The organism is Methylosoma difficile (genome assembly GCF_054657615.1).
Genome location: NZ_BAAHYJ010000001.1, coordinates 57090 through 111641, shown reverse-complemented (window position 1 = coordinate 111641; position 54552 = coordinate 57090). Strand labels below are relative to the sequence as shown.

At 48.8% G+C, this 54552-nt stretch carries 60 protein-coding genes and 4 tRNA genes (2 of these 64 running past the window's edge); 29 read left to right on the top strand and 35 right to left on the bottom strand.

The annotated features are described in order from the left end of the window. The 5 genes in view from ACYQ1O_RS00580 to pdxJ are tightly spaced (each overlapping or abutting the next) and all read left to right on the top strand, a layout consistent with a single transcriptional unit that may run on beyond the window. Window positions 1-181, top strand: the 3' end of a protein-coding gene (locus ACYQ1O_RS00580) for a DUF4845 domain-containing protein (protein WP_459989530.1). The gene continues 203 nt to the left of window position 1, outside the view; the window shows 181 of its 384 coding nt (coding positions 204-384); its start codon lies beyond the left edge, outside the window; the stop codon is at window positions 179-181. Then, window positions 178-858 (top strand): ribonuclease III, encoded by a 681-nt coding sequence (rnc, locus tag ACYQ1O_RS00575; RefSeq protein WP_459989529.1) that lies wholly within the window; start codon window positions 178-180, stop codon window positions 856-858. Before ACYQ1O_RS00580 ends, rnc begins: the two co-directional genes overlap by 4 nt. Next, entirely contained in the window at window positions 855-1736 is an 882-nt protein-coding gene (gene era, locus ACYQ1O_RS00570; protein WP_459989528.1) for a GTPase Era, read from the top strand. The genes rnc and era overlap by 4 nt, the downstream gene beginning before the upstream one ends. Next, window positions 1729-2436, top strand: a complete 708-nt coding sequence (gene recO / locus ACYQ1O_RS00565; protein ID WP_459989527.1) for a DNA repair protein RecO — start codon at window positions 1729-1731, stop codon at window positions 2434-2436. Before era ends, recO begins: the two co-directional genes overlap by 8 nt. After that, a complete protein-coding gene (gene pdxJ, locus ACYQ1O_RS00560; RefSeq protein WP_459989526.1) occupies window positions 2433-3176 on the top strand; it encodes a pyridoxine 5'-phosphate synthase in 744 nt (247 codons plus the stop codon). The genes recO and pdxJ overlap by 4 nt, the downstream gene beginning before the upstream one ends. A gap of 48 nt (window positions 3177-3224) precedes the next feature. Here pdxJ and ACYQ1O_RS00555 read toward each other — a convergent pair whose 3' ends face one another. Genes ACYQ1O_RS00555 through pyrF form a run of 3 tightly spaced genes read right to left on the bottom strand, consistent with a single transcriptional unit; the run spans window position 3225 to window position 5688 of the window. Beyond that, window positions 3225-4181, bottom strand: coding sequence for a sigma-54 interaction domain-containing protein (locus tag ACYQ1O_RS00555; RefSeq protein WP_459989525.1), 957 nt, complete (start codon window positions 4179-4181; stop codon window positions 3225-3227). Window positions 4182-4192: 11 nt separating this feature from the next. Beyond that, window positions 4193-4924 carry a sulfite exporter TauE/SafE family protein gene (locus tag ACYQ1O_RS00550; protein ID WP_459989524.1) on the bottom strand — a complete coding sequence of 244 codons (732 nt, stop codon included), beginning with the start codon at window positions 4922-4924 and terminating at the stop codon, window positions 4193-4195. Between the two features lie 38 nt (window positions 4925-4962). Next, entirely contained in the window at window positions 4963-5688 is a 726-nt protein-coding gene (gene pyrF, locus ACYQ1O_RS00545; protein WP_459989523.1) for an orotidine-5'-phosphate decarboxylase, read from the bottom strand. Between the two features lie 92 nt (window positions 5689-5780). Between pyrF and ACYQ1O_RS00540 the strand changes: the two genes are divergently transcribed. The 7 genes from ACYQ1O_RS00540 to ACYQ1O_RS00510 all read left to right on the top strand — a co-directional run bounded on the left by ACYQ1O_RS00540 (window position 5781) and on the right by ACYQ1O_RS00510 (window position 10544). After that, complete coding sequence (locus tag ACYQ1O_RS00540; protein ID WP_459989522.1) at window positions 5781-6704, top strand: AEC family transporter; 924 nt, start codon at window positions 5781-5783, stop codon at window positions 6702-6704. A 34-nt stretch (window positions 6705-6738) separates the two neighbouring features. Further along, the gene (gene arsC / locus ACYQ1O_RS00535; RefSeq protein WP_459989521.1) at window positions 6739-7086 is read left to right on the top strand and encodes an arsenate reductase (glutaredoxin); all 348 of its coding nucleotides are present in this window, start codon (window positions 6739-6741) and stop codon (window positions 7084-7086) included. Window positions 7087-7094: 8 nt separating this feature from the next. Continuing rightward, the gene (gene wrbA, locus ACYQ1O_RS00530) at window positions 7095-7691 is read left to right on the top strand and encodes an NAD(P)H:quinone oxidoreductase (RefSeq protein WP_459989520.1); all 597 of its coding nucleotides are present in this window, start codon (window positions 7095-7097) and stop codon (window positions 7689-7691) included. Further along, window positions 7681-8031, top strand: coding sequence for a DUF2069 domain-containing protein (locus ACYQ1O_RS00525; protein ID WP_459989519.1), 351 nt, complete (start codon window positions 7681-7683; stop codon window positions 8029-8031). Before wrbA ends, ACYQ1O_RS00525 begins: the two co-directional genes overlap by 11 nt. Window position 8032: 1 nt before the next feature. Next, entirely contained in the window at window positions 8033-8725 is a 693-nt protein-coding gene (hda, locus tag ACYQ1O_RS00520; protein WP_459989518.1) for a DnaA regulatory inactivator Hda, read from the top strand. Window positions 8726-8902: 177 nt separating this feature from the next. Next, window positions 8903-9466 carry a cytochrome b/b6 domain-containing protein gene (locus tag ACYQ1O_RS00515; RefSeq protein WP_459989517.1) on the top strand — a complete coding sequence of 188 codons (564 nt, stop codon included), beginning with the start codon at window positions 8903-8905 and terminating at the stop codon, window positions 9464-9466. Between the two features lie 127 nt (window positions 9467-9593). Continuing rightward, window positions 9594-10544: a ketopantoate reductase family protein gene (locus ACYQ1O_RS00510; RefSeq protein ID WP_459989516.1), complete on the top strand. Its 951-nt coding sequence runs from the start codon at window positions 9594-9596 to the stop codon at window positions 10542-10544. On the opposite strand, the gene ACYQ1O_RS00505 is transcribed toward ACYQ1O_RS00510, so the two are convergent. The 5 genes from ACYQ1O_RS00505 to ACYQ1O_RS00485 all read right to left on the bottom strand — a co-directional run bounded on the left by ACYQ1O_RS00505 (window position 10504) and on the right by ACYQ1O_RS00485 (window position 14086). After that, entirely contained in the window at window positions 10504-11007 is a 504-nt protein-coding gene (locus tag ACYQ1O_RS00505) for a DUF3455 domain-containing protein (RefSeq protein WP_459989515.1), read from the bottom strand. The two genes, ACYQ1O_RS00510 and ACYQ1O_RS00505, sit on opposite strands and share 41 nt — an antisense overlap. A gap of 5 nt (window positions 11008-11012) precedes the next feature. Next, window positions 11013-11708, bottom strand: a complete 696-nt coding sequence (locus ACYQ1O_RS00500; RefSeq protein ID WP_459989514.1) for an SDR family oxidoreductase — start codon at window positions 11706-11708, stop codon at window positions 11013-11015. A gap of 70 nt (window positions 11709-11778) precedes the next feature. Further along, window positions 11779-12360 carry a superoxide dismutase [Fe] gene (gene sodB / locus ACYQ1O_RS00495; RefSeq protein WP_459989513.1) on the bottom strand — a complete coding sequence of 194 codons (582 nt, stop codon included), beginning with the start codon at window positions 12358-12360 and terminating at the stop codon, window positions 11779-11781. A 203-nt stretch (window positions 12361-12563) separates the two neighbouring features. After that, window positions 12564-13340, bottom strand: coding sequence for a serine O-acetyltransferase (gene cysE, locus ACYQ1O_RS00490; RefSeq protein ID WP_459989512.1), 777 nt, complete (start codon window positions 13338-13340; stop codon window positions 12564-12566). A gap of 14 nt (window positions 13341-13354) precedes the next feature. After that, window positions 13355-14086: an RNA methyltransferase gene (locus ACYQ1O_RS00485; protein WP_459989511.1), complete on the bottom strand. Its 732-nt coding sequence runs from the start codon at window positions 14084-14086 to the stop codon at window positions 13355-13357. An 85-nt stretch (window positions 14087-14171) separates the two neighbouring features. Here ACYQ1O_RS00485 and ACYQ1O_RS00480 point away from each other — a divergent pair, with 85 nt between their 5' ends. From ACYQ1O_RS00480 to ACYQ1O_RS00460, 5 genes are all read left to right on the top strand, one after another. After that, entirely contained in the window at window positions 14172-14966 is a 795-nt protein-coding gene (locus ACYQ1O_RS00480; protein WP_459989510.1) for an inositol monophosphatase family protein, read from the top strand. Between the two features lie 15 nt (window positions 14967-14981). After that, window positions 14982-16601 carry an ABC transporter ATP-binding protein gene (locus ACYQ1O_RS00475; protein WP_459989509.1) on the top strand — a complete coding sequence of 540 codons (1620 nt, stop codon included), beginning with the start codon at window positions 14982-14984 and terminating at the stop codon, window positions 16599-16601. A 403-nt stretch (window positions 16602-17004) separates the two neighbouring features. After that, window positions 17005-17214 (top strand): hypothetical protein, encoded by a 210-nt coding sequence (locus tag ACYQ1O_RS00470; protein ID WP_459989508.1) that lies wholly within the window; start codon window positions 17005-17007, stop codon window positions 17212-17214. A gap of 524 nt (window positions 17215-17738) precedes the next feature. Further along, on the top strand, window positions 17739-18203 hold the full coding sequence (locus tag ACYQ1O_RS00465) for a hypothetical protein (protein WP_459989507.1): 465 nt from the start codon (window positions 17739-17741) through the stop codon (window positions 18201-18203). A gap of 94 nt (window positions 18204-18297) precedes the next feature. Further along, window positions 18298-18594: a hypothetical protein gene (locus ACYQ1O_RS00460; RefSeq protein ID WP_459989506.1), complete on the top strand. Its 297-nt coding sequence runs from the start codon at window positions 18298-18300 to the stop codon at window positions 18592-18594. Between the two features lie 81 nt (window positions 18595-18675). Here ACYQ1O_RS00460 and ACYQ1O_RS00455 read toward each other — a convergent pair whose 3' ends face one another. The 20 genes from ACYQ1O_RS00455 to ACYQ1O_RS00360 form a co-directional block, all read right to left on the bottom strand. Next, window positions 18676-19062 (bottom strand): ClpXP protease specificity-enhancing factor, encoded by a 387-nt coding sequence (locus ACYQ1O_RS00455; RefSeq protein WP_459989505.1) that lies wholly within the window; start codon window positions 19060-19062, stop codon window positions 18676-18678. Window positions 19063-19072: 10 nt separating this feature from the next. Next, a complete protein-coding gene (locus tag ACYQ1O_RS00450; RefSeq protein ID WP_459989503.1) occupies window positions 19073-19678 on the bottom strand; it encodes a glutathione S-transferase N-terminal domain-containing protein in 606 nt (201 codons plus the stop codon). Between the two features lie 172 nt (window positions 19679-19850). Further along, the gene (locus tag ACYQ1O_RS00445; protein ID WP_459989502.1) at window positions 19851-20573 is read right to left on the bottom strand and encodes a cytochrome c1; all 723 of its coding nucleotides are present in this window, start codon (window positions 20571-20573) and stop codon (window positions 19851-19853) included. A gap of 1 nt (window position 20574) precedes the next feature. Continuing rightward, window positions 20575-21993 carry a cytochrome b gene (locus tag ACYQ1O_RS00440; protein ID WP_459989501.1) on the bottom strand — a complete coding sequence of 473 codons (1419 nt, stop codon included), beginning with the start codon at window positions 21991-21993 and terminating at the stop codon, window positions 20575-20577. Beyond that, on the bottom strand, window positions 21990-22589 hold the full coding sequence (gene petA, locus ACYQ1O_RS00435; protein ID WP_459989499.1) for a ubiquinol-cytochrome c reductase iron-sulfur subunit: 600 nt from the start codon (window positions 22587-22589) through the stop codon (window positions 21990-21992). Before petA ends, ACYQ1O_RS00440 begins: the two co-directional genes overlap by 4 nt. Before the next feature lie 225 nt (window positions 22590-22814). After that, window positions 22815-23918 (bottom strand): histidinol-phosphate transaminase, encoded by a 1104-nt coding sequence (gene hisC, locus ACYQ1O_RS00430; RefSeq protein WP_459989498.1) that lies wholly within the window; start codon window positions 23916-23918, stop codon window positions 22815-22817. Window positions 23919-23922: 4 nt separating this feature from the next. Beyond that, on the bottom strand, window positions 23923-25224 hold the full coding sequence (hisD, locus tag ACYQ1O_RS00425; RefSeq protein ID WP_459989496.1) for a histidinol dehydrogenase: 1302 nt from the start codon (window positions 25222-25224) through the stop codon (window positions 23923-23925). A 20-nt stretch (window positions 25225-25244) separates the two neighbouring features. Further along, the gene (locus tag ACYQ1O_RS00420) at window positions 25245-25943 is read right to left on the bottom strand and encodes a DUF3226 domain-containing protein (protein WP_459989494.1); all 699 of its coding nucleotides are present in this window, start codon (window positions 25941-25943) and stop codon (window positions 25245-25247) included. After that, window positions 25943-27139 (bottom strand): AAA family ATPase, encoded by a 1197-nt coding sequence (locus ACYQ1O_RS00415; RefSeq protein ID WP_459989492.1) that lies wholly within the window; start codon window positions 27137-27139, stop codon window positions 25943-25945. The genes ACYQ1O_RS00420 and ACYQ1O_RS00415 overlap by 1 nt, the downstream gene beginning before the upstream one ends. A gap of 18 nt (window positions 27140-27157) precedes the next feature. Next, on the bottom strand, window positions 27158-27787 hold the full coding sequence (gene hisG / locus ACYQ1O_RS00410; protein WP_459989490.1) for an ATP phosphoribosyltransferase: 630 nt from the start codon (window positions 27785-27787) through the stop codon (window positions 27158-27160). Between the two features lie 9 nt (window positions 27788-27796). Beyond that, window positions 27797-29062 carry a UDP-N-acetylglucosamine 1-carboxyvinyltransferase gene (gene murA / locus ACYQ1O_RS00405; RefSeq protein WP_459989488.1) on the bottom strand — a complete coding sequence of 422 codons (1266 nt, stop codon included), beginning with the start codon at window positions 29060-29062 and terminating at the stop codon, window positions 27797-27799. A 27-nt stretch (window positions 29063-29089) separates the two neighbouring features. Beyond that, a complete protein-coding gene (locus ACYQ1O_RS00400) occupies window positions 29090-29407 on the bottom strand; it encodes an STAS domain-containing protein (RefSeq protein WP_459989487.1) in 318 nt (105 codons plus the stop codon). Continuing rightward, window positions 29404-29871, bottom strand: a complete 468-nt coding sequence (gene mlaD / locus ACYQ1O_RS00395) for an outer membrane lipid asymmetry maintenance protein MlaD (RefSeq protein WP_459989485.1) — start codon at window positions 29869-29871, stop codon at window positions 29404-29406. The genes ACYQ1O_RS00400 and mlaD overlap by 4 nt, the downstream gene beginning before the upstream one ends. Window position 29872: 1 nt before the next feature. Next, the gene (mlaE, locus tag ACYQ1O_RS00390) at window positions 29873-30655 is read right to left on the bottom strand and encodes a lipid asymmetry maintenance ABC transporter permease subunit MlaE (protein WP_459989484.1); all 783 of its coding nucleotides are present in this window, start codon (window positions 30653-30655) and stop codon (window positions 29873-29875) included. Window positions 30656-30672: 17 nt separating this feature from the next. Next, window positions 30673-31500, bottom strand: coding sequence for an ABC transporter ATP-binding protein (locus ACYQ1O_RS00385; protein ID WP_459989483.1), 828 nt, complete (start codon window positions 31498-31500; stop codon window positions 30673-30675). 66 nt (window positions 31501-31566) lie between these two features. Further along, window positions 31567-32073, bottom strand: a complete 507-nt coding sequence (locus ACYQ1O_RS00380) for a TPM domain-containing protein (protein WP_459989481.1) — start codon at window positions 32071-32073, stop codon at window positions 31567-31569. After that, window positions 32067-32930 (bottom strand): TPM domain-containing protein, encoded by an 864-nt coding sequence (locus ACYQ1O_RS00375; protein ID WP_459989480.1) that lies wholly within the window; start codon window positions 32928-32930, stop codon window positions 32067-32069. Before ACYQ1O_RS00375 ends, ACYQ1O_RS00380 begins: the two co-directional genes overlap by 7 nt. A 185-nt stretch (window positions 32931-33115) precedes the next feature. Then, the gene (locus ACYQ1O_RS00370) at window positions 33116-33709 is read right to left on the bottom strand and encodes a nitroreductase family protein (protein ID WP_459989479.1); all 594 of its coding nucleotides are present in this window, start codon (window positions 33707-33709) and stop codon (window positions 33116-33118) included. A 56-nt stretch (window positions 33710-33765) separates the two neighbouring features. Further along, window positions 33766-34623: a pirin family protein gene (locus ACYQ1O_RS00365; RefSeq protein ID WP_459989478.1), complete on the bottom strand. Its 858-nt coding sequence runs from the start codon at window positions 34621-34623 to the stop codon at window positions 33766-33768. Then, window positions 34616-35074 carry a DoxX family protein gene (locus ACYQ1O_RS00360; protein ID WP_459989477.1) on the bottom strand — a complete coding sequence of 153 codons (459 nt, stop codon included), beginning with the start codon at window positions 35072-35074 and terminating at the stop codon, window positions 34616-34618. Before ACYQ1O_RS00360 ends, ACYQ1O_RS00365 begins: the two co-directional genes overlap by 8 nt. Window positions 35075-35198: 124 nt before the next feature. Here ACYQ1O_RS00360 and ACYQ1O_RS00355 point away from each other — a divergent pair, with 124 nt between their 5' ends. Then, window positions 35199-36089: a LysR substrate-binding domain-containing protein gene (locus ACYQ1O_RS00355; RefSeq protein ID WP_459989475.1), complete on the top strand. Its 891-nt coding sequence runs from the start codon at window positions 35199-35201 to the stop codon at window positions 36087-36089. A gap of 734 nt (window positions 36090-36823) precedes the next feature. Here the strand turns inward: ACYQ1O_RS00355 and ACYQ1O_RS00350 are convergent. Beyond that, entirely contained in the window at window positions 36824-37240 is a 417-nt protein-coding gene (locus ACYQ1O_RS00350; RefSeq protein ID WP_459989473.1) for an HIT domain-containing protein, read from the bottom strand. A gap of 71 nt (window positions 37241-37311) precedes the next feature. Between ACYQ1O_RS00350 and ACYQ1O_RS00345 the strand changes: the two genes are divergently transcribed. After that, entirely contained in the window at window positions 37312-38358 is a 1047-nt protein-coding gene (locus ACYQ1O_RS00345; protein ID WP_459989471.1) for a hypothetical protein, read from the top strand. 261 nt (window positions 38359-38619) lie between these two features. On the opposite strand, the gene murU is transcribed toward ACYQ1O_RS00345, so the two are convergent. Next, the gene (gene murU, locus ACYQ1O_RS00340) at window positions 38620-39288 is read right to left on the bottom strand and encodes an N-acetylmuramate alpha-1-phosphate uridylyltransferase MurU (RefSeq protein WP_459989469.1); all 669 of its coding nucleotides are present in this window, start codon (window positions 39286-39288) and stop codon (window positions 38620-38622) included. Next, window positions 39285-40280, bottom strand: coding sequence for an aminoglycoside phosphotransferase family protein (locus ACYQ1O_RS00335; protein WP_459989468.1), 996 nt, complete (start codon window positions 40278-40280; stop codon window positions 39285-39287). Before ACYQ1O_RS00335 ends, murU begins: the two co-directional genes overlap by 4 nt. Window positions 40281-40386: 106 nt before the next feature. Between ACYQ1O_RS00335 and ACYQ1O_RS00330 the strand changes: the two genes are divergently transcribed. The 5 genes from ACYQ1O_RS00330 to ACYQ1O_RS00310 all read left to right on the top strand — a co-directional run bounded on the left by ACYQ1O_RS00330 (window position 40387) and on the right by ACYQ1O_RS00310 (window position 48690). Beyond that, window positions 40387-43077 (top strand): LPS-assembly protein LptD, encoded by a 2691-nt coding sequence (locus tag ACYQ1O_RS00330; protein WP_459989467.1) that lies wholly within the window; start codon window positions 40387-40389, stop codon window positions 43075-43077. A 4-nt stretch (window positions 43078-43081) separates the two neighbouring features. Then, window positions 43082-44383 carry a peptidylprolyl isomerase gene (locus ACYQ1O_RS00325; protein WP_459989466.1) on the top strand — a complete coding sequence of 434 codons (1302 nt, stop codon included), beginning with the start codon at window positions 43082-43084 and terminating at the stop codon, window positions 44381-44383. 38 nt (window positions 44384-44421) lie between these two features. After that, window positions 44422-45009, top strand: a complete 588-nt coding sequence (locus ACYQ1O_RS00320) for a DbpA RNA binding domain-containing protein (protein ID WP_459989465.1) — start codon at window positions 44422-44424, stop codon at window positions 45007-45009. Window positions 45010-45071: 62 nt separating this feature from the next. Continuing rightward, window positions 45072-46241, top strand: coding sequence for a ribonuclease D (gene rnd, locus ACYQ1O_RS00315; RefSeq protein ID WP_459989464.1), 1170 nt, complete (start codon window positions 45072-45074; stop codon window positions 46239-46241). 133 nt (window positions 46242-46374) lie between these two features. Then, window positions 46375-48690 (top strand): NADP-dependent malic enzyme, encoded by a 2316-nt coding sequence (locus tag ACYQ1O_RS00310; protein ID WP_459989463.1) that lies wholly within the window; start codon window positions 46375-46377, stop codon window positions 48688-48690. 151 nt (window positions 48691-48841) lie between these two features. Here the strand turns inward: ACYQ1O_RS00310 and ACYQ1O_RS00305 are convergent. The 4 genes from ACYQ1O_RS00305 to ACYQ1O_RS00290 all read right to left on the bottom strand — a co-directional run bounded on the left by ACYQ1O_RS00305 (window position 48842) and on the right by ACYQ1O_RS00290 (window position 50168). Continuing rightward, window positions 48842-48917 (bottom strand) — tRNA-Glu (locus ACYQ1O_RS00305). A gap of 131 nt (window positions 48918-49048) precedes the next feature. Beyond that, a tRNA-Glu gene (locus ACYQ1O_RS00300) sits at window positions 49049-49124 on the bottom strand. Window positions 49125-49153: 29 nt separating this feature from the next. Next, window positions 49154-49229, bottom strand: a tRNA-Ala gene (locus ACYQ1O_RS00295). Between the two features lie 252 nt (window positions 49230-49481). Beyond that, window positions 49482-50168 carry a VPLPA-CTERM sorting domain-containing protein gene (locus ACYQ1O_RS00290; RefSeq protein WP_459989461.1) on the bottom strand — a complete coding sequence of 229 codons (687 nt, stop codon included), beginning with the start codon at window positions 50166-50168 and terminating at the stop codon, window positions 49482-49484. A gap of 606 nt (window positions 50169-50774) precedes the next feature. Between ACYQ1O_RS00290 and lptM the strand changes: the two genes are divergently transcribed. The 5 genes from lptM to zwf all read left to right on the top strand — a co-directional run. Beyond that, window positions 50775-50948: an LPS translocon maturation chaperone LptM gene (lptM, locus tag ACYQ1O_RS00285; RefSeq protein WP_459989460.1), complete on the top strand. Its 174-nt coding sequence runs from the start codon at window positions 50775-50777 to the stop codon at window positions 50946-50948. A 2-nt stretch (window positions 50949-50950) separates the two neighbouring features. Then, window positions 50951-52198: a diaminopimelate decarboxylase gene (gene lysA, locus ACYQ1O_RS00280; protein WP_459989459.1), complete on the top strand. Its 1248-nt coding sequence runs from the start codon at window positions 50951-50953 to the stop codon at window positions 52196-52198. An 82-nt stretch (window positions 52199-52280) separates the two neighbouring features. After that, window positions 52281-52367 (top strand) — tRNA-Leu (locus tag ACYQ1O_RS00275). Window positions 52368-52686: 319 nt separating this feature from the next. After that, on the top strand, window positions 52687-54135 hold the full coding sequence (gnd, locus tag ACYQ1O_RS00270; protein WP_459989458.1) for a decarboxylating NADP(+)-dependent phosphogluconate dehydrogenase: 1449 nt from the start codon (window positions 52687-52689) through the stop codon (window positions 54133-54135). Between the two features lie 173 nt (window positions 54136-54308). Then, window positions 54309-54552, top strand: the 5' portion of a protein-coding gene (zwf, locus tag ACYQ1O_RS00265; RefSeq protein WP_459989457.1) for a glucose-6-phosphate dehydrogenase. It continues 1241 nt past the right edge of the window; the window shows 244 of its 1485 coding nt (coding positions 1-244); the start codon lies at window positions 54309-54311; its stop codon lies beyond the right edge, outside the window.

Sequence of the window (54552 nt, the reverse complement as noted above, 5' to 3'; positions counted from 1 at the left end):
TATCATATCAAAACGTTTTGATCTCAATTACGTTAAGGATGTAACACCTAAAGATATTGTTATCCAAAAATCAGGTGCTTACACAAAAGTTTCGATTGATTATGAGGTTATTGTTAAGATTTTTGGTAATTTAAGTGTGTTGGTTGAGTTTAGCGACGCAGTTGAGGCTGGTGTGGAGTGATTAAAAACGCTGACGAGCTGAGAAAGAAACTCGGCTTGGTTTTTAAAGATCCCGCATTATTTAAAACGGCATTGACGCATCGGAGCTTTAGCTCGCAAAACAATGAGCGCTTGGAGTTTTTGGGCGACTCAATATTAGGCTTTGTTATTGCAAAGGCGTTATACAACCATTTTCCCGATGCTAGCGAAGGTGTTTTAAGTCGCTTGAGGGCCAGTTTGGTTAACGAAAGCTCTTTGGCCGAGTTGGCCAGAAAACATAATTTGGGCGAGTATTTATTGCTGGGTTCTGGAGAGTTGAAAAGTGGCGGGTTTCGACGCGACTCCATTTTGTCTGACGCGCTTGAAGCCATTATGGGGGCGTTGTACAAGGATCAAGGTATTGATGCCTGCCAAGAATGGATTGAAAAGCTCTTCGCCGAAAAACTTAAAGGCCTAAGTTTAGAAAATTGGCAAAAAGATCCAAAAACCCAATTGCAAGAATATATGCAAGCACGCCGTTTGGATTTGCCTGATTACAGTTTAATCACAATGTCTGGACTTGCCCACGAACAAACCTTTAAAGTCAAATGCACTATTTCGCTATTGCCAGAGTCTTGTTTTGGCGCAGGCGTTTCCCGTAAAAAAGCCGAGCAGGCAGCTGCCGAAAAAATGCTCGAATTGTTAAAGGAAAAACAATGAATTGCGGTACAGTTGCCCTGATCGGTCGTCCTAATGTCGGCAAATCAACCTTGATGAACCATTTGCTGAAGCAAAAAATCAGTATTACCTCGCGTAAACCGCAGACGACACGTCATCGTATTTTAGGGATCAACACCAGCGAGCGTGGGCAAATCGTTTATATGGATACGCCGGGCATGCATAACAGCGAAAAGAAAGCGTTAAACCGTTACCTAAACCGAACGGCTGACACCACTTTATTAGGTGTGGATGTGGTGGTTTGGTTGCTTGATGGCTTGGTTTGGCAGGAATATGACGAGATCATTTTTAAAAAACTCGAGCAAGCCGGTTTGCCAGTGATTCTTGCCGTTAATAAGGTCGATAAAATTAAAGAAAAAGAAGCCATGCTGGCGTTTTTTGCCGACGCCCAAAAGCGATTTCCTTTTGAGCAGCTGGTGCCAATCTCGGCTTTAAAAAACACTAATCTTGATGTCTTGGAAAATCTGCTTTACGACTTATTGCCTGAACAGGAATTGCTCTACCCTGAGGATCAAGTCACCGACCGATCTGAACGCTTTCTGGCGGCGGAAATTATTCGTGAAAAATTGACCCGCCGATTGGGGGCAGAGTTGCCATACGAACTGACGGTTGAAATCGAGCGTTACGAGGAACATCCTGGTCTCAGCAAAATATACGCAATTATTTGGGTGGAGCGGATGACGCAAAAAAACATCGTCATTGGTAAGGAAGGCGAAATGCTGAAGAACATCGGCACAGAAGCGCGTCTTGATATTGAACGGCTTATCGATCAAAAGGTTTATTTGCAGTTATGGGTAAAAGTAAAATCCGGCTGGTCAGATAATGAACGTGCTTTGCTAAGCTTAGGCTTTAATGACTGAAACGGTTTATTTACAACCAAGTTACATCTTACAAAAACGCCCTTACCGCGAAACGAGCCTTATTTTGGATGTGCTGACGCGCGATTATGGTCGTCTGTCTTTAATTGCCAGAGGCGTTCACAAAGCCAAATCCAAAACGTCTGGATTGTTGCAGCCTTTCGTTCCCCTGAATGTTTCTTTTCTCGGCAACGGCGAGTTAAAAGTCCTAACCACGGTTGAAGCCCATCCTGTTGATAATTCCCTTACCGGCATGGCTTTTTACTGTGGATTTTATCTCAATGAGTTGTTAGTCTATTTTTTGCACAATAACGATCCTCATGCGAAAGTGTTTGCAGCGTATCATGAATGTTTGCAAAAATTAGCCCGTGAAGAAGTTTTTGATGGTGTTTTGCGTATTTTTGAGCTGCAACTGCTAGAGGCTGTCGGTTATGGCTTGCCATTACAATACGACCAGCATGGTCAACTCGTGCTGCCATGCAAAAATTATTTTTTCGATCCTGAGCGCGGAGCTGTCTTGCATGAGCAAGGTGCGTTTTCCGGTGCGACATTATTGGCAATGCATCATCAGCAATTGCAAGGCGCAAGGCAGCTTGCAGAAGCTAAAGCGTTGATGCGCCACCTTATCGACTTCCATTTACAGGGGCGGGAATTGAAAAGCCGCGCCGTCGCCAATCAAATTTTCAAACAACTGAATGTATGAACAAACAACCCATTTTATTAGGTGTCAATATTGACCATGTCGCCACCTTGAGGCAAGCCAGAGGGACGCGTTATCCAGAGCCGGTACAAGCGGCTTTGTTGGCTGAGCAGGCCGGTGCTGATGGCATTACTGCGCATTTGCGTGAAGATCGCCGCCATATTCAAGACCGGGACATTCATTTGCTTAAAGCCATGCTGAATACCCGATTGAATCTGGAAATGGCGGTGACTGAAGAAATGTTGGCAATCGCCGAATCAGTTCGGCCTTATGCCTGTTGTTTGGTGCCGGAAAAACGCACCGAACTGACGACAGAAGGTGGGTTGGACGTTGTGGGGCATTTTGCTGCGATGCAACTGGCATGCAAGCGTTTGGCGGATGCGGGTATTGAAGTGTCACTGTTTATTGACCCCGAAACCTCTCAAATTGATGCAGCAGTTGCTGCAGGTGCGCCGGTTATTGAATTGCATACCGGTTGTTATGCGGATGCGTCTACGCGTGAAGCGCAACAGCAAGAATTGGCTAGGTTAAAGGAGGCGGCGCGTTATGCGTTCGGCAAAGGGTTGCAGGTCAACGCCGGTCACGGTCTTCATTTCCATAATGTGGAAGCGATTTGTGCAATACCGGAAATTGTTGAGCTGAATATTGGTCATGCCATTATCGCCCAAGCAGTATTTTCAGGATTAACGCAGACGGTGCGCGATTTGAAAGCTTTGATGCGGCAGGCAAGGGCTGCTGTTTGAGGTTGATCGGTGATGGCGTTAACGTTGCCATCACCAAAATAAAAAACCTTATTGGGTTCTAAATCCGTGTTTTTGCATGCGGTACAGCAGCGTATCGCGGCTTAGGCCAAGTAATCGTGCAGATTGGCTGCGATTGCCTTGGGTGCGGCTGAGTGCTTGGCTGATTAAATCGGCCTCTAGTTTATCCAGTTGTAAGCCTGTGTCCGGTAAAACAAAGCCAGCCGTTTTGGTGGTGTTTTTAGGGTTGGTGATTTCGCTGGGCAGGTTGCTGGGTTCGATAATGTTGCCTGACAGTAAAATGCTTAAGCGCTCACATAGGTTACGCAGTTCACGGACATTGCCAGGCCAGTGGTAAGTCTTAAGGGCTTTAATGGCATTTTTGCTGAAACTGGGAGGGGTAATGCTGTGGGTGTTGGCGAACAAGCTAATAAAGTGTTTTGCCAAATGTTCGACATCTTCGGTACGTTGCGCTAATGGCGGTAACTCAATAGGAACGACGTTAAGACGGTAGTACAAATCGCTGCGGAAATCTCCAGCAGCAATCTGGTCGTTCAAGTCGGTGTTAGTGGCGGCGATAATACGGACATCGACCTTAACGGGCGACGTTTCGCCAACCGGTAAGCATTCGCCGGAATCAAGGAAGCGTAATAGCTTGCCTTGAACCGATAAGGGCAGCGAATTGATTTCGTCAAGAAACAGCGTGCCGCCGTCAGCCGCTTGGAAAAGCCCTTGCGAGCCATTGCTGGCACCGGTGAAAGAACCCTTTTTATGACCGAACAATTCCGATTCAATCAGGCCTTCGGGCAGGGCGGCACAGTTTAAGGTGATGAATTTTTTGTTGGCGCGGCTGCTGGCTTTTTGAATGGCGGTTGCCAAAACTTCTTTTCCAGTACCGGTTTCGCCTTTTAAGAGAATGGTCACATCGGTTGATGCGGCAATTTTCGCACTACGGATAAGCGAATCCAAAGCGGGCGATTGACCAATAATCGTTTTGAAATGATCCATGGATGCCTCTTTTAATGGTTACCTAAATGATGGTTAGTAAAGGCCAAGGGGTTAAGCCAAGGCAGTGCCGCCAGTAATGCCAGCCCAATCATAAACAGACCAATGGCTTGTTTGAACCCACGCATTTTAGACAGCCTCGTTAGAACACCCGTCATTATACCCACTCCCATAACGGCTGGTAAAGTACCTAATCCAAAAGCCAGCATAGTCAATGCACTTTTGCTGATGTCACCTGCGGTTGCCGCCAAGGCCAAGGCGGTATAGACCAAGCCGCATGGCAGCCAGCCCCAGACCATGCCAAACAAATAAGCCTGTAAACGGTTTTTTACAGGTATTAACTTGCGTCCAATGGGTTCTATTTTTTTCCAGACATGGACGCCAAATTTTTCGATATAAGCAAAGCGCGGAAACCAACCGGCAATGTAGAGGCCTGCGCTAGCCATGACAATAGCCGACAAGATTTGCAGTAAACGATGCCCATTTATATCGCCCAATTGTACGGTGATAATGGTTTGGATAATCCCTGCCAACGCCCCCGCCAAGGTATAGCTGCTAATTCGCCCTAAGTTATAGTTGAACACAAACGGCAAGAGCAGGGCCTTTTTATTACGGATTTCCTGGCTGAGGCTTAGTGTCAGCGTGCCGATAATAGAACCGCACATGCCAATGCAATGCATGCTACTGAACAAGCCCATGACAAACGCGACCAGATAAGAACTGCTAAATTGCGGATCAAATTCCATAATCGACGAATAAGGGTGGCGGGGGAGGTGGGGTCATGTTAGTTAAATTGGCTAAGGATTTGGCTTTGGATTTTTTCTGCCATAGCTTTGCGGTCTTGCGCGTCGCGGATGGGTCGGCCTACTACGATGTAATCTGCGCCGCCTTGGAAGGCCATCTCTACGCTGGCTACACGGTTTTGGTCGTCTTCTTCGCGGTTATCGACGGGTCTGATGCCGGGGGTGATGACCAGCAGTTTGTGGTCTAAGTTTTCCCGTAACAAGGGAGCTTCCAGACCCGATGACACGACACCATCGCAACCGATGGCCAAGGCACGTTTGGCGCGTGAAAGCACCAGATTTTGCACATCACATTGGAAGCCCAGATCGTCAAGATCGCCACGATCCAAGCTGGTTAATGCCGTGACAGCCAGCACTTTCAAATCACCTTTGTCTTTGACGGCGGCTTCCATAATGGCATCGTTGCCGTGAATGGTTGCCAAATCAACACCTTTGCTGCTTAAGGCTTTAATGGCGCGGCCTACGGTGGCAGGAATGTCAAAAAACTTTAGGTCAACAAAGACTTTCTTGTCGCGTTGTTTAAGCCATTCAATAAAGCCGAAATAATCGCCGGACATGAACAGCTCCATGCCCACTTTATAAAAAATGACCGAGTCGCCTAATTCTTCAACCAAGGCTTGCGCTTCGGGAATGCTGGCGACATCCAAAGCCATGATGAGGCGTTCACGGACGGGGATAGGTTTTTGGGAACGAAATGACGGCTGCATGATATTAAGAAAAGCTAAAAGACCGCTATATTAACCGAACTTGATTTATCGGTGAATGTTAAAATCACCGGATACCACTTCTAAAGGCAATTATGCACACCACTTTGATCCAAATGAGCTTGTTGATGGCCTGCGGAGCGTGTTGGCGGTTGTTTAAGCCGGCTGGTTTAAGCGCCGAACAAACCCGATTGGTGCTGACAACGGTTGTCTATTATTTGCTGCTCCCGGCTTTGGTGCTGAACGTGCTTTGGCGGGCTGATATTGGTTTGCAATCGTTTCAATATACCTTTTTGGGGATGAGCTGCGTACTCATGGGATTGCTGTCCATGTGGCTGGTCGGGCGGTTGCTGCGCTTAAAAAACAATCGGTTGGGCGCAACGATGCTGGCGGCGGCATTTCCCAATACCACGTATCTAGGCTTGCCGGTTTTGGAACAAAGCTTTGGACCTTGGACGCGTTCGGTGGTGATCCAGCTGGATTTGTTTGCCACCACGCCGTTGTTGTTCACCTTGGGCGTGATCCTAATGCGCCATTTTGGCGATGCTTCGGCGCAAAACGACAAACCCGTGTTGGCGTATTTGAATGCCCCACCATTTTGGGCGGCAGCGGTGGCAGTCACGCTGAATTTAAGCGGCGTTGCCGAACCCGATTGGCTTGAAGGTTTGTTGCAAACCTTATCTTCCGGTGTCGTGCTGCTGATGCTGTTTTCTTTAGGGTTAGCACTTACTTGGCAATCCGTCACGTTAAAAAACTTGCCCTACGTGATACCGGTCATTGCTATAAAAATGCTGCTGATGCCTTTGTTGGCCTTATTTTTGGTCGGTCATTTAAGTTTGCAAGACAACTACAAAGCCGCTGCTGTGTTAGATTTGGCAATGCCCAGCATGGTATTGGGCATTGTGTTTTGTGACCGCTACCACTTGGACAGCGCCTTGTACGCCATGACAGTGACCGTCACCACAGCCCTCAGTCTCATCAGTCTGCCGCTTTGGTATGCGCTGCTGACCGGACAATAACACCGACAACTTTAACTTTATTAGGTGGATTGATATGACCATCAGCATTTACCACAACCCGCGTTGCGGCAAATCCAGACAAACCTTGGCTCTGCTGAAAGAACGAGGCCTGGAGCCAACCGTCATCGAATATTTAAAAACGCCGCCCACGGTGCAGCAATTGGATGAAATCCTGCAAAAACTAAGCATGGAACCCCGCGCGCTGATGCGTAAAAAAGAAGCGGAATACAAAGCCAATCAACTTGACGATCCTGCCCTCGACAGGCAAGCCCTGTTGGCGGCGATGGTTGCCTATCCTATCCTGATCGAAAGACCTATCGTATTGGCGAACGGCAAGGCGGCAATAGGCCGTCCACCTGAAGCTGTGTTAACTATCCTGTGAGCAAGCCCATGACCCGTATTTTGATTTTATATGTCTCCCGTCACGGCATGACCGCACAAATGGCCAACCAAATTGCCCGTGGCGTGGAATCGGTTGCCGGTGCTGAAGCGGTGATCCGTACCGTACCCGATGTCTCCACAGTTTGCGAACAAACTGCACCCCGCATTCCTGCCGAAGGCGCGGTTTACGCCACCTTGGACGACCTTAAAAACTGTGACGGTTTGGCGATGGGCAGCCCCACCCATTTTGGCAATATGGCGGCACCGCTGAAATATTTTCTCGATGGCACCACCGCGCTGTGGTTTTCGGGTGCATTGGTTGGCAAACCGGCGGCGGTCTTCACCTCCACCGGCAGCATGCACGGCGGGCAAGAAAGCACCTTGCTGAGCATGATGCTGCCTTTGTTGCACCAAGGCATGATGATTTTAGGATTGCCCTATACCGAAAATGCCCTCCGTGAAACCACCACCGGCGGCACACCCTACGGTGCCAGCCATGTGGCAATGGGCGACGAAGGCTTAAGCGACCATGAAAAAAATCTCTGCCGTGCCTTAGGCGCACGTTTGGCACAAACCGCAACGCGCTTAAAAACACATGACCATTAAAACCGATATTTTCCACCACTTGGCGCTCGCCGCATTTATCGGCCTGTTTGTTTTGCTGATGCTATGGCCCACGGTGCTGATGCCGCCGGTCGATTTTCCGGTCGCCTTGCGTTTGCTGATAACCGTCACCCCTTTACTGCTGCCGATGCGCGGTTTTTTGCACAAACAGCTCAAACCGACCTCGTGGATGGCTTACGTCAGCCTCATCTACTTCATCCACGGCAGCATCGAAGCCTACGCCAGCACCGACGGACGCGTTTATGCCCTGCTGGAAACCGCCTTAAGCCTGGTGCTGTTTTTCGGCGCAGCCTTCTATGTGCGCGGCATGAAAAAACACTAACATGGCAGAACAACTTCCCTTAGCGTTCGAATTCTGCGCCAACCAAAGCTTCAGCGACTTTTACCCCGGCAGCAACCAAGAAGCGCTAACGCATTTACAAGCCTGTGCAACCGGTATGGGCGAAGCGCAAATCTTCCTTTGGGGCGAGTCTGGCCTAGGCAAAAGCCATCTATTACAAGCCTGCTGCCAACAAGCCAACCAACAAGGCTTATCGGCCTTTTATTTCGCCTTTGCTGCTGAAAACTTGCCCGATCCAGCGTTATTAATCGGCTTAGAAAAATTGGATTTGGTGTGTTTGGACAATATCGACGCACTGGCAGGCCATAGCGATTGGGAATTGGCTTTATTCAACTTCTACAACCAACACCGCAGCTTGGCGCACCACCTCATCCTCGCCGCCAACAACCCACCCGACCAACTCGGCATCAAACTGCCCGACCTAAAAACCCGCCTCAACTGGGGGCTAACCTTAAAACTGCAACCCCTGCAAGACCAAGACAAAATCGCCGTGCTGATGTTTAAAGCCGGACAACTCGGTTTTGACATTTCCCCACAAGTCGGACGCTTCCTGCTCACCCATTTCGACCGCGACCTACCATCGCTCTGGGCATTGCTAGACAAGCTGGATAAAGCCTCGCTAGCAGCACAGCGCAAGTTGACCATTCCTTTTTTGAAGCAAGTGCTTAGAGGTTAAAAGAAGGGTGCGAATCGTTGTTGGTGATGCAAGGATCTGCTCTGATAACCTATATTGCAAAAGTAGAATGGATCAATAAATTTTTTTATCGGTTGGTGCGAGTATAGTGGGTCAATAGGCTTACTATTACTGTGGATATAGTTCCACTCAACTCAACTTAAGATAAAGGAATCATTGATGAACACACCTACATTGATAAAAGTTTGGGACTTGCCATTACGCATCTTTCACTGGTTGCTGGTATTGGCTTTTACAGTTGCCTATTTGACCGAAGATGAGTTGCTCGACCTTCACGTTTGGGCGGGCTATTTAGTGTTTGGCCTCTTGTTGTTTCGTTTGATTTGGGGTTTTATTGGCAGCTATTATTCGCGGTTCAGTAGCTTTTTGTGTACACCAGCGGCATCTATCGCCTACCTCAAAGACGTTATCGCCTTAAAACCCAAACGCTATTTAGGCCATAATCCGGCCGGTGCCGCGATGATTGTGTTATTGCTGGTCAGTTTATTAATGACGACATTAAGCGGTTTTGCTGTTTACGGAGCCGATCAAGGTGCGGGTCCATTAGCGGGGATAGGTTCCGCGAATGAAAAAATCTGGGAAACAGTACATGAGTTGTTTGCCAATTTTACGCTGGTGTTAGTTGTTGGACATATTGCTGGCGTGGTGGTTGAAAGTCTTATCCACAAAGAAAGTTTGGCAAAAGCGATGGTGACGGGAAAGAAAAAATCCCTAGATGAATAACCACATGGTTGTCTTCAAAAAACCATCATCAAAATTTGAAATTGGCATTGTCAGTCTGCTTTGTATCTGTGAATAGGCTGCTTTATTGACGTTATCTCATCACGATGATCTTTATATATTTTAATCCATGACCATAAACGTTTTAGTAATCGGCACAGGTGCCGTCGGTGGTTTTTACGGCGCGTTGTTGGCAAAAGCGGGCGCTCGTGTGTCGGTGTTGTGCCGCTCCGATTATGCTGTGGTTAAACAACACGGTTTCAGCATCAACAGCACTTTAGGCAATTGGCAGTTTAAACCCGCACAGGTGGTGGCAAAAATTGCTGATTACCAAGGTGTCGCCGATGTGGTTTTGCTTTGCACGAAAATCATTCCAGCTATTGATCGGGTGGCGTTAATCCGCGAGGCAGTTGGTGACAACACCGCGATTGTTTTTATCCAAAACGGCGTGGCGATTGAAGCTGAGCTGCAAGCGGCATTCCCCAATCATGAAATCGTCAGTGCGTTGGCGTTTTTGTGCTGCAACCGCACTGCGCCAGGACAAATCCAGCATTTGGCTTACGGGCGTTTGGTGTTGGGCAATTTACCGGGATTTGTCAGCGTCAAAACTGAGCTGCTTGCCGAGTTGTTCCGGCAAGCGGGCATTGCTTGCGAAACCACTGCCGACATTGTCGCGGCGCGTTGGCAAAAATGTATTTGGAATGCGCCGTTTAATCCGTTGTCGGTATTGTCCGGCGGTTTGCCGACCTTGGCGATTTTGCAAAGCCAAGAAGCCTTGGTACGGGAAATTATGCAAGAAGTGGTCGCGATTGCCGCAGCAAGTGGGCATCACTTTGCTGAGGACATTATCGACAAAAATATCGACTTGACTTACAGCATGCCGCCTTATAAAACCAGCATGTTGTTGGATTTTGAACGTGGGCAGGCGATGGAGACGGAAGCCATTTTGGGCAATGCCGTCCGTGCCGCGCAGCTTAGGGGCGTTCCTTGCCCGCATTTGCAGTCCTTGTACGGTTTGTTAAAGCTGCGCGAACTGCAGCTTAGTTTGACCGGTAAAAAATATAATCTGCCGAATAGCTGATGCGTTTTTCGCTGCCTAAGTGGTTGCTATCGCAACCGCCCGTTGGCGACAAGCCGCCTTGGGTGTGGATACGGCTGATGTAGCTGGCTTGGGTGAACAGGCTTTCGCCTTTATGACCGATGATTTTGACCAGCATCCAAGGTATCGACTCGCCTTGGGTAATGTCCAAACGCGCGATGATTTTGCCTTGCACGCGGCTGCCTTCTTTGTATTCCCAGATGGGACCCTTGTAATGTTTACCGACGATGCTGCCAGTTTGGTCGAACAATTGCGCGTCGGGCGCTTGGATTTGCCACGCGTATTCGCCGTTGTTGAGGGTGCATTGGTAAATCTGCACGCCTTCGCCGTAAACCGATAAATACGGCACATGGCCTTCCGGCGCTTTAACCGCTTCGGGGATTTCAATATTGGCAAAGCCAAGACTGGGCAGGATTGCCAATAATAAAGTCAGATTTTTTAGCATGCTTATCACCAAGGGAGTTGTGTGCCATCGTATTTGACGAAGCTGCCGGACTGCGCCAAGTAAAAGTCCGCCAGCACGGTACGCATACCGGCGACACTTGCTTCCGCTTCGATCAGGGCATTCGGACCGCCCATGTCGGTTTTGACCCAACCGGGGTGCAGAGTAATCACACCTATATTTTGCTTACCCAATTCAATCGCCAAGCTTTTCATGGCGGCGTTTAGCGCGGCTTTGCTGGAGCGGTACATAATACTGCCGCCGCTGGTGTTGTCGCTGATGCTGCCCATCAGGCTGCTGACGTTGGCGATCAGTGCTTGCTGGCTTTTTTGTAATTGAGGTAGGAACGCTTCTGCCATTTTAACCGGCGCTTGGCAGTTAATTTCCAAGACACTAGCCCAAGCCGCGTAATCCATTTGTCCAAAGCCGTTGCTGTTGTTGTCGCCGTAGACACCGGCGTTGTTGATGAGCAAATCGAGCGTTTGGCCTGATAATTGTTCTGCCAGCGCGTCGATTTGCGCGAGGTCGCTGACATCGAGCGCGTGCAGTTGGAGGTTGGGCGATAAGCCCGCCAGCCGTTGCAGGTCATGGGCTTTCTGCGGTTGGCGGCAAGCCGCCAGCACTTGCCAGCCTGCTTGTGCATATTGGCGGCAAAATTCCAAACCTAAACCACGGTTGGCGCCGGTGATTAAAACAGTAGCCATAAAGGACTCCATAAAAAAAGCCTTCGGCATCCAAGGACGCAGAAGGCTTTAAGGGGAACGATGAGCGGGTTTATTCTGCGAAGTTAGCCGCAGCAAAATCCCAGTTAACCAATGCCCAGAATGCTTCTAAGTAAGCAGGGCGGGCGTTGCGGTAGTCGATGTAATAAGCGTGTTCCCAAACGTCGCAAGTCAATAGTGGTTTTTGGCCTGTTGTTAATGGGCAAGCGGCGTTGCTGGTGCTTACCAATGCCAAAGAGCCGTCAGCATTTTTTACCAACCAAGCCCAGCCAGAACCGAAAGTAGTCACTGCACATTTGGTGAAGTCTTCTTTGAATTTTTCAAATGAACCGAATTGTGCGTCGATTGCGGCAGCCAATTCGCCAGTCGGTGCGCCGCCTGCGCTAGGTGCCAAGCTGTTCCAGTAGAACGTGTGGTTCCAAACTTGAGCCGCGTTATTGAAAATGCCACCCGAAGATTTCATGATGATTTCTTCCAAAGACATGCCTTCAAATTCAGTGCCAGGTACCAGATTGTTGAGGTTGGTGACATAAGTTTGGTGATGCTTGCCATAATGGTATTCCAACGTTTCTTCAGAGATATGGGGAATCAATCTATTTTTAGCATAAGGTAATGCAGGAAGTTCGAAAGCCATTGTGATAATCCTAAATAAAAAAAAGGGTTAGAGGGTTGTGCTATTAATCGTCCAAGCGGTAAAACCCAGCGATTTAATAAACTATCACTTTAACATTGCTGGATGATTAAATAAAGCAGGGTATTGGCAATGTTGGGTGATTAGGGTATGTGCCGAAAAAGGGTTAAAAAACCGTAAACAGGCCTCTTTTTCGGCACTCATGATTATGCTTCCTGTTTTGCCAATTTGGCGTCGCTGTCGGCAATTTCGCAGCCTTCCAACGTGCAAACAGGTGTGTTGCTGCAATCAATGCCGCGTTCGGCGAGTGCTTTTTGCATCAGGCCAATTTGCTGGTCTTGGGCGTTAATGTGGTCAAGCATGCGGTTGATGGCGTTGGCGATGGGGTCGGGCATGTCGCTGGAGGTGCCGTAAGCATCAAAACCCATTTTATTGGCGAGCGCGTGGCGTTCGGCTTGCTCGGCTTTTTTCTTACCGTCGACAATGTGGGCAGGGATGCCGACCACGGTTGCACCGGCTGGCACTGCTTTTAACACCACAGAATTGGAACCCACCCGCGCGCCTGCGCCAATCTCAATTGGCCCCAACACTTTTGCACCCGCGCCGATAACTACGCCGTCGTGCAGGGTAGGGTGGCGCTTGCCTTTGTTCCAGCTGGTGCCGCCTAAAGTCACGCCGTGGTACAAGGTGCAATCGTCACCAATCACAGCGGTTTCGCCGATGACCACGCCCATGCCGTGGTCGATGAAAAAACGTCGCCCGATGAGTGCGCCGGGATGGATTTCAATGCCGGTCAACCAGCGGTTAAGGAACGACATGAAGCGTGCCAGCCATTTAAAACCACTTTTCCAGCAAGCGTGGCTTAAGCGGTGGATGAGGATGGCATGTACGCCCGGATAGGTGGTGATGACTTCAAACACCGATTGCGCAGCAGGGTCGCGGTCAAATACACAGGCGATGTCTTCTTTTAAATGGTCTAGCATGGATTCGCTCTTGATTAGTGTTTTGCTTGGTTGTCTTGGGACATCCTTAAAATGCCCCGCAGGATGTCCAATTCTTTGGTATCCAATTGAATGCGGTTATAGATCCGGCGCAAACGGCGCATGATGGATTTGGATTTTTCAGGGTTGATAATGAAGCCGATGTCGTATAGCGCCTGATGCAAATGCTCGTAAAACGACTCCATTTGCGCGGCGGAGGCCAATGGGCTTTCGCCTTTGTCGCCTACCCGTAGTGGCTGTTCGATGCCGCTGGCTACAAACAGTTCATAACAAATCACCTGTACGGCAGCGGCGACGTTCAGCGAGCTGTAATTAGGGTTGCAGGGAATGCGCAGCAGGAAATGGCATAAGTCCATCTCGAGGTTGTTCAAGCCTGAGTTTTCGCGCCCGAAGACAATGGCGACTTTTTGGTCGGGTTCGTGGATGACGACTTTTTCGGCACATTCTCTGGGCGTGAGATCAGGCCAGCTGATGGTGCGGCCGCGCGCGCTGGTGCCAATGACCAATTGGCAATCGGCAATCGCTTCTTGTAGGCTGTCGCAGACTTGCGCGCGCGCCAGAATGTCATCCGAACCGGCAGCGCGGGCTGTGGCTTCGGCACAAGGGAAATTTTTGGGTGATACCAAACACAAATTCGTGACCGCCATATTTTTCATGGCGCGGGCGACGGCACCAATATTACCGGGGTGGGAGGTCTCCACCAATATGATTTTGATATGCGACAGCACGGCGGTCTCCCTAGAAAAAAGCCGAAAGTTTACCAAAAGATTTGCTATCCTATGCTGTTTTCTACGCTCATTTAAGAATTGATTTATGCAACCCATGTTAAACATAGCCATCCGTGCAGCCAGAAGCGCGGGTGATTTGATCTTGCGGGCTTCCGACGATGTCGGGCAACTGCGCGTTGACCAAAAAGGCAAAAACGATTACGCCAGCGAAGTAGACCGCATGGCGGAGCGCGAAATTATCAACATTATTAAAACAGCCTATCCTGACCATGCCATTCTTGCCGAAGAAAGCGGTCAGCATGAAGGCAATGACTATGTTTGGGTGATTGACCCGCTCGATGGCACCACCAATTTTTTGCATGGTTTTCCGCAATGGGCCGTTTCCATCGCCTTGAAGCACAAAGGCCGTTTGGAAGTGGCGGTCATTTATGATCCGATGCGCGATGAGCTGTTTACCGCCAAGCGTGGTGGTGGCGCCATGCTCAACAACCGCCGGTTACGTGTCACCAACCAACTGACTTTAAGGGGCGCGTTGATCGGCACGGGATTCCCATTTAAAACCGATAAGCATCTGAATGCCTACACAGGCATGTTCCGCGCCTTAACGACAGAGTGCGCGGGTATCCGCCGCGCCGGTGCGGCGGCGTTAGACTTGGCTTATGTGGCAGCAGGCCGTTTGGATGGTTTTTGGGAAATCGGCATTATGGAATGGGATATGGCTGCCGGTATTTTGCTGATTAAGGAAGCGGGTGGCGTCATTACCGACTTCTCTTTTAACGACAAATACATGGAATCTGGCAACGTGATTGCAGGCAGCCCAAAAATGCACCAGTTGATGTATCAATTGATTGCGCCGCATGTGACGGATGACCTGAAATAACCGGCATTCCGCGCTATGGCAAGCAAACCGCCTTTGTTGTCAGTCCAGCACCTTAGCGTTGCCTTTAATGGGCAACATAAGGTTGTTGACGACATCAGTTTTGCCATCCACACCCGCGAAACCTTTGCATTGGTGGGCGAATCGGGCTCCGGCAAATCCATCACAGCATTGTCGGTGTTAGGGCTATTACCTGCTAATGCCAGTTTGGCTGCTGAAGCCATCTTGTTGCAAAGCCAAGATTTGTTGAAAGAATCCGAGCAACAGTTGTGCAAAATCCGTGGCAGGCGTATCGGTTTGGTGTTTCAGGATCCGATGTCGTCACTCAACCCCGTAATGACCATTGGCGAACAAATCGCCGAAGCGATTAGCCAGCATTTTTCTTTGCCTTCGCAAGCCATCAGGCATAGGGTGTTGGAGTTATTGGCGCAAGTGGAAATCCCTCAGCCCGAGCAGCGCTTCAACGCTTATCCTCACCAGCTTTCCGGCGGGCAACGCCAGCGGGTCATGATTGCCATCGCCTTGGCGGGTGAACCTGATTTGCTGATTGCCGACGAACCGACCACTTCTTTGGATGTCACCATCCAAGCGCAAATTTTGGCGTTGTTAAAAGACATCCAGCAACAAACGGGTATGGCTTTATGGTTGATTAGTCATGATTTGGCTTTGGTATCCACCATGGCGGATCGGGTTGCTGTCATGCAGCGCGGTAAAATTGTTGAAACTGGCGAGGCTAATGATGTTTTTAACGCACCCCAGCATCCTTACACGCGGAAATTGCTCAGTGCCTTGCCCAATCTTGCGAATGCCGGAAAAAACCGCGGGACAGCAACGGAGCTAGCTGATACGCCACTGTTGATGGTTGAGGATTACAAAGTTTATTACCCAATACGCAAAGGAATTTTTAAGCGTGTAGTCGATTATGTCCGTGCCGTCGATGGTGTTAGTTTCAGTATCGCCCGTGGCAAAACTTTGGCCTTAGTGGGTGAGTCTGGTTGCGGTAAAACGACATTAGGCAAAAGTTTGCTTAATCTTTTGCCAGGCACGGGGCGTATCGTCATGGACAGTGTTGAATTAAACGGCTTAAGCGGCGAGGCGTTGCGGAAGCATCGCGCGCAATTGCAGATTGTTTTCCAAGACCCGTTTGCGTCGATGAATCCTCGGATGTTGGTCGGTGACGTTATTGCCGAGGGTTTATGTGCCTTGCGCCCCGATTTATCCGTTGCTGCGCGACAGGAAAAAGTTAGGTTATTGTTGCAACAGGTTGATTTGTCGGAAGATGCTGCTTTACGTTATCCGCATGAGTTTTCCGGTGGGCAACGCCAGCGCATTTGCATTGCCCGCGCTTTGGCGGTTGAACCCAAATTGATTGTCTGTGATGAGCCAACCAGCGCATTGGATGTTTCCGTGCAAGCGCAAATCATCCAATTGCTGAAAAGCCTGCAACAGCAGCAAGGTATCAGCTATTTATTTATCACTCATGATTTGGCGGTGGTGGCGGAAATTGCCGATGAAGTCGCGGTGATGTATCAAGGCAAAATAATAGAAAGCGGTGCAGCAGAACAGGTCCTAAAAAGGCCACAACATGCTTACACGCAAAAGTTATTGTCAGCCGTTCCTTTGCTGCAAACCCCTTAATATTTTGTCTGTTTAGGTGTGGCTTAATTATATTGTTGCCCAATAAAAAATAATATTGTGGTTAGTCGTTAATAAATGTTTACAAATAAGCCCTTTAGCTTGGTTTTTTGTAACGTTTGACCCTAGCATTTTCCTGCAAAAGCTATCCCGTTCAACTCGCTTCGCAAAAAAAATACCTGTCTCATTTATTGCGTAAAAATCGGTATTTAGGGTGCAAAACTCTCCAAAATCAGTCAAGAACTTCGAGATTATTGAGTGAAAGCTTGACCCGCCTCCTTTATCGTGATAAAAATCACGCCGTTGTTTCAGTTAAAAAAAACAACCGACCCGTTTTTTTGGGTTGATCCCTTAGAGGAAAAGGGAATAAAAATATTTTTATATTAATAACAGAGAGGATTTAAAAATGTCTGAAGCACAAGAAAAAGATAACATGTGGGTAATCGTTGGCGCTTGTATCGTCGGTATGGTTGTTGTTGTAATGTTCCTGAAAGGCGAAAAATCTGCTCACTTAGAAAGTGGCGCGGTAGCTGCATTGCAAACAGAAACATTTGCTAACTTAGAAAAAAGAAAAACTAGCAACAACGCTACAGAAGAACAAAAATCAGGTAAATAATACCAAGTCCCTCCGATATTTTAGTGTCGGAGGGGTCTTTAAAAGATCAAAGACAATTCTCTCAAGTTTCACATCTCTCTAAATAGCCTTTCTGGCTTAGTAATTCTCTTAATCAAGTTGATATTTGTAAAGCCTTAATCTTTCAAATAAGAACCGTCTGTTTGCTAAAAAATAAAAAACTGCAACCAAAGCACAAAGCAAGCAAATGATAAAGTCCTTCCGATAGTTTGGTGTCGGATGGGCTAAAAAATTCAATTTATATCTTCATCAATAGCTTTTTAGGCTTTCTAATATTCTCTTTTTTCATTGTTTCGGATATTTACACTCTCCGAATATGCATTGTTTTGCCTAATTTTGGGTTAGGCATCATTTGAGTTTGTCTTGATTGCTCTCTATTTTTCTATAAAGGAAAATAATTATGTCAAGATTTTTATGTATTTTTTGCTTTTGATCGGTATGTTTTTTTTAATGGCTTTTTGAAAATGTGAGATACATCACAAATAAAAGAAGTCCAATATGTTGTAATGAAAACAAATGTTGATGCTGCTAGTGGGTTATTGGCTCAAATACACAAATTTCAAAACAATCTAAAGGACTTATTTATGCTAAGCAATTCAAAAAAGAGCATATTGCTGCTATTTGTACTTACGGGGTTGCCGGCGCTATCTCAAGCTAGCTCGCTTTCCTTAAGTTATATACGTTACACCACCAATAATGCTACCAACGTTGCTGGGCAATTGAAAACGACAGTGATGGATAATGCAGGTTTGACACAATATAAAGCCTCAAATCCATCTTATACCAGTTTGAATAGTTTGACATTGGCAAGTGATGAGGTTTTGTTTACTTTTCAGAATGATATTGGTACGGCATCCGCTTGGAGTGGGGTATGGTTTCAAGATTTATCCAAGACTTCAACAGGGGCAACGAACAGCTTGCTGTTAAGCCAAAAAACGATATTGAACAACATTTGGCACAACAAACTTTAGCGTTACTACAGGTGCTTTACCTGCTTCGAATAATGCAAGCTTTACGTCATTGTTTGGTGTAGAGGCTCCCACTGCCAAAGCCCAAGTTGCTACAATGAATGCAAAAGTCGATGTTTTGGGGATTGTCATTAAGTTAAAGACGGGCAAGACGTTTGATGATCTGCAATATGCGATGAACAAAGGCACGGTTGCTGTGGGTGCGCATGTCCAGTCTATTGCTGCTGGTACGACAGGTAACGGGGCAAGCGACACTTTTAAGGATGATAAAGATGCTGTTCCTGCCCCATCATACCCTACTCCGGTACCTGCTGCAGTTTGGTTGTTTGGATCGGCATTTTTGGGCGTAGTAGGGCTTGCTTCGCGAAAAAAGCCTACCCAGCTAGAAGCTTGATTGCATAATTTTAGATAACAAAAAGCCCGACGTTGTTAATGCAACGTCGGGCTTTTTTGTGTTCGATGAAAACGTTTGGTCTTATTTGACGATTCGCAAGCTGGGTCGGCTAGGTGGCGGTGCTGCTGCTTCTGGCGCAGCTTGGTCGCCATCATCATCATTTTCCTGATCGAAAATCATGCCTTTGCCGTTCTCTTTGGCGTAGATAGCCATTACGGCATTAATTGGCGTGACAATGTGCATGCCAACACCGCTAAAGCGGGCGTTAAATTCAATAAGGTCATTACCTAAAGACAAGCCCTGTACAGCTTGCGGTCTGATATTAAGGACGATTTTGCCATCTTCGGCAAACTGCATCGGCAAGATAGCGCTCTTGTTTTCTGCATCGACCAGCAAATGCGGGGTTAGCTGGTTGTCAATAATCCAGTCGTAAATGGAGCGAATCAGATAAGGTTTTAGGGAAGTCATGATGTCGTGCTTATTTGGGGGTTTCAGTCATATCTCTTTCAGCATCGCTCAGGCTGCGTTTGAAAGCGGCGCGTCTAAAAATACGTTGGGTATAGTCGTTGATGGCTTCATTTTGAGTGGTGACATCTATGCCCAAGCTGGGTAAGCGCCAAAGTAGCGGGGCAATTGCACAATCAATCAATGAAAATTCATCGCTCATAAAGAACGGTCGGTCGGCAAAAATGGGTGTCGCTGCCAGCAGGCTTTCGCGCAATAATTTTTTGGCGCGGGCGGATTTTTTTTCACCGGAATTGATGATTTCATCCAGCAACTGATACCAGTCCTGGTCGATCCGTTTAATCAGCATACGGGCATTAGCTCGTGAAACGGGGTCCATTTGATGTAAAGGCGGATGCGGGAAGCGCTCATCCAGGTATTCCATAATGATGCGCGAATCGTACAGGACTAAATCGCGTTCAATTAGAGTGGGTGAAATGCCGGTTGGGTTGAGTTCGAGCAAGTCTTCGGGCGGGTTGTTCGGGTCGTAGTACTCTATATCGGCGGTAATGCCTTTTTCGTGAAGGACAAAGCGCGCGCAGTGGCTCATCGGGCAGGTCGGGGACGAAAACAGTGTCATTACAGATTTACGAGTAATTATGTTTGCCACAAATATCAACCTCTTTAGGCGAAGTGGGGGTAGTAAAGGTCGGCATTATAGCATACAAGCCTGGTTTTTTTGCTGAAAAGCATTGTATGATATTGAATTTGTTGTTGTTTTTGAAACTTCCCTGTTTCGTGTTAATGGGCTGTTAGTGAATATCGCGCCAGTATTCTTTTTTCAATAAGTAGGCAATCACGGTAAACACTAATAAAAACAGCAGGACAAATTTGCCTAAGCCTTTTCTTTCCAGTTGCACGGGTTCGCCGACATAGGCCAAGAAATTGACGATGTCGTTCACCATGCGGTCAAATTCATGTTCTGACATTGCACCGGCTTTGGTCAGCTCCAAGTGGGTGTATTCACCCCAAATGGTTTTGCGGATTTCAGCATGTTGCTCGCCTTGTTGTTGCCATAAGGGGTTGGGCATGGCGGTGTCAGGGAACACTAAGTTATTGACGCCGAAGGGACGGCTTGGGTCGATGTAGTAGCTTTTTAAATAGCTATACAGCCAATCGGTTCCGCGAGAGCGAGAAATCAGCGATAAGTCAGGTGGTTGCGTACCAAACCATTTTTCAGCGTCGTGTTTGTTCATGGCGCTTTTCAATTGGTCGTAAATGCTGGCACCTTCGGGTGCAATATCGCTGAGTACGGTTTTTTCATCGACATGTTCATCAATGGCAATCCGCAAATAACGCATGTATTTGGCGGAATGGCAGCCTAAACAGTAAGTGACAAAGTGTTTGGCTCCGCGCAATAGCGAGGCTTTGTCAGTCGGGTCGATGTTGGCTTTTTGTAGCTCGACCTCTTCGGCAGCATTGGCGCCAAAGGACAGGCAAAGCATGAGCAAGAGTGTAGTTGTAAGTGTTTTCATATCAGTCGAGGCTCTCTTTTATTTTTTTTGCCAAACGAGTGACCACATGGAGGATGCCCTCAGGGTTAGGACGCCGTGAATAAAATGTACTGCGGAAAGCGGCATCGCCAATTTCTGACGTGCTGGGTTTCAGTTCTGTCATTTCTTCAATCAATGCGGGGAGTTGTTCTTCAATATCTTCCAGCAAGGTATGCGGATGGGTAACGCGTTTTGGAACCGGTTTGGTTTTTTCCCAACGGGTGTACAAAGGCATCAGCAAGAAGAAGCCAAAATAAACGGCGGTGAAAATTCTTGCAAACAGCGTGGCTGTTGGTGTGGCAGGTTGGGTGCCTAGGTAGCCTAAGCATAAAAAGCTAATAACGAACAACAACAAGGCTTTTTTGTACATGCCGCCACGGTAGCGGATGGATTTGACAGGGTTACGGTCCAGCCAAGGCAACAGGAACAACACCACGATGGCGCCGCCCATGCCAATAACACCGGCAAATTTATCAGGAATGGCACGTAAAATGGCGTAGAAAGGCGTGAAATACCAAACTGGAGCGATATGTTCCGGCGTTTTCATTGGGTCTGCCGGAATAAAGTTTGCATGTTCGAGGAAATATCCGCCCATTTCTGGCATGTAAAAGATGACGGTGGCGAAGAAGATCAGGAATACGCCGACACCAAAAATATCTTTTACTGTGTAATAAGGGTGGAAAGGGATGCCGTCCAGCGGAATGCCGTTGACGTCTTTCAGTTTTTTGATTTCGATGCCATCTGGGTTGTTTGAACCTACTTCGTGCAAGGCCACAATGTGCAGGAACACTAGCATGACCAGTACCAATGGCACAGAAATGACGTGGAAAGCAAAGAAACGGTTTAAGGTGGCATCAGAGACGACATAGTCGCCGCGTACCCAAAGTGACAAGTCATCGCCAATCACCGGAATGGCGCTGAACAGCGAGATAATCACCTGTGCGCCCCAGTAAGACATTTGTCCCCAAGGCAGCAGATAGCCCATGAAGGCTTCCGCCATCAGGCAGACGAAGATCAGCATGCCGAAAATCCAGATCAGTTCGCGCGGCTGTTTGAATGAGCCATAAATGATGCCACGGAACATATGCAGATAAACCACAATGAAGAATGCTGATGCGCCGGTGGAGTGCATGTAGCGGATCAGCCAGCCCCAGTTAACATCGCGCATGATGTATTCAACCGAGTCGAACGCCAATTTGGCGTCGGGCTTGTAGTTCATGGTCAGCAAAATACCAGTAATGAACTGGTTGGCCATTACCAATAAAGCCAGTGAGCCGAAGAAATACCAAATGTTAAAGTTTTTAGGCGCGTAATAATGCGCCATGTGATCGTTCCACAATTGAGCCAATGGGAAACGGTCTAAAATCCAGTTGCCGCTACGGGCAAAACGGTTGAGTTTCATGCGCTTTTCTCTCCAGCAGATTCACCGATGATGATTTGGGTGTCGGTTATGTAGCGATACGGCGGAATTTCTAAATTCGTAGGAGCCGGTACGCCGCGATAAACACGCCCTGCCAAATCAAACCACGAGCCGTGGCATGGACAGAAAAAGCCGCCTTTCCAGCGCTCGCCTAAATCGTGCGGGGCAATTTCGGGGCGGAAAGTAGGGGAGCAACCCAAATGGGTACAAAGGCCGACGGCAACAAACACTTCGGGTTTGATGGAGCGGTAAGGGTTTTTGCTGTTATCAGGTTGATTGGATTCGTTAGAAGCGGGATCGCTCAATTCGCTGTCCAAGGATTTTAGCGTGCCTAACACCTCAGGCGTGCGGTTAAGCACCCAGACCGGTTTGCCACGCCATTCCACGCGCAACAACTGGCCTTCTTCCATTTTGCTGATGTCAACGGTAACCGGAGCGCCTGCCGCCATGGCTTTTACACTCGGTTGCATTTGAGCCAGAAACGGAACGGCGATATAACCCGTTCCTACTGCGCCAACCACGGTTAAGGCCGAGGTTAAAAACTGGCGTTTGGATTTGTCTACGCCTTCATTATTCATCGATGAACTCTCCTAGTTAAGCCTGTGCTTGGGTAGCACATTTTTTATTTTCCGCCAATATACCACTTTAGAGTAGTGGATTTGAAGGGGTTAAGCCTTTTTGTTTGAGGACTTACGTTGGCGTGGGTTGGCTGGGTGCCAGGCTGTTTTTTTGTGTTGCGATAAGTTTATGATTGTTTAACAGTTTGTTTGCTAACAATGGCATATGGGGCAAAAAGCCTGGCGTTATGCCGCCAAGCTTTTTGTTAAGGCATTGAGGAAGGCGGTGTTTTCTTCCGGAGTGCCAACCGTTACGCGTAGGCAATCGGTAAGCAAGCCGCCTTGGGGATTGAGGTTTTTGATAAGCACGCCCTGCTGCTTAATACCATTAAATAAAGCATCGGCTTGTCCGTGTGGCGTTTTGAACAAAATAAAATTGGCGGCGCTAGGAAAAGCTGTTATGCCATTCAACGCATTCAACGCATTCAACGCATTTAAGGCAGTTAAGACACGCGTGCGTTCCGCACAAATGGCGGCGGTCTGCTGCTCGAACAATTCCTGGTGGGCTAGGGCAAATTCCACAGTGAGCTGGGTCAGGCAATTGATGTTATAAGGCAGACGGATTTTATTAAGCTGTCCAATAATGCCGCTATCGCCCACCAAATAACCCAAACGCAAACCCGCCAAACCCAACTTGGAAACAGTACGCATCACCAATAAATTGGGGTAATCACTCAGCTTATCCATAAAACTGTCATTAGCGAACGGCGCGTAAGCTTCGTCGATGACCACCAAACCTTGTGCGGCAGCCAAAATGCTGTTGATTGCCGAGGTGTCGAACAAATTGCCGGTGGGGTTATTTGGGTAAGCGATAAAAATGACGGCGGGCTGGTGTTCGCTGATGGCTGCTAACATCGCGGGCAAATCCAGCTCGAAACTATCCGCCAACAAGGGCACGGCTAAGTAATTCAGCCCTAAGCTGACGCTGATTTGTTTGTACATGACAAAACCCGGCGCAGGTGCCAACACACTGGCGCTAGGCGGCAAGGCCATCAGCAGTAATTGGATCAACTCGTCCGAACCGTTGCCCAATAAAATCGAGTAACCGTCACTAACCCCATTTTGCTGTTTGAGAAGGGTGGATAGCTGTTTGGCTTCCGGGTCTGGATAACGGTTAAGCGGGCTGTCGCGCAAGCTTTCTAGCCAAGCCGATTTGATATTTTCAGGCCAGGTATACGGATTTTCCATCGCATCCAATTTAATAAAGCCTTGCGCGTCGGCGACGTGATAAGCCGACAAGGCCAAGACTTCAGGACGGAATAATGAGTTGGCAAGAGATTGAGTTGTCATGGCTTTATTTAATGCGGTATTCAGCAGAACGGGCATGGGCAGTCAGGCTTTCGCCCCGTGCCAATACCGAGGCGATTTTGCCCAAGCTATCCGCACCTGCGGCTGAACAATTAATCAAACTGGTACGTTTTTGGAAATCGTAAACACCTAAAGGCGAAGAGAACCGCGCGGTGCTGGAGGTTGGCAACACATGATTTGGGCCGGCGCAATAATCGCCCAAGGCTTCGGCGGTGTAACGGCCCATGAAAATAGCGCCCGCGTGGCGGATTTTTTCGCACAAAATTTCTGGGTTTTCCACCGACAATTCCAAATGTTCCGGCGCGATCAAGTTGGCGACTTCGGCAGCTTCATCCAAATTTTGCACTTTAATCAATGCGCCGCGTCCGCTGAGCGAAGCGCGGATAATGTCGGCGCGTTCCATTGTTGGCAATAAGGCGTTGATACTGGCTTCGACAGCGGCAAGAAAATCGCTGTCATCGCTGATTAAAATCGCCTGTGCGTTTTCGTCATGTTCGGCTTGCGAGAACAAATCCATCGCAATCCAATCGGGATTGGTTTTGCCGTCACAAATCACCAAAATTTCTGAAGGCCCAGCGATCATATCAATGCCCACCGTGCCGAACACCAGTTTTTTCGCCGTTGCCACATAAATATTGCCGGGGCCGACAATTTTGGCGACCGCCGGAATAGTTGCTGTGCCATAAGCCAAAGCAGCCACCGCTTGTGCGCCACCAATGGTGAACACGCGATCCACGCCAGCGATATACGCTGCCGCCAAAACCAGCGCGTTGGTCTCGCCATTGGGCGTTGGCACGACCATGATTAAATCGGCAACGCCAGCGACTTTGGCTGGGATGGCATTCATCAACACCGAAGATGGATACGCCGCCTTGCCGCCCGGCACATACAAACCGACGCTATCCAGCGGCGTGATCTTTTGCCCTAGCACCGTGCCATCAGCCTCGGTATATTGCCACGGCTGAATTTTTTGATGTTCCGCATAAGCGCGGATACGCTCGGCGGCGGTTTGCAGAGCTTCGGCCTGCGCGGTGGGCAAACTCTCCCACGCCGCTTGCAGCGCAGCTTTCGGCAATTCCAGCTCGCTAGCATGGCTTATGCTGCGCTGGTCGAAACGGTTGGTGTAATTGATAACAGCCGCATCGCCATTGCTGCGGACATCGGCAAGGATAGCTAATACCCGTTGCTGGATGTCGAGGTCGTCGGTTTCATCCCAAGCTAATAGTTCAGCCAGTTGTTGGTTGAAGTTTGGGGATTGGGTGGTGAGGGTTTTGATTAAGAGGGGCATACCAATTTGCTTATGATGTATTAAGTAAAAATTTGCTTCAGCCAGCTTGCCAATTCTTGAAATAAAGCATGGTCAGAATCTAGCAAATCATCTTTGACGACAGCGTAAAGCCCATGACCTGGTTTTGATTGCCAAGCCAGCCATGTCGCCACTTCGGCTTTAGAATAGTGATGCGGGGCGAATTTTTTCGGTTCAATTGCTGTAACAATGTTTGTCGCATGGTTAAACAAGGGTTGTTCAACGACAGTTATACATTGTTTGATAAAGTCTTCTAACATACCTTCGTTGCTGTTATTGGGCATAACCCACAAACCAAATTCAGCTGCTTCATCGCTATGTTTAAAAAGCAATCCATGCGCGTTATCTTCCACTAACGCAAAGTCATAATCCGTGGCTATTTTACAAACTTGTTCAATCGTTTCCTGATAACCCAAACCATTTGAATTTTTATAGTCAGCATCAATAACAATCGCCAATCGTTGGGTTGCGGCTTCTTCATCTAATAATTCAACTAACAAATCATGGAGTAATTTTAAAACCCCTTGCTTGGTATTGCGGAGCGGTTGCTCAAAATCGCGTTGATAATCTTTAGGGGCAGCGGGTTTGATTAGAGGATTTAATTGCAACCATTTACAGACCTGTTCAAAAAAACCTCTATCGGCTTCACCTTCCACTAATAATATATAACTGGCATTAACGGTATTGGCTATTCTCGCCATTAGCGTATCTCAATATCCGCTTGCGTTAAGTTATAAAGCCGTTCCTTATCAAACACCGTAGCGATAACTTGTCCTTGATTACTTTTTTTGGCACTTTTGCCCATACGAAATAACACGCCTTCGGTCGTTTCGTTTTCAATAGCGACTTTGGTAAAAGCTTCAATACAATCCCAACTGTGTGTGGTAGCAAAAATTTGAATGTTTAAGCGTTCTGACATTTCAAATAATAATGCCCAGATTTTTTCTTGCGTGCTGTAATGTAAACCGTTTTCGAATTCATCAATTAATAAAAAGCCATTTTTTGCGGACACTAATTTTAAAGCCAATTGCAAAACTCGGATCATACCGTCACCTAGGCTTTTTAGTGGAACTGGACGAGGTAAATTACTAAGTTTTACTTTAGCAGTTCGTTTGGATTGTTCACCAACAAATGCTAAATTTTCAAATTCAGGCAAAATGATATGCAAGGCTTGCTTAATAATTTCTTCATTTTCAGTAAAAACAATGCTGTCCCATTCTTTTGCCAATTCATCAACGGAAATAAATTGAGTTGGAATAAAACCACAAGGAATAAATACAAAATTTAAGTATAAAAAATGGGTATGAATAGCGTTTGAAAATAAATATCTAGCACTGAGATGAATTGGAAAAGCTATATTATTTTTTGACACCAATAATACTTCTCCCCCATGTGCAAACTCATTACTATTTTTTATATTTTTGAAATATGAAGATGAAGTAACATAACTGCCACTAGGATCAGTTGAGCTGCTTATTAAATTAAAACTGCTTGATTCCGTATTAATTTTTTTTCCATTAGCATCAATAAACTCTTTTTTTTCTATTACTTCAAAGCCATGCCAAATTTTTAGCGTATCGGAATTATTGGTCGAGTCACCAATTAAAATTGTCGTTTCATCATCAGGAAACATTCTTCCAGTAAATAATTCTTCAAAAGGCTTTAATAAGTCCGATTCATTAAATTTTGTATTTTCATGTAAATAATTTTCTTCGTGATTTATAGCAATCTTATTAAGCAAATCAAGATTCGCATTCCCCGCATAAATCCTTAAAGCCTCCAAAACCGTGCTTTTACCCGAATTATTTTTTCCCACAATTAAATTGACCCGACCTAGTTTTTCAACCGTAAAGTCTTCCAATAACCGGAAATTTTTTATTTCGAGTGAATGCAACATGTTATCTCACGAATTACGTTAATTTCGGCTTGCCAGCGTCTGTTCAAATTGCGCCAACAATTCCGCAATGACTTTATGCTTCATTTTCATTGCCGCTTTGTTGACCACCAAGCGCGAGCTGATGTTCATAATCAATTCGCGTGGCTCTAAATCATTGGCTTTTAGGGTGTTGCCGGTATCGACCAAATCGACGATGCAATCTGCCAATCCCACCAGCGGCGCGAGTTCCATGGAGCCGTACAGCTTGATGATTTCGGCTTGTACGCCTTGGGCGGCGAAGTATTGTTCGGCGATTTTGACGTATTTGGTGGCGACGCGGACGCGTCCGCTGATGGCGGGGGCGTTTTTGTGCGCGGCGGTCATCAAGCGGCAACGGGCGATGTTCAGGTCTAAGGGTTCGTACAAATTATCGGCACCGTGTTCGATCAGCACGTCTTTGCCGGCGATGCCCAAATCCGCTGCGCCGTATTCGACAAAAGTGGGCACGTCGGTGGCGCGGATGATGACCAGCTGCACATCGGGGCGTGTGGTTTGTAAAATCAGCTTGCGCGAGGTGTTCGGGTCGTCTGTCGGGGTGATGCCCGCTTCCGCCAAAAACGGTAGGGCTTCTTCGTAAATGCGGCCTTTAGAAACGGCTATTGTCAACATAAGCAAACCTTATTTAGGAACGCGGCGGATGGTCGCGCCCAGTTGTGTCAATTTTTCTTCAATGTGGTCGTAGCCACGGTCGATGTGGTAGATGCGGTCTACCAAGGTGCTGCCTTCGGCGATCAAGGCCGCCAGCACCAGGCTGGCAGACGCGCGCAGGTCGGTCGCCATGACAGGGGCGGCGGTCAGGCGGTTGATGCCGGTGCAGATGGCGGTGTTGGATTCCAAACGGATGTCCGCGCCCATGCGTTGCAGTTCTTGCACGTGCATAAAGCGGTTTTCAAAAATGGTTTCGGTGATGACACCAACGCCTTCGGCAATACAGTTCAGGGCGATGAATTGCGCCTGCATATCGGTGGGGAAGGCGGGGTAGGGCGCGGTTCTGAGCGACACGGCTTTCGGTTTTTTGCCGTGCATGTCCAATTGGATCCAGTCTTCACCCGTGGTGATGTCGGCACCAGCTTCGGTCAATTTGGCCAGGACGGCGTCGAGTGTGTCCGGACGGGTGTTTTTCAGTTTGACTTTGCCGCCGGTAATGGCGCCTGCCACCAGATACGTGCCGGTTTCGATACGGTCGGGCAAGATGTTGTAATGGATGCTGTCTACGCCGAGCTTTTCGACACCCTCAACAGTCAGCACGTCGGTGCCGACACCGGTGATTTTGGCGCCCATTGCGTTCAGGAAGTGCGCCAAATCGGTGACTTCCGGTTCGCGTGCAGCATTTTCAATGACGGTGATGCCTTCAGCCAAAGTGGCTGCCATCAGTAAGTTTTCGGTACCGGTGACGGTGACTTGTTCCAACACTAAACGGCAGCCTTTCAGGCGGTCGGCTTTGGCGTGGATGTAACCGTTTTCGACGTTGATGTCGGCACCCATTTTCATCAGGCCGTTCAGGTGGATGTCCACCGGACGGGTGCCAATGGCGCAGCCGCCGGGCAATGACACATGCGCTTCGCCATAACGGGCCAGCAGCGGGCCTAAGACCAAAATGGAGGCGCGCATGGTTTTGACCAATTCGTAAGGCGCTTCGTAACTGTTGATGGTCGAGCTGTCGACTTCCACGTTCATTTTTTCATCAACCAACAAGCGGACGCCCATGCGGCCCAATAATTCCATGGTGGTGGTGATGTCGTGCAGATGCGGGATGTTGCCGATGGTCACCGGCGCTTCGGATAACAGCGCGGCGGCTAAAATAGGCAGGGCGGCATTTTTGGCACCGGAAATACGCAGTTCGCCATTGAGTTGTTTACCGCCGGTAATAATCAGTTTGTCCATAGTCAGGGTCTTAATTCGTCAAGTTTGTTAGGCGTGTTCGGCGCGGAAGCTGAACAGCGGGCTGTTATCTAAACCACTGAGTTTGGCTAGATTGTGCAATTGTTCAGGAATATTTTTAAAAGTTAATGGCAAACGTTTGCTGCGCGCTTGTTTTTGCCATTCAATCATTAAGGCTAGGCCAGCGCTGTCGGTGCTGGTGATGCCCTGTAGGTCCAAGACCAAGTTTTTGCCGGTGTTGGCGATGTTGAGCGCGTTGATGGCTTGGTCGTCAATGGCGGCAAAGGTCAGCTCACCTTCAACCAGGACAACGCCATTGCCTTGATTGCTAAGGCTTAAGTTGCTCATTTTTTTTCTTCCGCCGATTTGAACAGGAATTGCCCGATGGCTTTTTCCAAAATAATCGCCGATTGGGTGATTTCGATTTTGCTTTGGTCTTTTAGGTAATCGTCAGAACCGCCCGCTTCCAAGCTTACGTATTGTTCGCCCAACAACCCCGCCGTGAAGATGCTGGCGGTGGTGTCGTCGGGGATGCTGTTGTATTGCGCATCAATATGCATTTCGACAACGGATTCGTAAGTTTTGGGATCGAAGGTGATGCTGCTGACTTGACCGATTTTGACGCCGGCAGCAGAAACCGGCGATTTGACTTTTAAGCCGCCGGAGTTTTCAAAGCGTGCGGTGACGGTATAGCTGTCGTGTTGGCTAAATGAACTTAAGTTGCTGACTTGTAAAGCCAGAAAAAACAAACCGCCGATACCGGCGGCGACAAAAAGCCCGACCAAGGTGTCTTGGGTGTTGGTGTGCGACATGTTAATTTTCTCCAAACATGAGGGCGGTCAAAATAAAATCGAGTCCTAAAACGCTGAAGGCGGAATTGACCACCGTGCGGGTGGTGGCGCGGCTGACACCTTCGGCGGTGGGAATGGCGTCGTAGCCTTCAAACAGGGCAATCCAAGTGGTGACAAAGCCAAAGGCGATGCTTTTGATAATGCCATTGATGATGTCGTCCTTAAAGTCGATGCTGGCTTGCATTTGCGACCAATACGCACCTTCATCGACACCCAGCAGGCCAGAGCCGATCAGTTGCCCGCCCAAAATACCCACGGCACTGAACAGCGCGGCAAGCAAAGGCATCGACAACAAGCCCGCCAAAAAACGGGGTGAAATGATACGCTTAATAGGATCAACCGCCATCATTTCCATGCCGGAAAGTTGTTCGGTGGCTTTCATCAGGCCGATTTCGGCGGTTAAGGCAGAGCCGGCACGGCCTGCAAACAGCAAGGCCGAAACCACCGGCCCCAGTTCGCGCACTAACGAAGCGGCGACCATCACACCCAAAGTTTCTTCGGCACCAAAATCCGACAGGATGTAAAAGCCTTGCAAGCCCAACACCATGCCGACAAACAGGCCGGAAATGCTGATAATCAGAAACGACAGCACGCCGACTGAATACAGTTGGTTAAGCAATAAGCGCGGACGCAGCATGACACTGCCAATGCCCGCCAGGGTTTGCAGCAAAAACCGCGAACCCCGTCCTAACTTGGTAAAGCTGGCGCGGGTGTTGCGCCCTAGCAGTTCAAAGAAGTGCATCATCTTAAAAGGACAAGAGGTTAATAACGTTTTCCCGATGACAGCAAGTCATCGACATAATCTTTGGCGGGGTAGTGGAAATGCACGGGGCCATCGGCTGCGCCGGTCATAAACTGTTGTATCCACGCCGAGGGTGATTGTCTGATTTCTTCAGGCGTGCCTTGTCCGATGATTTTGCCGTCGGCGATCACGTAAATGTAATCGGCAATGGCGGACGTTTCATGGACATCGTGCGAAACGATGATGCTGGTCAGCCCCAGTGCGGTGTTCAACGCTTTGATTAAGTGCACCAAAACGCCCATAGAAATGGGGTCTTGTCCGGTGAACGGCTCGTCGTACAAAATCATCATCGGGTCTAAGGCGATTGCCCTGGCTAAAGCCACACGCCGTGCCATGCCGCCGGACAATTCGTTGGGCATAAAATCCTTCGCGCCCCGCAGGCCAACCGCCTGCAATTTCATCAGCACCAGCGAGCGGATCATCGATTCAGGCAAACGGGTATGTTCACGCAAGGGAAATGCCACGTTGTCGTACACGCTCATGTCGGTGAGCAGTGCGCCGCTTTGGAACAGCATGCCCATGCGTTTGCGTAAGTTGTACAGCTGTTTACTTGGCAATTGGTGGACGTTTTGCCCATCGACCCAAACACTGCCTTGTTCGGGCTGCAGCTGTCCGCCGATCAGTTTCAATAAGGTGGTTTTGCCCGTACCGCTAGGCCCCATGATGGCGGTGATTTTGCCGCGCTCAAAGTCGAGGGAAATGTCGTCAAAGATGGGCTTTTCGCCACGCGCGAATGACAAGTTGCGGACTGAAACGAGGCTGTTAGTGGCTAAAACGCTGTTATCCATGCGTGGAATGCAATATTTTTCGAAAATGTAGTATTGTCCATGACTATGGATTCTTAAGTCAATGAGTTAACCTTTAATAATAGTAGGATAATCGCCCAATTCGTTGGGATTGTCCGGCATTGCCGGAAAATGTTCGGCTAATAAATGGCTGATTTGCCCAATACCCGCCAACGAACCGCCTTTAAAATCACCTTTGGCAAACGCCTCCTGCATACATTGTGCAATAGCATCCCACTGTTTTTGATTTACTTTTTTGGCTATGCCACGGTCGGCAATTATATGCACTTCGCGGTCTGCCAGCAGCAGATAAACGAATACGCCGCTGTTTTCCTCGGTATCCCAGACCCCTAGTTGCGCGAACAATTGCTGGGCGCGTTGTTTGCCGCTTTGGCCTCGCCACACTTGCATAGGGGCTAATGTATTTTCAAAAGCAAAGCGCAATTCGCCGCTGTGTAGCTTTTCCGAGGTTTGGATTGCTTGCGCGATGTTATCGAGCGTCGCTTTCGGAAAAGCCAAGCGCCAACGCCACGGCGGCATGAAAGCGTGAGCAAGCCAACGTTTCAGATTTACCATGATCCGGATGCGCCTCCGCCGCCAAATTTGCCGCCACCACCGCCACCCCAGCTGTTGCCATAAGAGCGGTTGGAATAGTGCCTGCGCCGATGGTTGCCAAAGCCACCCCCAGTGGGCGGCCAGTTGCCGTCATGGTTGCGTTTGATGCCAATCATTAAAAAGACAAAAAAAGCCAGCAAAAAGGCTACCAAACCTAAGCCAAAAAATAGCCCGACCACTGCCGTGCCAATCCCCGCCAACAAGCCACCCAGTAAACGCCCAAAAATTAACGACAACACAACCCCCGCCACGAGGCCTAAGCCGAAGATAACCATAAAGGCCGTTTGCCCGAATTGCTTGATGTTAAGTTTGGTGGGGGGTGGCAAATTTTCGCCATCAATCAGTCTAATGAGCTGGTCAACGCCAGCATCAATGCCCCCTGCAAAATCGTCGGCTTTAAAATGCGGTGTGATAATTTCGGTAATTACCCGTTTGGCTATGGCATCGGGAATGGCGTCTTCCAAGCCATAGCCGACTTCAATGCGCAATTGATGGTCATCTTTGGCGACCAGCATAATCACGCCATCGTCAATCCCTTCGCGACCGATTTGCCATTGTTCGGCAAGGCGTATGCTGTATTGTTCAATGGTTTCCGGCTGGGTGCTGGGCAACATGAGCACGACGATTTGGCTGCCTTTGCGGTCTTCAAAATTGCTGAGTTTGCGCTGCAATCCGTTAACTTCGGTGCTGCTTAGCGTGCCGGTCAGGTCGGTGACACGGCTAAGCGATAAGGGAATATCTACCAAAGCCCAAAGAGGGCTAGCTGTCACCAGCAAACAAGCCAATAAACCGATGCGGATACGGAGAATATGGGTCATGAGGGCTTAAGATGTAGGGCAGGGGGCGGGTGCATCAAAACCCCCTTTGCGGCTTTGCTGATTGTTATGGCTGCAAGCGGACAATGGGGTCAGGGTAAAAAAGACTGCTAGCCATTTGCGCATGAGAATCTCCCGAATGTGGTCAGTTGAAAAATGCTACCACATCACCCGGCAATCACGAGGCTTTAACCGCCCCATTCGCCGAAGAAACAACGGCTTTCCAGGCTGGCGCGGGAACGCTCAGCCAATTCGGCGGCTTTGAGGCTTTCATCCAAGCTGTCGGCATCGGCTTGATAGCCCACTGCCATCATACTCATTGCCGTGCAATTTTCAGGCAGCTTAAACAAAGCTTTGGCTTTGGCGGCGTCAAAACCACCCATCTGATGCACCACCAAACCTAAAGCCGTGGCTTGCAGGGATAGACCCATGCTGGCTGCGCCGGTGTCGTATTGGGCATGGCGGTTGGGGCTGCCGTTGTGGCTGAAATGATCCATTGCAACGGCAAGGATCAGCACGGGTGCATTTTTTGCCCAAAGCTGGTTTTTTTCTGCCAGTGTTGCCAAGGCTTGTTGCCAAGCGGCTTCGTCACGGGCTTTGACAAACACCACAAAACGCCACGGCTGGTCGTTGAAGCACGAAGGCGACCAGCGCGCGGCTTCCAACAAGGCGGTCAAGTCGTCGTCGCTGACGGTTTTGTTGGCATCAAATGCGCGCGGACTCCAGCGGTTTTGCATTAATTCGTGGATGTGGGTTTCTGTGATGGCGGGTTTTTTGAGCATGGTCGGTTCCTGTATTAAATTGAATCGCTAAAAGTAAAGGCTGTGAGGTTGCGAAGCTAGCGCGTCAGCACGCCATCGCGGTAATCACGGAAAGCTTGTTCGATTTCCGCTTGAGTGTTCATCACAAACGGCCCGTATTGCACCACCGGTTCTTTGATGGGCGTGGCGGCAAGCAGCAAAAAACGGCTGTCGTTTATGGCTTGCAGGGTGATGCTATCGCCATTGTCAAGCCTGCCCAGCTGGCCTGCCTTTAAAACATCCTGTTCCGCACCCACCGCAAGCTGGCCTTGGTAAACATAGACCATCACCGTTTGTTGGACATCAACAGCGGATTCCAGTGTCTCTCCGGCTGCGATTTGCACATCAACATACAAAGGCCGGGTGCTGACGTTGTTGACCGCGCCGCGCACCGTTTGCCCTGCGTAGACAAAATCACCGGCGATAATTTTGGCGCTGCCGCCGTTTGTCAGCGCCAGTTGCGGAATTTCAGCGGCGTCATATTCTTGATAGCGTGGGTCGTTCATCTTCTCTTTGGCGGGCAAGTTGATCCACAACTGGAAACCGTGCATTTTGCCGTTGTCCTGTTCGGGCATTTCCGAGTGGAGAATACCCCGCGCCGCGCTCATCCATTGTACCGATCCGGCGCACAAATGGCCTTTGTTGCCCAGATGGTCGCGGTGCAACATGGCGCCTTCCAGCATGTAGGTGACGGTTTCAAAGCCACGGTGTGGGTGTTCGGGGAAGCCGGCAATATAATCGGCAGCTTCGTCCGAGCCAAATTCATCCAGCATTAAAAAGGGATCGAAAGCCTGTTTTTGTTGGGCATTCAAGCTGCGCTTCAGCTTAACGCCTGCGCCATCGGACGTGTCTTGCGCGTTGATGATTTGGCGAAGTGCGCGGATTTGTTTATTCATGACGGTTTTCCTCCCAAGTGTCCAGCAGGAGTTGGTCGCCCGACCATTTGCCGCCACCCATGATGGCTAAGGCCACCGTTGCCGCCAATAACGCCAAGGCGTATTCAATACCGTGATCGGTTAAGAAAAAGCCTTTGCCCCAGTGTACCCAAAACAGGGCGACCGCCATGGTTAAGGCGTTGGCGATGGCAGCGGGGCGGGTCAGCAAACCCAACATGAGCAGGACGCCGCCAAAAAATTCCGCGCCGCCAGCCAGCAAGGCCATCAAAAAACCGGGGTTTAAGCCGATTGAGGCCATCCACTGTCCTGTGCCTTCAAGTCCGTAACCACCAAACCAAGCAAACAATTTTTGTCCGCCGTGGGCTGCAAAGATCAAGCCAATTGGCAAGCGCAAGGCCAAAGCGGCAAAACCGCCGTGGGAAACAAGGCTTTTAGTGAATAAATCGTTCATAATAGACTCCTAATTGTTTAAATAATTACAACGACGGATGCATTGTAATCAGTGTATCTGAGCTAAAAAATCAAAATAAATTGCAAAAATAGTTCAAAAATTCTGATATTTACTGGGAGCGGTTATGAAATACCCCATCACCTTAGAAGCATTAGAGGTTTTAGATGCCATCGACAGCAAAGGCAGCTTTGCCGCCGCAGCCAATGCTTTGTACCGCGTACCTTCGGCAGTCACCTACACGGTACAGAAATTAGAGCAAGATTTGGATGTGGTGTTATTCGTCAAAGAGGGCAGGCGCGCGGTGTTGACCGAAGCGGGGCAATTGTTGCTCCAGCATGGGCGCGAGATTTTGCAAGCGACCGAACGCTTGGCGATTGCTACCAAAAACACCCACAGCGGTTTCGAACCGGTGTTTAACATCGCCATTGATTCGGTGTTGGCGTTTGATTTTATCTACCCGATTATCAACGGTTTTTACCAAGTATACCCCGATATAGAAATCAACCTTTACGAAGAAGTACTGGGCGGGACGGCAGAAGCGTTAACCAGCGGACGGGCGCAGTTGGTGTTGGGCGTCGGTGCGGAAGCGGTACAGGCGCGCGGGATTAATTCTGCGTCCTTGCGTTGGTTGGAATGGGTGTTTTGCGTAGCACCAGGCCACGCGCTTTTGGATGAGCCGCTACCACTGTCGCTATCCGCCATCGAACGCCACCGGTTTGTGGTGGTGCGCGATTCCGCGCGTCACCAAGCCGCACTCAGCCAGCGCCTGTTAAGCAGACGCCCCGTACTCAGCGTGCCGACCATTGCCGAAAAAATCACCGCCTTACGCCACGGCCTAGGCGTCGGCTATTTGCCCTTGCAGCGTGTGCAAGCCTATCTCGACCAAGGCCAGCTGGTGGCGTTGCCGGTCGACCACGCCGACACTTCGGCAGAGATGGTCATGGCTTGGAAGGCCAACAATCAGGGCAAGGTATTGGCCTGGTTTGTGGGCCAGATTGGGGAGGTTTTTTTGTAAGTTTTTTGGGGGTGGTGGGTAAATGTAGGTGATGTGTATCCTGCTAAGCGATGTTGATTTTGGAACAATCCCTGTTCCAAAAGTGCCATGTATTATTTGGGCGATATTATTTTTACGTTTGTTGAGCTGCATTCGGTGTTCCAAAAAAACAAATCCCATTTTTTTGTAGTACATTTTTCAACAGCCAATGAGTTTTCGCCTCCAAGTGATACATCAGTTACATACCTTCCGACAGTACAGCCGCCTAAGCTAATTAGAACCGAAAAAAATAAAAAATACTTACAGTAACCACGCATGTTAAATCGTTCCTTAATCATTGAATACAAATTACGAGTTCTATTTTGAGCTTGTCGATGTTCCAACGGTTAACGTTGATTCACTGCATTCTGTATTCCAGTAAAAGTTACCATATGTTTTTGTCGTGCATTTCTCAACTGTTAGCTGATTTGATCCTGTTGAGGTTACATTTGTTACATATCTGCCAACTGTGCAACCGTTTAATACAATGGCGGAAACCACTATAAGTAATGTTTTCATCTTTAATTCCCTCTGTTTTTAAAATTACAAATTTGATTCAATATATAGAATAGTTAGGTTTTGATTCTTTTCAGACCGCTTATTGCAAGTGCTTTTTGCACACCGTAAAAAGTTACAAATTAATTTTTATGCTAATTTATTCAGAGGCTAAATGGGATTTAGGTCTCTTTTAACTCTTTGGTTTGGTGTGCTTTGAATTATATACCATTTAACACCAATCGCCCACGCAAAATCCCAAGCTGTTCCGCAATTTCTTCTTCAGTATAAGCAACCGCCGCAAATTTTCCCCACACCGGCGCAGGCCAGGCGGCATCGCTTTGGTAACGCACTATATGGTGGATGTGCAGTTGCGGGACCATATTGCCGATGGCGGCAATGTTCATTTTGTCGGCTTGGTAGAGGTCGGCCAGCTGTTCTGCCAAGTAGCAGGATTCGGTCATCAGTTGTTGCTGTTGAGTGTGGTTCAGTTGATAAATCTCGCGGATGTCGGGTATTTCCGGCACTAGGATAAACCACGGATAGTGGTTATCATTCATCAGCAACAGGTGGCACAGTTTAAAACGGCCCACAAGTATGCAGTCTTCCTGAAGCCGGGGGTGGAGTTGAAAAGTCATGGCTTGCCTGTGGTTAAGCTAAAAGATTGAGTTTAACGTAATCTAAAAAAAATAATAACAAAGGTTGTCTTATGTCCGCTCAAAGCATTGCCCATTTGGATGGGGTTGAACCGCGCAAACGGTTGGTGTCGTTTCGGTGGTTGTTGGGGTTGTATGCGATTATTCCGGTTTGTCTGTTGCTGCAAGCCGTGGATGCCGGATTTTGGCAAGGTTATCTGCGTGATAATTTGCCCAGCAGCCCGTCGCATTTTCTGTTGTTCCAAGTTTTGTTTGGTACGCCACATATAGTTGCCAGCGCGGTGCTGTTGGTGACGAATGGCGAGTATGTGCAGCATTTTAAACGCAAGATTTTGCTGATGACAGCGGCGGTTGCGCTGGTGTTTGGCGTTGGCAGTTTGTTTATTCCGTATCGGGTGTTGTATATCGCGGTGGCCTGTTGGACGGTGTTGCATGTGTTAAAACAACAACATGGCGTGGCGCGTGGGGTGTGCCGTTTGCCGGATTGGGCTTACCATTTGTTGTTATGGCTGAGCGTGGCGGCGGGCATTTTTATTTATATCGGCATTTTTCTGAACAAAAGCTTGGATGCCGGACAAGTGGCGGTCATCAAGCAAGTGGCGGGCGTGTTGTGTGTGGCTTTATTGCTGGGTGCTGTAATTTGCCAGCAATACATAAACACGCGTTTCGGCAAGTGGTTTATGTGGGCCAACGTGGGTTTGGTGCTGAGCAGTTTTTATCTGTATGACCAGCAGTATTATTTTTTGGCGATTTTAGTACCGCGTTTTGTACATGATGCAACGGCTTATATTTTTTATGTTATCCACGATTACAACAAGCATTATGGTCATCCCAAAAATGGTTTTTACCGTTTTGCCCAAGCGTTTAAATTGCCTATTTTTCTGATGTTACCGGTGTTTACCTTTGCTTTGGCGTTTGTTTTACAGGCTTATGGTGATGGTTTCGTTAACTTGTTCACCCAACATATTTTTGGTGTTGAATTTAGAAAAGTCGTGACAGTGGGCTTGCTGGGCTATTTGGGTTTGCTGCATTACTACACCGAATCAATTACGTGGAAGCAGGATTCGCCGTATCGGCAGTTTATTGGCTTTAGTAAATAGTGGTCGCTACGCGACAGTTTGATTTTTTATCGGGTTCTCGCACCCGAAGGCGAGATACTTTTCTTTGGTCGGCCAAAGAAAAGTATCCAAAAGAAAGGCCGCCCTTTGCCGCTTTTTCCTGCGTGCCGGCGTTTTCATCGGAGGTCGGCAGATGAGGCTTCCAGCCTTACTACCGACTTGCGGCATCCCTGTCGCAACCCTATAGGGCTGTTACCGACGAAAACGCCGGTACTCGGCATGGCAAAAGGGAAATACACATCACTACTTATTGGCTGTGTAATAATCCGCCAAATCCTGCAAACGCTCCGGCGTGCCAATATCCATCCAAAATCCCTGAAAATGCTGTCCGCTGACTTGTCCGTTGTTCATGGCTTGGCGCAGTAGCGGTGCGAGTTTGCTTTTGCCGGGCGGGGTGTCTTTGAACAAATCGGGGTGATACAGACCGATGCCGCTGAAGGTGTATTTTTGCGCGGCGGTTGCCAGCAATTTGCCGTCTTCGGTCAGGCCGAAGTCGCCTTCGGGATGGTGTTCGGGGTTGTTTATCAGCACTAAATGCGCCAGATCAACGGTTTGCTTGTGCAAGTTGGCAAAAGGGAAGTCGGTGGCGATATCACCATTGACGACTAAAAACGGCTCGTTGCCCAATAAAGGCAAAGCGTTGACGATGCCACCTGCGGTTTCTAACGCTTCGGTTTCCGGCGAATAGGCAATGCTCACGCCAAATTGCTGGCCGTTGCCGAGTTGCTGTTCAATTTGCTGACCTAAATGTGCGTAGTTGATGACGATGTCGGTAAAACCGGCGGCGGCGAGTTGTTCTAGGGTGTAGACAATCAGCGGTTTGCCCAGCACGGGCAGCAGCGGCTTGGGGGTGTGATCGGTTAACGGGCGCATACGCTCGCCGCGCCCGGCGGCTAAGATCATCGCTTTCATGTCGATGCCCCCAGTTTGGGTGCAACCTGTGCCTGCAAAAATTCGCCAAAGGGGCTTAATTCTGGATAGTGTCCGCAAACTTGCAAGACGTAGTTTAAGGTGCGCGGAATGTCGTTGAGATAGTTGGACTTGCCGTCGCGCAAGTGCAAACGGGCAAAAATGCCGATGGCTTTCAAATGCCGCTGCATGCCCATTAAATCAAACCAGCGTTGGAATTGTTCGGGCGGACAATCAATCAATTTGGCTGCCAGTAATTGCTGGAAATAGTGGTCGCGAAATGCGGCGACTTGCTCGCTAGGCCAAGCAATATAGCAATCGCGCAGCAGCGATACGGCATCGTAAGTGATGGGGCCGATGACGGCATCTTGGAAGTCGATGACACCGGCTTGCTGGTCGGGTAGAACCATGAGGTTGCGTGAATGGAAATCCCGATGCACACAGGTGACAGGTTGCTCCAGTGCCGAAGCAATTAGCGTGTCGCAAACACCCGTCCAGAGCTTGTCAGGCAGGGTTGCATCCAAATACTGGTCGATAAACCATTCGGCGAAAATGCCCAGTTCGCGGGTCAGCAGGGCGTGGTCATAGCGGTTTAGCCCGCAAGTCGCTAGCGGTGTGTTGGTTTGCAGGCTTAATAGGCTGGCGAAGGCGTTGTTATATAAGGTGTCGACGTTGTCTTGATTGAGTTGGTCAAGAAAACATTGCGAGCCAAAATCTTCCAACAGCAAAAAGCCGTCGTCCAAGTTTTGCTGGTAGATGCGTGGCACCCTAACGCCAGCGGCAAGCATTAGCTCGGCGACATGGATAAAGGCGGCGGTGTTTTCTTTTTCGGGTGGCGCGTCCATGACAATCTGGTTGCCGTCCGCCGTCGCCACACGAAAGTAACGCCTAAAACTGGCATCGCTGGAAGCGGGAGCAAAGGCGTGTATCTCCAGTAACAAATCGTTCTCTAGCCAGTCTTTCAGGCTCAGTGTCCTCATATCGTCAAGTATCATGGTGTTCGGGTAGATTAGTTATAATGCTGTGCTAAATTAAGGTAGAATGCCATTCCCGCATTCTATTCGATAGTCGAACTATTACGCCAATAAACTTACATTTTCTATGTTTCGCCGTCTCTTTCTGGTTTTTTTGCTCTTAATCACCGCTTCTTTCAGTTTTGCCAACGATGATGCTTGGAACTGCCAGCAAGACCAAAATAGCCAGCAATGGGTTTGTTTGGGCGATACGGCTTCAGGCGGCGTTAAGCAAAACTTACCCTCAGAAAGTGCGGAACCTCCAACTGCAGTGGTTGAATCCGTTGCCGCGACGGTCATTACCCAGCCCGTGCCGGTTGTCGAGGCGAAACCTCGGCCTGTTGTAAAACCCAGTATTCCTGTTGCCCCTGTAACTGCTCCGGTGGTGAAAGTGCCTCCTGCCGAACCTGCCGCTCCAGCACCGGTCGCCGCTTGCGAAACTGGCACCTGCCAAGCGCCAGCCGCTGCCGAAGAAAGCAGCGTTAACCTAAACTTGCTGGGTGCGTCTTTCCAGCCCGATCAGGAAGCCATTTTCCGCACACTGTCCGCACGTTTTAAAACCGACCCTTGGGCGAACTGCTTGGCTGAACCCGGCACGCAAAAACGTATGTTACCGCAAGAAAATGCGCGCCAAAGTTCACCCCTCGACTTAAAATCTGACTATTCGGAAATTTTCGACAATGAAATCGGCAGCTACTTGGGCGACGTGGAATTGCGCCGCGACGACCAGCGCGCCTCTGCCCACAGCGCCAATTACGACAGCGTTTCTGAAACCTTAGAACTGCATGGCGATGTTTATTACAGCGAAAATGAACTGGCTGTCCATAGCGACACCGCCACCATTAAGTTCGCCTCCGACCAAGCCGTATTGCGCGACACCTTATTTATTGCCCCTGAAGCGCCCTTGCGAGGTTTTGCCAAAACCATTTACCGCGACAATAAATTTTTATCACGCTACCAAAACGTTTCTTACACCGGCTGCCGTCCTGGCAACCAAGATTGGGCAGTACACGCGGCAGAGCTGAAAGTTAACAAAGAATCGGGCAAAGGTTCAGCCAAAAACGCGTGGGTAGAATTTAAAGGCGTGCCGATTTTTTATTCGCCGTACTTGTCGTTTCCGGTCGATAACCGCAGACAATCGGGCTTTTTGGCACCGTCGTTCGGCACAACCGGTATCAGTGGCTTTAATACCACTATCCCTTATTATTGGAATATCGCGCCCAATTACGACGCGACCTTCCATCCGCATTATTTTGAAAAACGCGGTGTGTTGTTGGCAGGTAACTTCCGTTATCTGAGCGAAATGTCCAAAGGCAACGTCAACCTTGAATATTTGCCCGAAGACGAAATTTTGAAAGAATCGCGTTATTCAGGATCGTTTAAAAATACCAGCCAATTTTCACAAAACCTTTATTCCAACCTCGATTTAAATTACGTCTCCGACGACAACTACTTTAACGAACTGGGTAACGCGCTGATTTCACCCAGCAACAGCTTTGTAAAAAGTGCCGGTGATCTGAACTATGTCCGCGAAGGGATGGCCTTAAGCACACGCTTCGAAACTTACCAAGCCATTGATGCCACCTTGACGGGCGTGGGTCTGCCTTATGCGAAACTGCCGCAAGTTAACCTGAACTTTAACCATTCATTCGAAGGTATGCCGGTTGAAGCTTTGCTGGAAACTGAATCGGTCAACTTCCAGCATGTCAGCTTGGTTGATGGTCAGCGCGTCAACATCAAGCCTTCTTTAAGTTTTCCGTTGCAAACTGCCAGTGCGTATTTGACGCCTAAAGTTGCCGTGCAACATTCGGACTATTTTTTAAACCACCAAGCAGCAGGTGGCAGCGACCAGTTGACCCGCACCTTGCCGATCTTGTCGGCTGATACCGGCGTGCGTTTTGAGCGCGAACTCTCTATTGGCGACAGCAACAAACTGCACACCATTGAGCCGCGCCTGTTCTACTTGTACATACCTAAGGCAGAGCAAAACAACATTCCGGTGTTTGACAGCTCCTTGTACGACTTCTGGTTTGCCAGCCTGTTTAGGGAAAACCGTTTCAGTGGTTCCGACCGCATCCAAGATGCCAACCAAGTCAGCGCGGCGATCACTTCACGCTTGATCGACCCGAACACCGGCTTGGAAACGTTAAAACTGAACATTGGTCAGATTTTTTACTTCCAAAACCGCGATGTGACCATTCCTTTGCTGATTAATGGCGTTGTCTCCGAAAGTCCGGTTGAAACCAGCCAATACTCGCCTTTGGTGGCAGAATTGGGCAGCCAGCTTAACAAGCATTTCTCGATAGATTCGGGCGTGCAATGGGATCCTGAAACCAATGATTTTGTGCGTGGCAAAGCCGAATTGCATTTTGTCGGCCAGCCAGGCGAAATCCTGAATTTAGGGTATTTGTACCGGAAAAACCCACTGATTCCCGACCATAGCAACGACATCACCCAAACCGACATCACCATGCATTGGCCGGTTTACCAACAATGGTCTATCGTGGGCCGCTGGCAGTATTCTTGGTTGTATAACAACACCCAAGACAGCTTCTTCGGTGTCGAAAAAGAAAACTGTTGCTGGCGTTTCCGGGTCATTGGCAGACATTACCTGAACAGTTTAAACCGCACCACTTCAGCGGACATTAGCAACCTGAATGTGGACGGTTCGCCGCAGACCGGCGTGTTTTTCCAAGTTGAATTTAAAGGCCTGACCGGTGTCGGCGAAAAATTGGACCAATTCTTTGAAAAGAGCATTTATGGTTATAGGAGACCTTAATAACATGTTGAGCAAACCACTGCGCACTGCAATTCTTATGGCTTGGCTGGCGTTGCTGGCATTCAGCAGCTTTGGCTTGCGCGCGCAAATGCTTGATGACATTGTCGCCATCGTTGAAGATGATGTGATCTTAAGCAGCGAGCTGAACAAAGAAGTCTCCACCATTAAAGAACGGATCCAAGGCAGCGGCACACAGATGCCGCCGGACTACATTTTGCGTAAGCAAGTTTTGGAAAAGTTGATCGTCGACAAATTGCAGCGGCAATTGGCGGAACGCGCCGGTGTCACGGTGAGTGAAGAGATGCTTAACAGCTCGGTTGCCGATATTGCCCAGCGCAATAACATGAGTATTGACGAATTCCGTGCCGAACTGGAACGCCAAGGCATGTCGTTCCAAGAGTTTCTGAACAATATGCGTAATGAGATCAGCGTTAACCAGATTCGTGGACGTGAAATTGGCGGTCGCATTAAGGTGAGCGACAAGGAAGTTGAGCATTACATGGAAACCCAAGAAAGGGCGGGCGAAGAAGCCATCCAATACCACTTGGGGCATATTTTGATCGCCGTTAAAGAAGCGGCCTCGGCGGCGGAAATTCAAGAAGCCCAGAAAAAAACCGATGCACTGGTCAGTAAATTACGCGCCGGACAAGATTTTACCCAAACCGCCATCAGCTCTTCCAATGACAGCAACGCCTTAAAAGGTGGTGATTTAGGCTGGCGTACGCAGGGCAACATCCCCTCCTTGTTTGCCGATGTCATTGTACACATGGCGCGTGGCGACGTTTCCGAGCCTATCCGCAGCCCCAGTGGTTTTCACATCATTAAAATGTTGGATTTGAAAGGCCAGGATAACCACATCATCACTAAAACCAAGGTCCGCCATATCCTCATCAAAACCAATGATTTGATTGATGATAACGAAGCCCAAAAACGCCTGTTGGCTATTAAGGACAGAATTGCTAACGGCGACGATTTTACTGTTTTGGCAAGGGCGCACTCCGATGACAAAGGCTCTGCCATAAAAGGTGGCTTGTTAGATTGGGTTGGCCCTGGTGATTTGGTCAAGCCTTTTGAAGAAACCATGAACAAGCTCAGCATCAACCAAATCAGTGCACCCGTGCAAACCCAGTTTGGTTGGCATATCATCCAAGTTTTGGATCGTGAAAACAAAGACAACAGTTTGGAATTTAAAAAGAATTTAGTTAAAGACGCTATCCGCAAACGTAAAATTGAAGAAGAAACCGAATTGTGGATCAGACGCTTGCGCGACGAAGCCTATGTCGAGATTAATGAAAGCAAACTGTAACTGATGCCACTTAATTCATCGCCAATAGATAAATCCGCATGAACAACAGCGACAAAAACGCAGAATCGGCAGAAACCATTGTGCCTTTGGTGCAGCGCCTTCGGTGCAGCTTGGCGCAAAGCGGGCTGCGCCGCGAGCGCGACCAAGTCCAAGAATTGGCTGCTGAATTGGGTGTTGAAGTTTTGGACTGTGCTGCCGCTTTGTTGCGCCTGTTGACGCCGCCAGCCGAGCCTGTGGTGCAAACTTTGCCGAGCAATCCGCCTGTCAATAAAGCCGCCATCAGAATGGTGCGTTATCGGCTCGATGTTGGCAGCAAGCATCAGCTGAACATTGAAACACTCAAAAAAGTATTGGTTGAAGAATCAGGTGTTGATAAAAACAACATCAATAACGTCAACATTCATGGCCTGTATACCTTAATTGAATTGCCCGATGCCATGCCTCCGGATATTTTCCAGCATTTGAAGTTGGTGGAGATTAACCAGCGCAAACTGGACATCCGGCGCGTTAAAAACCGCAACAACAAGCGGCGCGGCTACCCGCAAGGCCGTCGCGACAAATCGCGTAGCCCTAAAAATCCATCACTTCAGACCGCTATCGAACCCTCCAGTAGCGAGGCCGTCTGAGCAGCTTTGTACTTAAGCCATGCTTTCTGGCTTTTTAATCTAACGGACGCCGCTATCCCTTTATGACCCCCATCAATTACGTAAACACCCCAGAGCAGTTGGACGAATTATGCGCCGCCATCGACCAAGCGCCTTGGATTGCTTTGGACACCGAGTTTTTGCGCGAAAAAACCTATTATCCGCTGTTTTGCCTGCTGCAAATCGCCACGCCCGAATGGGTCGCTTGCGTAGACCCGATTGCGCTGCCCAAACTCGACAAATTGTTTGCTGCCATCTACAACCCTAATATCGTCAAAGTCTTGCATTCCTGCCGGCAAGATTTGGAGATTTTTTTCCAAGAAACCGGCAAATTGCCCGCACCTATTTTTGATACCCAAGTGGCGGCGCCTTTGTTGGGTTTTCAGGACAACCCCGGTTATGCCATGCTGGTATCCAGCTTTTTGAACATCAACCTGAACAAAGCCCATACCCGCGCCGATTGGAGCAAGCGCCCGCTCACGCCCGCGCAAATTGAATATGCTGCGGATGATGTCATTTATCTTTGCCAGGTCTATCAGGTCATCCTGCAAAAATTGGCAGAATTGGGTCGCGCCGATTGGTTGAAACATGATTTTGCCGAACTGTCCAATCCGGCTTTTTACGAAGTGGATCCTGAAAAGGCTTGGCTAAGAATCAAAGGTAAAAATAAGCTCACCGGCAAACAGCTGTCTATCGTACAGGCAGTTGCCAACTGGCGCGAAAAACACGCGCAAAGCGAAAATCGCCCGAAAAGCTGGTTGTTGCGCGACGAGCTGATTTTTGATTTGGCAAAACTGCAACCTGAGACCACTGCCGAACTGGCAACCGTGCGCGGTATCAACGAGCGTGTTGTTCACAAGTACGGTAAAGAGCTTTGCCAATTGATTACCGATGCCAAAAACCGCCCGCCGATACCGCTTAACGAAAAAGGCCGTCCGGCAAAAAAAAGCCAACAGCAAGAAGCCATCCTCGATATTTTGACCGCTTGGGTGCGGGTTAGGGCCGAGGAAAACTTGCTCAATCCCAGCATTCTCGCCTCGCGCAAAGATTTGGAGGCGCTGTTGTTTAACGATAGCGATGACGAGGAAGAATGCCCTTTAATGCATGGTTGGCGTTATGCCATGGCGGGTAAGGAATTGGTGGGCTTGTTAAATGGCGAATTATGCTTGGCGATAGCCGGGGATAAGCTCACTATTATTGAAAAATCTTGCTAATACCTGCCAAAAACAGACATGATTGGCACACTAGCGCCTTATGCCATATCGACAGGGTGAATTTCCGTTCACTCTGTACAATTCCGTAAACACATTATTTGCCCCGCGCCCCACCTAAAAGGACGGCTAAGCCATGAGTTCGATAGACGACCCACAAGACACGCGCCAACAACTGCGCCAAGCGGCTTTGGAATATCACGAATTTCCTACGCCCGGAAAAATCAGCGTTATTCCCACCAAACTGCTGGCTAACCAGCGTGATCTGGCCTTGGCTTATTCACCCGGTGTGGCGGCGGCCTGTGAAGAAATTGTCAGTGATCCTGCCAACGTTTTTAAATACACCGCGCGCGGCAATTTGGTGGCAGTTATCACCAATGGCACAGCAGTGTTGGGTTTGGGCAATATTGGTGCCTTGGCGGCAAAGCCGGTTATGGAAGGTAAGGCGGTGTTGTTTAAAAAATTCGCCGGTATCGACGTGTTCGATATTGAAATCAACGAGACCGATCCCGACAAGCTTTGCGACATCATTGCTGCGTTAGAGCCGACGTTTGGCGGCATTAATCTGGAAGACATCAAAGCCCCTGAATGCTTTTATATCGAACGCAAGTTGCGCCAACGCATGGCGATTCCGGTCTTCCATGACGATCAGCATGGCACGGCGATTATCGTGGGCGCCGCCATTCTCAATGGCTTGGAAGTGGTGGGAAAAGACATCAAACATTGCAAATTGGTTGTCTCCGGCGCCGGTGCGGCGGCTTTGGCGTGCTTGGATTTGTTGGTCGATTTGGGCGTCTCCATCACCAATATTTATGTCACCGATTTGGCTGGCGTGGTCTATAAAGGCCGCACCGAGCTGATGGATGAAAAAAAATCCCGTTACGCGCAAGACACCTCCGCGCGCACCTTAGCCGAAGTGATTCCCGATGCGGACGTCTTCCTTGGTTTGTCGGCTGGAGGCGTACTGAAACCAGATATGGTTAAGGCAATGGCACCAAAACCGCTGATTTTGGCCTTGGCAAACCCTACGCCGGAGATTTTGCCTGAAGAAGTGAAGGCCGTACGCAGTGATGCCATCATCGCCACCGGACGCTCCGATTACCCCAACCAAGTCAACAACGTCTTGTGTTTCCCGTACATTTTCCGTGGCGCGCTCGATTGTGGCGCAACCACCGTCAACCGCCCTATGGGAGTTGCCGCCGTCCGCGCCATTGCGGATTTGGCTAAAGCCGAACAATCCGATATTGTCGCCCGCGCCTATGGCATCAGCAATTTGTCGTTTGGCCCCGACTACCTGATTCCGATGCCGTTCGATCCGCGCCTGATGGTACAAATTGCACCGGCGGTTGCAAAGGCCGCCGAAGAATCCGGTGTAGCCACCCGGCCGATTGCCGACATGCCAGGTTACATCGAACGCTTGCGTCAGTTTGCTTACCACAGCGGCACGTTTATGCGGCCTATTTTCCAAAACGCCAAAAAGGCTTTAGCTTCCAGCAAGCGCATTGTTTTTGCCGAAGGTGAGGATGAGCGCGTCTTGCGCGCCGTGCAAATTATGGTTGATGAAAAATTGGCTGAGCCGATTCTCATCGGGCGGCCTTCAGTGTTGCTGCAGCGTATCGAAAAGTTTGGCTTGCGGATTCGTCCCGATGTCGATTTTCAGGTGGTTAATCCTGAGTACGACGAGCGTTACCGCGATTTTTGGCAAACCTATTTCTCCATGACCGCCCGCAAAGGCGTGACTGAACAATATGCCAAACTGGAAATGCGCCGCCGCCATACTTTGATAGGTGCAATGCTGATCCACAAAGGTGATGCCGATGGCATGATTTGCGGTATGTTTGGCACTTTTTCCCTGCATTTGCATTACATTGACCAGGTCTTGGGCAAACAGCCTGGCGCCAATGTTTATGCGGCGATGAATTGTTTGGTGTTGTCTGATCGGCAAATTGTGCTTGTCGATACGCACATCAATCAAAACCCGAATGCCGAGCAGCTTGCTGAAATCACCATCATGGCGGCGGAACAGTTGCGCTTGTTTGGTTTGGTGCCGCGCGTGGCTTTGTTGTCACATTCCAATTTTGGTGGCAGCAACAGCGAATCGGCTCAAAAGGTACGCGCCGCTTTGGCGATCATTAAAGAAAGGGCGCCGGATTTGCAAATTGATGGGGAAATGCATGGCGACAAAGCCTTGGATTTTGACATGCTCAAACGTGCGATGCCCGACACGCCCTTAAAAGGCAGCGCCAACTTGTTGGTCTTGCCGAATATTGACGCCGCCAGTATTTCCTACAACCTGCTAAAAACAGCAGCGGGCAATGGTGTGGCAATCGGTCCCGTACTGTTGGGTTGCGCTAAGCCCGTACATATTCTGTCGGAGTCGGCGACAGTGCGTAGGATTGTTAATATGACGGCTTTGTGTGTGGTGGATGCGATTGACGGGCGGGGGTTATAGCCGATTGGCGATATTAAAATCGCAGCTAAGTGTTTGCTGTTCGGGAATGTAACCAATTTTGCATTCCCGTTTTTGTTTAATGAATAGTTTGCCTTGCGGCAAAAAACGACAGGCATAAAAAAGGCTATCCGAAGATAGCCTTTTTATTATATGGCGTCCCCAAGGGGGTTCGAACCCCTGTTCTCGCCGTGAAAGGGCGATGTCCTAGGCCGCTAGACGATGGGGACTAAAAACTTTTTTAGTCCGGCCTATTTACTTGCTAATTCAGAGGGAATTAAGCATAGATTGTTTTTCAAGTTGCCAACACAGTATCTACGATAGAGACCTGCAATTGGTGAACCACTAGCCATTGAAAAGATGGCGTCCCCAAGGGGGTTCGAACCCCTGTTCTCGCCGTGAAAGGGCGATGTCCTAGGCCGCTAGACGATGGGGACATTTGCTTAACTATTTATATTTTTAATTTTGGTGGAGCCAAGCGGAATCGAACCGCTGACCTCTTGCATGCCATGCAAGCGCTCTACCAATTGAGCTATGGCCCCTAGTTAAGAGCGAGCATTATACGGGTTTTTTAAAATAAAGCCAATAAAAATTTTCGACAATTAGGGTTGTTACGGTTTAATTCGCCTTGTTAAGGGTGTATATCTGGAAGATGCTGTGAAAAGTCATGCTTATGTTGGGTATTGACTCAATGCTGGTTGAATCAGTTATGGCTTTCGCTGCAGGCAAAATTAAGGGCAAAAAAAACCGCCATGAAAGGCGGTTTTTTTTTACTGCACGCAGCTAATTTAAAATTAAGCAGCGATTTGAGCTTTTTTGCGACGTGAAGAAGCAACCAGGCCAGCAAATGCAGAACCAAACAACCAAATGGCGGCAGGAACTGGCACAGCAGAGCTTTGGATTTCAACGCGTAAACCGGTTGGGTTGTTTGATAAGCCTTTAACGTTTTGTACAACGAACAACAAAGTGTTAACGCCAGAAACAAAATAGCTTTTGTCCACAGTCAGGTCGAACCAGTTGCTGAAGTTTGATGCTGTGCCAATCAAATGACCGTTCAAGAAAGCTTTGGCGTTGTTGTCAGCAGAAAAACGGCCAGTAAAATAAGCTTTGGTTGGGTCGCCAGTTAAAGTGAACGTGGTTTTCCAGTCGTATTTAGCAGCTTGGTTGGGGTCGTAGCTTTGGGTTCTGTTTGAAGTGAGTGTCAACCAATGGGAGTTGGCGTCATCAGCAATCCAAGCGTTTCCGCCTGTAGCGATGGGCACACCGATTGGTTTGCCGTTGCCAACTTGGGTAATGCCTTGGCCTGAAGTTGTTCCGTTTAAGTTACCAGTCACTTTTTGCCAAGAGTAGTTGGTATCCGCTTGACCATTGCTAAAACCAGCGCCGGTGCTGTACAAGCCAGGGATGCCGGCTGCGTTTGCTGTTGTTACCGCACCTAAGCTAGATGCAGCAAACAAAATTGCTAAAAATGTATTTTTCATAGTATGTCCTCTAGAGTTTTGTAATCAACCCGCTTAACGTTAAGCAGGTAATGGGGGGCGCGACCATAGACCAGTTAATCGCGTTTTATTTAGCTAATCCTTTAAGGCTTTTAGTCCGTTGTTAGGCGGATTAAGGTATGCGTCCTTAAATGGTTAGCGAAACAGAGCTAAGACGGCTTTTTGGTATAAAAGCAAATCTGTTTTCGCAATAGCAAAATAACATTTTTTTAAAAAAAGATCAATGGATCACAGATTTACAATATTTAGAGTAAATATTATTGATCTTTTTGTTGTTAGTGTGCTAGTGATTTTTGCTTTTTTATTGTGTTGTTAGCCATAAATCTAAAAAAGTTCTATGGTTGTTGTTTGGATGGCTTTAATGGCTTGGGCGCATCCAAGATTAAATTATGGTCATCAATTGTTAATTTTTTGCGTATGGAAACGCATTTTTATTAAAAAAAGCTTGAGATACATGCCTGTTTTTCCCTAGCGTTTAAGTTGGTCTTCTTTGCTATTAGACTAGCCACTATTTCGCTGGCGTGTGTGCGGCGTTGCTGTGGTACTGGTGGTATAATTTTCCGTTTTCAAAGTAAAAAATATCAGCTTATGACTCTGCATTCATTCGTGACGCCTCTTTGCCAGTTCTGCCTGTTGTTGGTATTGGCAAACCTTGTTGGCTGTGGGCAGCCTGGACCTTTGTATTTGCCCGCAAAAACACAGGCTCAAGCCACACCTGCGCCATCCTCACAACCGCCCTCAGAATCGACTAAAAAACAATAAATATGGATTATTTTAATGACCGCGACGGGCAATTGTTTGCCGAAGACGTTGCCATTGCCGATATTGCCCAGCAATTTGGCAGCCCTTGTTATATTTACTCAAAAGCCACGCTAGAAAAACATTGGCGTGCATTTGACCAAGCCTTCGGCAAGCAAGCGCATTTGATTTGCTACGCAGTTAAGGCCAATTCCAATTTGGCGGTGCTAAATGTGTTGGCGCGCCTTGGGTCTGGTTTTGACATCGTCTCACAAGGCGAGTTGGCGCGCGTATTGGCTGCCGGCGGCGATCCGCAAAAAATTGTCTTCTCGGGCGTGGGTAAGCGCGAAGACGAAATCCGTGAAGCTTTAAAAGTCGGCATCCGCTGTTTTAACGTGGAAGTCAGCGGCGAGTTGGACCGCATCAACCGCGTGGCGGGCGAATTGGGTGTTGTTGCGCCGGTGTCGTTCCGTGTGAATCCCGATGTTGACGCCAAGACCCATCCTTATATATCCACGGGCCTTAAAGAAAATAAATTTGGCATCGACATCAGCCAAGCCATGGCGGAATATCGCCGCGCGGCGGCTATGCCTCATATCAATGTGATTGGCATCGACTGTCACATTGGTTCGCAACTGACCGAAACCCGACCTTTCTTGGATGCACTCGATAAAGTGCTGGATTTGGTTGCTGCGCTTAAAAACGAAGGCATTGGTTTGCATCACCTCGATTTGGGCGGCGGCCTGGGCATTTGCTACAAAGAAGAGCAGCCCCCTGAACCTGCCGACTACATTAGCGCCTTGTTGGCGCGTTTGGGTGATACCGATATGGAGATTTTGCTGGAACCAGGCCGTGCTATTGTCGGTAATGCCGGTATTTTGCTGACGAAAGTGGAATACCTAAAGCCAACCGAACACAAAAATTTCGCCATTGTTGATGCGGCTATGAACGACTTGTTACGCCCTTCATTGTACGGTGCTTGGCAAAACATAATTCCCGTGCAACCGCATAACGAAGCAGAAACGCTGGACTGGGATATTGTCGGACCCGTTTGCGAAACCGGCGATTTTCTGGGCAAAAACCGCGCATTAGCACTTAAGCCTGGCGATCTGTTGGTGGTGCGTTCATCGGGCGCGTACGGTTTTAGCATGAGTTCAAACTACAACTCGCGTCCGCGCGTTGCCGAACTCATGGTCGATGGCGCACAAGTACATGTGGTGCGTGAACGGGAGGCGGTAACCCAGCTTTGGGCAGGAGAGCATTTGCTGCCCTAAGCGAAGCATAAAAAATTATCATTAAGTCTGGTTTATTTTTTTATGTTTCTATATAATGCCGCTCTTACCGCAAGGTAGCGTTGCCTCGGTGGCGAAATTGGTAGACGCAAGGGACTTAAAATCCCTCGGTGGTAACACCGTGCCGGTTCGACTCCGGCCCGAGGCACCAAAAAATTCAAGCACTTAGGTTTTTAACCAAGTGCTTTTTTTGTGCCTGATGGTTTCTCGATGTGGATTTAAGCGTGCTAGATGCCCTTATTGTTAAGGCTAAGCTTGTTCTTTTCCAGGCTATTCGGGAAGGTCTATTTTCTTGCTGTTGATGCTGCGTTTACGAGTCTGCTTTGCAGGTGTTGCCATTCTCCTTTGAAATATCAACCTGCTAAGCCAATCTGTTGCAAATTTCACACAAACAAGCCGTAATCTGTTACCAACCGTAGCTTGGCGTGATAATATCAAGCTTAATTTTCCAATGTGGGCGAGGGGTGGTAATGAAGGCAGATATTGGTTTGATCGGCTTGGCGGTGATGGGGCAAAACTTGGTTTTAAACATGAACGACCACGGCTTTAAAGTGGCGGTGTTCAACCGCACCACCAGCGTGGTCGATGAGTTTTTGGCAGGGCCTGCCGCCGATACCGAAGTGGTCGGCACGCATTCTTTGGAAGAGTTGGTGGACAGCCTGAGCAGCCCGCGCATTGTCATGCTGATGGTGAAGGCGGGCGAGGTGGTTGACCAGTACATCGACAAATTGGTGCCGTTGCTCAGTGCCGGCGATATTATCGTCGATGGCGGCAACTCCTTATTTACCGACACCAATCGCCGCACCCAAGCGTTGGCGGCGCAAAATATCTACTACATTGGCACGGGCGTGTCGGGCGGCGAAGAAGGCGCGCGCCACGGGCCATCCATTATGCCCGGTGGCAATCCGGCGGCTTGGCCTACGGTCAAGCCGATTTTTCAGGCCATTAGCGCCCACGTCAATAATGATCCTTGTTGCGAATGGGTGGGCGACAACGGTGCCGGCCATTATGTAAAAATGGTGCATAACGGCATTGAATACGGCGATATGCAATTGATTTGCGAAGCCTATAAGTTGTTGTCCGATGGTTTGGGCTTGTCTGCCGACCAGTTGCACAGCATTTTTGCCGATTGGAACCAAGGTGTGTTGAGTTCGTACCTGATTGAAATCACCGCCGCCATTTTTGCTTATAAAGATGAAGACGGCTTGCCGCTGGTCGATAAAATTCTCGATACCGCCGGTCAAAAAGGCACGGGCAAATGGACGGGCATCAATGCGTTGGATTTGGGCATTCCGCTGACCTTAATTGGCGAGTCGGTATTTGCCCGTTGTTTGTCCGCGCAAAAAGACGAGCGCGTCAAAGCGGCGGGTGTATTGCCCAAACGCCCCGCCACCGCATTTACCGGCGATCAAGCCGCCATGATTAGTGCCATTCACGATGCCTTGTACGCGGCTAAGATCATCTCCTATGCGCAAGGCTTTAGGCTGATGCGCGAAGCTTCAAAAGAATACAACTTGTCGCTCAATTACGGCGAAATCGCCTTGATGTGGCGCGGCGGTTGTATTATCCGCAGCCAATTCTTGAACGACATCAAACAAGCTTACGATGCCAATCCAGCGCTGGAAAACTTGTTGTTGGCGGATTTCTTTGCCGAAGCCATGGGCAAAGCCGATGCCGGTTGGCGTAAGGCGATCATTTTGGGAATTGAGCAAGGCATCCCCACCCCTGCGTTTTCATCGGCGTTGGCGTATTATGACGGCTACCGCACCGAGCGACTGCCCGCCAATTTGCTGCAAGCCCAGCGCGATTATTTCGGCGCCCACACATACGAGCGCACCGACAAGCCCAGAGGCGAGTTTTTCCACACCGATTGGACCGGTCACGGTGGTAAGACGGCCTCGACAACGTATACCGTTTAATTTTAGTCATCCGCTTCAATTAATTGTTGCAGCAGTTTTTGTATTGGATTGTCGGCAAGCCGGAGTGAAAAACTGATTTTCACTCCAAAATCCGCAAAAACTGATGCGCTACGGTTAATACCTCCTGTTACCGCCTTAAGCTAAGGTTTTCAAAACTCTATTGGGTGATTTTTATGAACGCAGAACCCTGTACCTACGTCATTTTCGGGGCGACCGGCAACCTGTCGCGCATTAAACTGATGCCAGCTTTATATCATCTTGATGTCGCAGGCCGATTGCCTGAGGGTACGCGCATCTTGGCGGTTGGGCGCAGGCCTTGGGATCAGGAAAAGTGGCTGTCAGAAGTGAAAGACATGCTGTTGGCAAAGATTAAAACGGATTTTGATGAGGCACTTTTCCAGCGTTTTAGCGAACGCT

What these genes read in the sequence shown, in the direction of transcription:
- ACYQ1O_RS00355 (WP_459989475.1), top strand. Translation starts at nt 35,199, where the DNA reads ATGAAATACCCCATCACCTTAGAAGCATTAGAGGTTTTAGATGCCATC.
- ACYQ1O_RS00465 (WP_459989507.1), top strand. Translation starts at nt 17,739, where the DNA reads ATGAAAACAAATGTTGATGCTGCTAGTGGGTTATTGGCTCAAATACAC.
- pyrF (WP_459989523.1), bottom strand. Translation starts at nt 5,688, where the DNA reads ATGCAGCCGTCATTTCGTTCCCAAAAACCTATCCCCGTCCGTGAACGC.
- hda (WP_459989518.1), top strand. Translation starts at nt 8,033, where the DNA reads ATGGCAGAACAACTTCCCTTAGCGTTCGAATTCTGCGCCAACCAAAGC.
- cysE (WP_459989512.1), bottom strand. Translation starts at nt 13,340, where the DNA reads ATGCTAGACCATTTAAAAGAAGACATCGCCTGTGTATTTGACCGCGAC.
- ACYQ1O_RS00470 (WP_459989508.1), top strand. Translation starts at nt 17,005, where the DNA reads ATGTCTGAAGCACAAGAAAAAGATAACATGTGGGTAATCGTTGGCGCT.
- mlaE (WP_459989484.1), bottom strand. Translation starts at nt 30,655, where the DNA reads ATGATGCACTTCTTTGAACTGCTAGGGCGCAACACCCGCGCCAGCTTT.
- ACYQ1O_RS00385 (WP_459989483.1), bottom strand. Translation starts at nt 31,500, where the DNA reads ATGGATAACAGCGTTTTAGCCACTAACAGCCTCGTTTCAGTCCGCAAC.
- ACYQ1O_RS00290 (WP_459989461.1), bottom strand. Translation starts at nt 50,168, where the DNA reads ATGAAAAATACATTTTTAGCAATTTTGTTTGCTGCATCTAGCTTAGGT.
- hisC (WP_459989498.1), bottom strand. Translation starts at nt 23,918, where the DNA reads ATGACAACTCAATCTCTTGCCAACTCATTATTCCGTCCTGAAGTCTTG.
- petA (WP_459989499.1), bottom strand. Translation starts at nt 22,589, where the DNA reads ATGAATAATGAAGGCGTAGACAAATCCAAACGCCAGTTTTTAACCTCG.
- ACYQ1O_RS00375 (WP_459989480.1), bottom strand. Translation starts at nt 32,930, where the DNA reads ATGACCCATATTCTCCGTATCCGCATCGGTTTATTGGCTTGTTTGCTG.
- ACYQ1O_RS00455 (WP_459989505.1), bottom strand. Translation starts at nt 19,062, where the DNA reads ATGACTTCCCTAAAACCTTATCTGATTCGCTCCATTTACGACTGGATT.
- ACYQ1O_RS00440 (WP_459989501.1), bottom strand. Translation starts at nt 21,993, where the DNA reads ATGAAACTCAACCGTTTTGCCCGTAGCGGCAACTGGATTTTAGACCGT.
- era (WP_459989528.1), top strand. Translation starts at nt 855, where the DNA reads ATGAATTGCGGTACAGTTGCCCTGATCGGTCGTCCTAATGTCGGCAAA.
- ACYQ1O_RS00380 (WP_459989481.1), bottom strand. Translation starts at nt 32,073, where the DNA reads ATGGTAAATCTGAAACGTTGGCTTGCTCACGCTTTCATGCCGCCGTGG.
- ACYQ1O_RS00505 (WP_459989515.1), bottom strand. Translation starts at nt 11,007, where the DNA reads ATGCTAAAAAATCTGACTTTATTATTGGCAATCCTGCCCAGTCTTGGC.
- ACYQ1O_RS00335 (WP_459989468.1), bottom strand. Translation starts at nt 40,280, where the DNA reads ATGATACTTGACGATATGAGGACACTGAGCCTGAAAGACTGGCTAGAG.
- mlaD (WP_459989485.1), bottom strand. Translation starts at nt 29,871, where the DNA reads ATGTCGCACACCAACACCCAAGACACCTTGGTCGGGCTTTTTGTCGCC.
- sodB (WP_459989513.1), bottom strand. Translation starts at nt 12,360, where the DNA reads ATGGCTTTCGAACTTCCTGCATTACCTTATGCTAAAAATAGATTGATT.
- hisD (WP_459989496.1), bottom strand. Translation starts at nt 25,224, where the DNA reads ATGCCCCTCTTAATCAAAACCCTCACCACCCAATCCCCAAACTTCAAC.
- ACYQ1O_RS00330 (WP_459989467.1), top strand. Translation starts at nt 40,387, where the DNA reads ATGTTTCGCCGTCTCTTTCTGGTTTTTTTGCTCTTAATCACCGCTTCT.
- ACYQ1O_RS00510 (WP_459989516.1), top strand. Translation starts at nt 9,594, where the DNA reads ATGACCATAAACGTTTTAGTAATCGGCACAGGTGCCGTCGGTGGTTTT.
- ACYQ1O_RS00345 (WP_459989471.1), top strand. Translation starts at nt 37,312, where the DNA reads ATGTCCGCTCAAAGCATTGCCCATTTGGATGGGGTTGAACCGCGCAAA.
- lptM (WP_459989460.1), top strand. Translation starts at nt 50,775, where the DNA reads ATGACTCTGCATTCATTCGTGACGCCTCTTTGCCAGTTCTGCCTGTTG.
- arsC (WP_459989521.1), top strand. Translation starts at nt 6,739, where the DNA reads ATGACCATCAGCATTTACCACAACCCGCGTTGCGGCAAATCCAGACAA.
- ACYQ1O_RS00420 (WP_459989494.1), bottom strand. Translation starts at nt 25,943, where the DNA reads ATGGCGAGAATAGCCAATACCGTTAATGCCAGTTATATATTATTAGTG.
- ACYQ1O_RS00350 (WP_459989473.1), bottom strand. Translation starts at nt 37,240, where the DNA reads ATGACTTTTCAACTCCACCCCCGGCTTCAGGAAGACTGCATACTTGTG.
- ACYQ1O_RS00480 (WP_459989510.1), top strand. Translation starts at nt 14,172, where the DNA reads ATGCAACCCATGTTAAACATAGCCATCCGTGCAGCCAGAAGCGCGGGT.
- ACYQ1O_RS00500 (WP_459989514.1), bottom strand. Translation starts at nt 11,708, where the DNA reads ATGGCTACTGTTTTAATCACCGGCGCCAACCGTGGTTTAGGTTTGGAA.
- murU (WP_459989469.1), bottom strand. Translation starts at nt 39,288, where the DNA reads ATGAAAGCGATGATCTTAGCCGCCGGGCGCGGCGAGCGTATGCGCCCG.
- ACYQ1O_RS00515 (WP_459989517.1), top strand. Translation starts at nt 8,903, where the DNA reads ATGAACACACCTACATTGATAAAAGTTTGGGACTTGCCATTACGCATC.
- pdxJ (WP_459989526.1), top strand. Translation starts at nt 2,433, where the DNA reads ATGAACAAACAACCCATTTTATTAGGTGTCAATATTGACCATGTCGCC.
- ACYQ1O_RS00550 (WP_459989524.1), bottom strand. Translation starts at nt 4,924, where the DNA reads ATGGAATTTGATCCGCAATTTAGCAGTTCTTATCTGGTCGCGTTTGTC.
- wrbA (WP_459989520.1), top strand. Translation starts at nt 7,095, where the DNA reads ATGACCCGTATTTTGATTTTATATGTCTCCCGTCACGGCATGACCGCA.
- ACYQ1O_RS00450 (WP_459989503.1), bottom strand. Translation starts at nt 19,678, where the DNA reads ATGACACTGTTTTCGTCCCCGACCTGCCCGATGAGCCACTGCGCGCGC.
- hisG (WP_459989490.1), bottom strand. Translation starts at nt 27,787, where the DNA reads ATGTTGACAATAGCCGTTTCTAAAGGCCGCATTTACGAAGAAGCCCTA.
- ACYQ1O_RS00460 (WP_459989506.1), top strand. Translation starts at nt 18,298, where the DNA reads ATGAATGCAAAAGTCGATGTTTTGGGGATTGTCATTAAGTTAAAGACG.
- ACYQ1O_RS00555 (WP_459989525.1), bottom strand. Translation starts at nt 4,181, where the DNA reads ATGGATCATTTCAAAACGATTATTGGTCAATCGCCCGCTTTGGATTCG.
- ACYQ1O_RS00365 (WP_459989478.1), bottom strand. Translation starts at nt 34,623, where the DNA reads ATGAATAAACAAATCCGCGCACTTCGCCAAATCATCAACGCGCAAGAC.
- ACYQ1O_RS00445 (WP_459989502.1), bottom strand. Translation starts at nt 20,573, where the DNA reads ATGAAAACACTTACAACTACACTCTTGCTCATGCTTTGCCTGTCCTTT.
- recO (WP_459989527.1), top strand. Translation starts at nt 1,729, where the DNA reads ATGACTGAAACGGTTTATTTACAACCAAGTTACATCTTACAAAAACGC.
- ACYQ1O_RS00475 (WP_459989509.1), top strand. Translation starts at nt 14,982, where the DNA reads ATGGCAAGCAAACCGCCTTTGTTGTCAGTCCAGCACCTTAGCGTTGCC.
- murA (WP_459989488.1), bottom strand. Translation starts at nt 29,062, where the DNA reads ATGGACAAACTGATTATTACCGGCGGTAAACAACTCAATGGCGAACTG.
- ACYQ1O_RS00360 (WP_459989477.1), bottom strand. Translation starts at nt 35,074, where the DNA reads ATGAACGATTTATTCACTAAAAGCCTTGTTTCCCACGGCGGTTTTGCC.
- rnd (WP_459989464.1), top strand. Translation starts at nt 45,072, where the DNA reads ATGACCCCCATCAATTACGTAAACACCCCAGAGCAGTTGGACGAATTA.
- ACYQ1O_RS00325 (WP_459989466.1), top strand. Translation starts at nt 43,082, where the DNA reads ATGTTGAGCAAACCACTGCGCACTGCAATTCTTATGGCTTGGCTGGCG.
- ACYQ1O_RS00415 (WP_459989492.1), bottom strand. Translation starts at nt 27,139, where the DNA reads ATGTTGCATTCACTCGAAATAAAAAATTTCCGGTTATTGGAAGACTTT.
- ACYQ1O_RS00370 (WP_459989479.1), bottom strand. Translation starts at nt 33,709, where the DNA reads ATGCTCAAAAAACCCGCCATCACAGAAACCCACATCCACGAATTAATG.
- lysA (WP_459989459.1), top strand. Translation starts at nt 50,951, where the DNA reads ATGGATTATTTTAATGACCGCGACGGGCAATTGTTTGCCGAAGACGTT.
- ACYQ1O_RS00525 (WP_459989519.1), top strand. Translation starts at nt 7,681, where the DNA reads ATGACCATTAAAACCGATATTTTCCACCACTTGGCGCTCGCCGCATTT.
- ACYQ1O_RS00400 (WP_459989487.1), bottom strand. Translation starts at nt 29,407, where the DNA reads ATGAGCAACTTAAGCCTTAGCAATCAAGGCAATGGCGTTGTCCTGGTT.
- ACYQ1O_RS00310 (WP_459989463.1), top strand. Translation starts at nt 46,375, where the DNA reads ATGAGTTCGATAGACGACCCACAAGACACGCGCCAACAACTGCGCCAA.
- ACYQ1O_RS00540 (WP_459989522.1), top strand. Translation starts at nt 5,781, where the DNA reads ATGCACACCACTTTGATCCAAATGAGCTTGTTGATGGCCTGCGGAGCG.
- ACYQ1O_RS00320 (WP_459989465.1), top strand. Translation starts at nt 44,422, where the DNA reads ATGAACAACAGCGACAAAAACGCAGAATCGGCAGAAACCATTGTGCCT.
- gnd (WP_459989458.1), top strand. Translation starts at nt 52,687, where the DNA reads ATGAAGGCAGATATTGGTTTGATCGGCTTGGCGGTGATGGGGCAAAAC.